Source organism: Erwinia sp. OLFS4 (assembly GCF_002752165.1).
Taxonomy (GTDB): domain Bacteria; phylum Pseudomonadota; class Gammaproteobacteria; order Enterobacterales; family Enterobacteriaceae; genus Izhakiella.
Genome location: NZ_MOMB01000057.1, coordinates 1 through 57,671, shown reverse-complemented (window position 1 = coordinate 57,671; position 57,671 = coordinate 1). Strand labels below are relative to the sequence as shown.

Here is a 57,671-nt window from a genome sequence, read left to right as displayed (position 1 = left end):
AAGACGAATATAAAGTAAAAGGAATATTAATTAAGCATTCCACATAAAAGCAGCATTTCGTGATTGTACAAAACAATCACTGGCTGTTCATAACATAAAGTAAAGATCAAGAACAAAATCAAACGGTGCCATTTTCCCGGCACACTCCACGTTAAGGTTATTAAACATATTATAGTATTAATGATTCATAACCTATTATATTTAAAAGAGATTTTACGGAAAAAGTTTCCTGTACGGAAATTTAAGTTTCTTCTGTGGAAACCGAAGTTTCCTGTACAGAAACCAAAGTTTCTCCTGTGGAAACTTTTTGATAGTTAAAATTCTCCAAAAAAGTGAACGCTATTTCGCAAAAGTGTATTATTTTTCCTTTTTTCACATTTATTTTTGACAAAAGCACATGCTGCATTATATATAAAGAAAACAACAATAATAAAAAGGAAAAACCATGAGCATTGATTACAACACAATAATGTCCTCCAGCAGTCAACAGGTGGAAGATTATATCAACAAAAATGATTTTACAGACAAACAGAAACTGGAGATTTACAGTTTCTATAACAGAAACAGAAAAGATAAAATAACCGTAAATGTAAAAAAAGAGAGAAATTCTGATATTCAACCGGGAATAGCCTATGTTCATGCTTTTCTTGATAATCTGGAAAAGCTCGGAAAAAATATGTCTGGCGCAGAATACACAATAATGATCCGCTTATGTAAACTCATGCAGCATGGAAACCTCATTGCCAGTATATCTCAGTCGGCACTCGCAGAAGAGCTTAATATGAGCAAATCTAACGTGTGTAAATGCTGGAACAAGCTAGTAAATAAAGGCATTCTGGTCAAAGCAGGGAAGCATACCATGATAAACGCAAATCTCTTTCTGAAAGGCCAGTACAGAACATTAAATGCCACAAGGAAAGAATATGTTAAGAAGTCGCTGAGAACGACCAGTGAAGGTATAGAAGACGTATTCGTCACCGTTTATAAAGATACGGTACTTACAAACAACGCAGAAAAACCCATCGATAAAGGAGATGATAAACCTTTACTTTCTACTCCCGACGAAGATATTGACTGGGACTCTGTTTCAGAAGATGACATTTTTGTTGATTATCCTGAAGGTGTTGATCAAAAAGAAAGAATATAGTTTTCATCTGAATATTATCATTCTTATTTCCCGGTTATATTTGACACTTACACTATATCTCGTAATATAAACATATCCACTGTTTTATTTGCGAGGTATATATGAGGAAAGTAAAATTAGACAATGATGATTTAATTCAGTATCTGAACACCATCAAAGCATTAAAAAAATATCCAACGATGTCTGAATACAGAGATGAATATCGCAGATTAAGAACCAATGGCTCCCCCTTGATTGAAGCAAAAGAATTTAAATCTGCGCACACTAATCTCCTTAGATTAGACCGAAAGAAAAAATCACTGCTTGAAAAATTTATTGAAGAACTTAATCCTATTAGCCATGCATCGGCTCTTGCATCCAAGAGCCTTGAGAAGGTTCAGGAATCCATGCTCTACAGAAAAACTTTATTAGAAAAAACACCTGATGAACTCTTCGCTCTCGTCATAAAGCAGCGCACAGAAGCGGCTCTTGAGTTCCAGCGTTCTGTTGAGCAAAGTCTTGAGCAACTTTCAGAAATATCTTCTGATTTTAATGCATCAGCAACAAAGCGCCGAAAATTTTCTATCTAGAATAAAACTACCATACTGGCAGTATATTACCAATATGGTGGTTTTATTTTATAACTCATGTGGTGATACACGATCACGCTCCATTTTCTTAAGCAACTGTTGTAATCTTTCTGCCCTTAGCTTTTGAGCCTTCTTCTCACCAATCTCCTGATAGTATTCTTGCCGACGCTCCGCAACAACTTTGCGGAACTTCTTCAAAAACCGTTCCAGTGTTTTCATATCTGTTGCCGCAGCTTCGGCTTGGATTTTTTTATACATATACAACATATGAAATTCATCAATCATTTTTGGCTCCTGTTTTTATTTACTGTTTTTTAGTTAGCCCCTTGCGGGGCAACTTTTAGAACTCATTTCCTGAATCGTTCTGAATGGCACACCAACACAACAGCAATCTGCTCGAAGTTAACTTCATTAATACTCCCACTATCACCTTCTTGGGTTGTAAATCTCTCAAAGTTATTCTGAATATGGTCAATGATGTTCATAATAAATGGACTCATGAAATCAGGATCATCAAGATAGTCATTAGCGTCTCCATCTCCATTCACTTCCTGAAAAAGCTTCCAGCTTGCCTCCAATGATCTTATAGCAAGATCAAGGAACAGCTGTGTAGACTTATTTGTTACTACAGTTTCTTTAGACATAATCAATCCTCATCTTTACATGTTTGTTTGACTTATTTAGTCCCGGAATAGGAATAAACAGATAACTACTTTTTATAAACCAGATTAATGATCACTGATCCGTATCTTAAATCCATCTCACTGACCAGTTCGTTATTAACATAACTGTTCAACGCATCTGTCAGGTTTTCATCATCCATTACTTCCTCGGCTGAATACCCGCATAGCGCAATGAACGTACTGACGCTTGCTTGGATGGTGCAGAGTATTTCAGGTGTTTGCTCACATAGCAGACTTACTGATATTGCAATATTATCATTCATTTAAATGTTCCTTTATTAAGTTGATTATTAGCCCCTTGCGGGGCCATATACTGACCACATGACCATTAGTTTGAGTTAAAAATAACGTTGTGCATATGTCTCAGATTCACTTTGACCTCATCGAATAAAACATCTCTGAGAGAGCCTGAGCTTTTACACTCCTTAAGAAACTTATTAAATCCTTCCTTACTGTTTTCTATTACCTTGTCAAAAACATCATCCATATATATTCTGTCTTCAACCATTTTAACAAATCTATCGCCCATGTATTCCTGCATATTACTGATATAAAGCTCATAGCAATAAAATGACTTCACAAGGAATAATCTGGTAGGTTCATTGTAAACTTTGATTTCGTGGACTTCTGTTATTGCTTTACTCATTTTTATTTCCTTCTTTATTTTTAAGTGAACGTCCCCCTACAGAAATCTGTATGATTTTGGTAAGGGATATTATTTACAACAGTTTTATTTTCTTACGTTTACATAAAACCTCCTTAGATCATTATATGGATAATATTTGTTAAACTGCTTGTTTTCGTGATGCCTGAATAGCTCGTTCAATCCACGCATCCACCTCACTTTCAATAAAGGCGATTGCTCTTACACCTGTTTTTATCTGTGCGGGAAAGCAACCCGCTTTAATAAGCTCATATATCCATGTTTTGCCGAATCCAGTTCTGTTCATTACCTCAGGTAAACGAATAAGCTTGGGATGTTTATCTGTTTTGATTTGAACCATATTTATCTCCTGTGTTGTTCGATGAGATAATTGTATGGGTTTTTCTTGTGATTTAAGAGGGACGTTCGAGAAGAAGTTTTTTACGCAGATTTTTGGGAGGATAAAAATAGGGTATGTTCAGGTTGAGTGAATGTAGGCGATATCCGCATTGCGCAAAACACCGCCTCCGGGAATGTCAGTCCTCACCGAGTTCGTCAGTGATGAGATCCTGAACCTTCCAGTGTCTTCTGTCGTCGTATCTGTATGTAAAATCGACAAAAGACCGATAGTGAGCAAGCTTTGTCAGATATTTTACTGCCAGCGGATGGTCTGTAGACTTCATTTTCTCAACATCACGAATACCGTCTTTAAACTCGTCCGGGTAGATAAAACTGGTAAGCTGCGGCATACCAATCCTGACCTCTTCATCCTGCGCCCAGAACAGCAAATCCATGATGGGAATGATGTTGTAATCGAGTATTCTCTTGAGGTTGCTGACCCCAAAGCGAAAATCTCTGGCTGGAGGCTCAGGAGCCTGTAGTTGTTCTTTCCACTCAGGCACCATCACTTTCAGGTGATTGATGATTTCTTCGGATGACGTTTCCGCCAGATTAATTTGAACAAGCATCAACCCTTCGTTATTTACCCCGGCTTCCTTCAGATAATGCGAGACTTCCATATGAGGTAGGGGTTTTCCTTCCGGGTTAACGTATTTATCGAAAGCAGCCACATAACCCGCCACCTCCCATAGCCCCTGATGTGTGACAGGCTTGATGGCATAGCTGGAAGACAGTCTTTTTTCTGGCCCCCCGAAAACATCACCAAACACGACCTTGCCTTCAATCAGTTCTTCGTAATAGTTCTGATGCCTGCGACGGCTTTCAGGAGGCAACTCCCCACTGTTTTGCCCCATGCGGTAAGCGACAATCCTGTTTTCTATCTCTTGGAAAAGCTGTTCCACTGTCAAATTTTGCAGGACGCTGTAGTTTTCAATGTTGAACCACTCATTAACAGCGCTGGCGATCTCCGCTTTGGTCATGGGGTATCTATCCTTCTGGTTTTACTTATCGCTTTGATATGTTATGAGTAAACATATCGGATTTGATGGCGGTAATCTATTGAATGGAGCTGGGAAAAGCATCGTAACAATCAGTCCAGAGATGAAGATCGTTCAGTGAAGTTCAGTAAAGCGTGTTGTCATAACCAATTGAAAATAATTGACATTTTAAAGATACAAGATTAAAAATGTTGGTAAATATGATGGTAAAAAATCATGCCATTATTTCAATGCCTCTAATAACAGGAGAAACAGATGAAGTTCGAGTCCAGTCAGAGGAGCCAATTTCCTGCTTTTATGCTACCTTGCAAATATTTATTAATTTTATTCAGCTTGTTAGCGTAAGAATCTTTCCGCCGTAATTTTCTTTCACCCTCTGCGCAGGGAAACTGCCGGCCAGTTAGTCCAATAAAAACGCATCTTTACAAGCTCTGATACTGCCATCAGCGTTTTCTATTGCCACAAGCTGTATCTGCGGGCCACAGCGGCCGCGGTCCCACACCACAGAAAATATTTACCCCCAGACGTTGGCCAGCGCACAATAACAAACGCACCAACTTATCTTGTGGTTCAGCATGCTCAGCCAGAAAAAAAGAAAGGTTTCAGTGTCAGGATAACGGGCTGCGGTCTGGCAAAACATCGGTTAACTCAGCACGTTAATATGAGCCGTTAACGCTGGACGAGGCGGTTCAAAATGGCGGCCTGTTCAGCCGCCAGACTCTCCTACAATGTTCCTTCAGACCACTGGCCATTCACTAAACGACGTAACTGCCACGGATTGGCGTCTTTCAGCGAATCGGGCAGCAGTGACTGGGGGTAATCCTGATAGCAGATCGGGCGCAGAAAACGGTCAATTGCCAGCGTTCCTACTGAAGTTCCACGCACATCTGAGGTTGCGGGATAAGGCCCCCCGTGCACCATGGCATCACTCACTTCAACGCCAGTCGGGTAGCTGTTTAGTAACAAACGCCCTACTTTCTGTTCCAGCAACGGCACCAGATTGGCAAACTGCTGCAGATCTTCACCATCCGCCAGTAAGCTGGCGGTGAGCTGCCCACGTAAACCTGACAGCGCCTGCTCAAGCTCATACTGGTCTTCCACTTCGACGGCAATGGTTACCGGCCCAAACACTTCCTCTTGCAGCAAAGGATCGCCGGAAACCAGCATCCGGGCTGAAGCTTTGAACAATTGCGGATACGCCTGGCTGCCCTGTTGTAACTTGCCGGCAAGATGCGTTAACCCGGCATGCAAATGCAAATGATTCAGGCCTTTTTCATAACTGCGCAGTACATCGCGATTCAGCATGGTTTGCGCCGGGCTTTGCGCCAGATGCGACGCCATCTGTTGCAGCAACTGACTGAATTCAGGCGACCGGATACCAATGAACAAGCCCGGGTTGGTGCAGAACTGACCACAGCCTAACGCCACGGAAGCCACCAGATCCGCTGCAATTTTCTCACCACGCGATTTGAGCGCCGCAGGCAATATAATCATCGGATTGATACTGCTCATTTCGGCAAATACCGGAATGGGACACGGACGCGCCGCGGCCATGTCACAGAGCGCGCGGCCACCTTTTAGCGATCCGGTAAAGCCTACCGCCTGAATAGCAGGATGGCGTACCAGCACCTCGCCAATACCACTGCCATAAATCATATTAAACACGCCTGCGGGCATGCCGCAGCGTTGCACCGCATTGCAGATTGCCTGCGCCACACATTCTGCGGTTGCCATATGGCCACTGTGCGCCTTCATTACCACCGGACACCCTGCTGCCAGCGCCGCTGCGGTATCACCGCCCGCGGTTGAAAATGCCAGCGGGAAGTTGCTGGCACCAAACACCGCAACGGGACCAACGCCACGTTTTACCTGACGCAGGTCGGGGCGTGGTAATGGCTGGCGATCTGGCAAAGCCTGATCGATACGGGCACCGAGAAAATCACCACGCCGCAGCACAGTGGCGAATAACCGCATTTGTCCGCTGGTACGGGCGCGTTCCCCACGAATGCGCCCTTCCGCCAGCGCCGTTTCGCGCATTACCAGCTGGATAAAGTCATCGTCAAGCGCATCAATCTCATCGGCAATTGTCTCAAGAAATGTTGCACGCTGCGCTGGCGATGTCGCCTGATAGGCAGCAAATGCCTGCGCCGCCGCCTGACACGCCGCTTCGGCTTCTTTGCGGCTGGCTGGATGAAACGTCCATTTCAGGGCTGCTCCGGTGTGTGCATCAAAACTGTTGAGCGTTGACGGATTCTCACCGCTGCGCTCACCATTGATAAAGTTATATCCGCTTATCTTCATACTGGCTCCCGTCTCAGCGCAATGAAACCCAAATAGTTTTTAACTGAGTATACTGATCCAGTGCTTCGGTACCTTTGTCATAACCGCCAAACCCCGAGGTTTTGTAGCCGCCGAATGGCGTACTGATATCGCCTTCGCCATAACCGTTTACCGCTACCGTTCCCGCCTGAATCTGACGTGCCATGCGCAACGCCACATTGATATCGTTAGTGAACAACGTTGCCGCCAGGCCATAACTGGAATCGTTAGCAAGCTCAATCGCCTCTGCTTCACTGGTGAAGCTCATTACGGCAACCACCGGACCAAAGATTTCATCACGGGCAAGGTCCATATCACGGGTTACCTCATCAATAATGGTCGCTTCCACAAACCAGCCGCCGCTTTCAGGCAGGGCTTGTTTACCGCCAGACACCACTTTGCCACCCTGCTGTTTCGCGGTGTCAATGGCGGCCAGCACGCGCGCCAGTGCGGACGCTTCAATCAACGGTCCAAGTTTGCTGCTGCGATCGGTTGGTTCACCGACTTGCCACACCTGCGCCGCCTGTATCAAAGACTGGATAAAGGCATCTTTAATATCGCTATGCACCAGAATGCGTGAACCACAGGTACAGTTCTGTCCCATATTCCAGAACGCCGCGTTTGCCAGATTTTCAGCAATTTCATCCAGCTGCTCCGCCATATCCGGCATGACGATTTGCGGGCTTTTGCCGCCGCACTCCAGCACCACTTTTTTCAGATTGCTGTCGGCGGCGTAGCGCAGGAACTGACGGCCAATTTCAGTGGAGCCAGTAAAGGTCAACATATCGACATCGGGATGCAGACCAAGCGCTTTACCGGTGATATGACCTAATCCAGGCACCACATTGAACACGCCAGCAGGAATGCCGGCTTGATGTGCCAGTTCCGCAATGCGCAACGCGGAGAGCGAAGCCAATTCAGCCGGTTTCACCACAATTGAGTTCCCCGCCGCCAGCGCCGGTGAAATCTTCCACGACAGCGTGCCGGCCGGGAAATTCCACGGCAGCACCATGCCAACAACACCTACCGCCTCACGCACAATAAGTCCAAGGTTGCTGTCACCGGTGGGAGAAATTTTGCCAAACAGTTTATCCGCCGCTTCGGCATACCAGCGAATATTATTGGCGACATCAGGTAAATCAAGATTTTCACAATCCCACAGCGGCTTCCCGGCATCGATAGAGTCGAGTAGCGCCAGCTCCGCCGCATGTTCATCCACTAAATCAGCAAATTTTTGCAGGATTTTTTTACGCTCACGCGGAGCCAGCTTGCTCCAGCTCCCCGCCTTAAACGTCTTACGCGCTACCGCCACCGCCCGGTCGACATCCGCCGCTGAACAGCTGGCAATCTGATTAAGTACGCGACCCGTTGCCGGATTAACGTTGTCGAAAACCGCCTGGTTTTCCGCATCGGTAAATGCGCCATTAATAAACGCGCGGGTACGAACAGTTTCGGGTAGAGCAGTCATAAACACTCCAGTCAGTTAATTTATAAAACCTTGCCAAGAAATGCTTTGGCACGCGCATGCTGCGTGTCATGAAAGAATTGGTGCGGGGTACCCTGCTCAACCACCACGCCGTTATCCATAAACACCACCTGATCACTCACTTCACGGGCAAAGCCGAGTTCATGAGTCACCACGACCATCGTCATGCCTTCATCAGCCAGTTCGCGCATCACGGTGAGTACTTCGCCAACTAATTCAGGATCAAGTGCGCTGGTTGGCTCATCAAACAACATCAGCCGGGGTTTCATCGCCAGCGCACGGGCAATCGCCACACGCTGCTGCTGCCCCCCTGAAAGCGTGCGCGGATAAGCATTGGCTTTGGCAGCCAGCCCGACTTTCTCCAGCAGTTGACGGGCATGTTCGCTGGCCTCACGTTTATTAATACGACGTACGCCAACCGGCGCTTCAATGATGTTTTCCAGCACCGTCATATGTGGAAACAGGTTGAAGCCCTGAAACACCATGCCGATATCAGCACGCTGTCGGGCAATTTCCGCTTTCTTCATTTCATACAGTTTGCCATTGTGCTGGCGATAACCAACCATATTGCCGCCCACCTGCAGCAGCCCTTTATCAATGCGCTCCAGGTGATTCATGCAGCGCAGAAAAGTACTTTTCCCGGAGCCTGACGGCCCCAAAATACAGCACACCTTGCCATACTCGATAGTGAGGTCGATGCCTTTGAGCACCGCAAGATGACCAAAAGATTTCTCGACACCGCGCGCAACGACCGCGTGCACGCCTGACGAATGTTGAGCAACCGACATATCAGGCTCCTTTTGCGCTGGCCGCATCGTCATCGCACGGTGCGGAATTAAGATGCGAATGGCGATCGCTGCGGCCAAAGTGACGTTCGAGGAAGTGCTGGAACAGGGTTAACACGGTGGTGAGTATCAGATACCAGATCGACGCCACAATCAGCAGCGGGATGGTCTGGAAATTGGCAGTGTAGATTAACTGCGCCGAATAGAGCAGCTCTTCCAGCGCAATGACGCTCACCAGCGAAGTGGTTTTCAGCATGCCAATCAATTGATTACCGGTTGGCGGGATGATGATTTTCATTGCCTGTGGCAAAATAACGCGAAACATCACACGCATACTCGACATGCCCAGCGCTTCCGCCGCTTCACGCTGGCCAGCTGGCACTGCATTGAGGCCAGAACGCACGATTTCTGACATGTAGGCCCCTTCGTTCAGCCCCAATCCCAGCAACGCGGCGACATAAACGGTGATATAGGTGTTGGCATCAAACGTACCAAGGTTCGGCCCAATCGGAAAACCCAGGGTGATTTGCGGATAAAGCGCCGACAGGTTGAACCAGAAAATTAGCTGTACCAATAACGGTGTACCGCGAAAAGCCCATAAATAACCGTTGGCAATGCTTTCCAGTACGGGATTTTGCGACATTCTCATCAGCGCAATCATTGTGCCCAGCACAATGCCGATAATCATCGCCGCGAGAGTCAGCCAGACGGTTGTCAGCAAGCCGCTCAGGATTGAAGGATCAAACATATAGTGCGCCACCGTATTCCACTGAAAACGTGGATTGGTGACCATCGACATGATCAAACCCGCAGCAACAATCACCATTAATGTCGCTGCCACCCAACGTCCACGGTGCTTCAATGGAACCACGGGCATCTTTTCAATTTCGCGCATATCTCTCACTACCTGACGATTTAACAATTGTGTCTGTGCCACGTTTGTTCCCCTGACAGTCTTGAAACCCGATATGGAAGTTGCTAAGACCCTATATTAATCGATAACCTATAACCGCTTACATCTTGTTTGTTTAATATTTGTGAGTCAAGTCGAAAACAATCTGCGATCCGGAGGAAAAACTTATGACGTCATTTACGTGGCAAAACTGGGGCAGGAATCAGCATTTCACGCCTGCACGCCATGCCAGGCCTAAAATGAAGCTCAGGCTATTACGTTAATCCAGCAAGCGGTCAAAGCAAAACAACCGGTTCGGGTGGCAGGCAGTGGCCACTCTTTTACCCCGGTAGTCAGCACGGCGGGGTTGCTGCTTGATCTGTCAGCATTAACCGGAGTGATGACGCTTGATAGCATCAATTCGCGTGCCAATGTGTGGGCCGGTTCGCGTATCGCCGATCTCGGTGAACCGTTATGGCAAGGTGGTTTATCAATAGCCAATCAGGGGGATATTGATGTGCAGTCAATTGCCGGCGCCATTGCGACAGGTACCAAAGGGTCGGGTAAACAATTTGGATCACTGTCTTCACAGGTGGTCAGTATGCGGGTGGTAAACGGACTGGGCGATGTGGTGGATATCGATGAAACCCAGCCCGATCTGCTGAATGCCGCGCAGGTTTCGCTGGGATTGCTCGGTCCGGTGCTACGCGTCGGTTTGCAGCTGGTTCCCGCTTATAAGCTGCGTGAAGAGAATATTGTCCTGCCGATGTCCGAAGTGATGCAGCAATGGGATCACCTGCTAACCACCTATCGTCACTTCTCATTCTGGTGGATGCCCGGCAACCGATCAGCCGATATGTATAAGCTGGGCAATGTGCCGGCCGATCACTGCTTTGTCAAACTGTTGCGCGAAGTGCCTGATGATGGCCTGGATTTGCCGCCAGGTGAGATAAATCAGCGTACCGATCGCGCTTACCGCATCTACCCGGACGGCACCACTGATGCTGAGTTTCATGAGCTGGAGTATATGGTTGCCGCCCGCGATGCAAAACAGGCAGTGGCGGAAATGTGCCAACTCATGAAAACACGCTTCCCGCAAGAAATCTCGCCGTTACAGGTACGCTGGCAGCGGGCTGACAACGGTTTCCTCTCCGCACAATCGGGGCGCGATAGCACCTCACTTTCCGTTTCCGGCGAAATTGGCCGCGATTACCTGCCATTCCTCAAGGCAGTTGACGCGAAGTTACGGCCTTTTAATCCACGCCCCCATTGGGGAAAACTGCATTTTCTCGATCGCCACCGTCTGGCTGAGATTTACCCCGACTTTGAGCGCTTTCAGCAAATACGCCAGCAGTTTGATCCGCATAACCTGTTTCTTAATCCGCATCTGGCGGCATTGTTTGCGGATTAAAACAGCATTGACAGTCTCAGTGTGAGATGTAATATATTACCCATTACCAACTACTGTGAGTGTATCAACTAATGAAGATTGCGGCGATTGACGTTTTTGGTTACCAGTTAACCTACGCTCATGGCGAATATGTCATGTCAGGTGGCCGGGCGGCGCAGACTCAGGCATCCACGTTGGTACGGATTCGCACCGATGAAGGCGCTGAAGGCTGGGGTGAGAGCAGCACCCTGGGCGGTACTTACCTGCCCGCCTTCGCCGAAGGTATCCGCGCGGCAGTGCAGCAGATAGCCCCAGCACTAATAGGTATGGACCCTGCTAATCTCTCGCTGATTCATCAAAAGATGGATGCCCTGCTGCTTGGCCAGCAGGGGGCGAAAAGTGCGATAGATATCGCTTGCTGGGATTTACTGGGTAAAACAGCAGGTTTACCCATTAGCCTGCTAACAGGCGGCATTGCCCAACCCGACTTTCCTTTATATGAAGCAGTGCCGCTCGCCTCACCAGAAGCCATGGTGGCCTTTGTCCGCCATCGCGCAGAAGCTGGCATTAACCGCTTTCAACTCAAAGTCGGCAACGATCCTTTCGAGGATGCTTTGCGCACTCGCAGCGTTGTGGAAGCCTGTCCGGCAGATGCCGTGATTGTTGCCGATGCCAACGGTGGCTGGAATCTGCAAAAAGGCATTATCGCGGTACGCGAAATGGCAGGTTTAAATGTGATAGTTGAGCAACCCTGCCGTGACACCGCAGATTGTGTGTTGGTACAGCGCATGAGCAGCCTGCCGCTGTCGATGGATGAATCCGTCACCAATGCGGCCGAACTTTATCGTGCAAAATATGACGCCGGTGCCTGTTCAGTCAATATCAAACTGGCGCGTGTTGGCGGCATTAGCGGCGCAGTACGTATGCGCGATCTGGCGCAATCCCTCGGCATGACCATCTGTATCGAAGATGTCTGGGGAGGCGATGTCACCAGCGCGGCGGTGGCGCATATTGCTGCCAGCACCCGCCCTGATGCACTGCTGCACGCGTCATTCTTTAATGACTGGACCAACGAGCATGTTGCCGGATATCAACCGCGTTCAGTACGCGGACGCGGCACTGCCCCAACCGCACCGGGACTGGGCATTGAAGTCGATCGTGGCGCGTTGGGCCCGGCGTTATTTGAGGTAACACGCTCATGACCGGCTTCCCTGCCCCCTTTCAGCACTGGCTGGAGAAGCATGATCGCCATCCTATCAGCGCTATTGATTCCCATACTGGCGGCAATCCCACACGCATTGTTCTTTCAGGCATTGAATTACCTGCACAGGTTCAGGGAGTTGACGCTGCGCGGGCCTGGCTGCGCCAACACGCCGATCATTTTCGTCGTCGCTTAGTACATGAGCCGCGCGGTGGTGGCCTGACGTGCGCCGTATTACCGGTTGCCACACAGGAAGACCAATGCGATATTGGCGCGGTTATTCTCGAACCCGGATCTTATCCACCCATGTGCGGCCACTGCATGATTGGTTTTGCCTCGGCGATTGTCGAGCTTAATCTGTTACCGCATCTGCAACCCGCAGCCGATGGCAGCCTACATTTCCGTATTCGGACACCGGCGGGCGCAATTGGCGTCACGGCGCACGGTAACGCCAACGATCTTCACAGCGTGACGCTGACTAACGTCGAGTCCTTTGTGGTGCGCAAAGACACCCATCTTATTGATGACAAACCGGCAACCGTTGAACTGCTCTATGGCGGCGACTACTACATTTCTGTCGATGCCAGTCTGATTGGCTTACAGCTGGATCGTGACAACGCGACAGAAATTGTGCGTGTAGCCCGTTCACTGCGTAGCAGTTACACGCAACAGGGTGTTCGCGACCCTCTTGATGATAGCGAACCCGATGTCTATCAGGTTTTGTTCTATCACTATGATACCGCCACCCCGGACCAGGCAAAAATTGTCGTGGTTGCGCCACCGGGGGTCGTTGACCGTTCACCCTGCGGAACCGGCAGTAGCGCGTTTTTTGCCAAGGTGGTCAGCGAGGGATTACTGCCAGCCGATGGACGCCTGACCACGCACAGCATTATTGGATCGACGTTTAGCGTTAGCGCGCATCAATTGCGCCAGACGCCACAGCGCCTCTATGTCACGCCCGCGTTAACCGGTCGGGCATACATTAATGGTTTTCTGCTGATTGCCGCTGATAGCGCGGATGCACTCGCAGATGGCTTTGCCCCACTCTGACTGACTTACTGGAGAACAAACATGACGCTTAAAGGTGTACTTTCCGCCATCGTGACGCCCTTCACGGTAGATGGTGAGCATATCGATGAAGCCGCGCTGCGTAAGCTGGTTGATCAAGGTATTGAAGATGGTGTAGATGGCTTTGTCCCGGCGGGTGGTACCGGCGAGTTTTCCGTGCTGTCACAGCAGGAGAGAATGCGCCTGATCGAGATTGTGGTCGAGCAAACGGCAGGACGTGCCAGCGTACTGGCGCATACCGGTGCAACCTCAACGCGTGAAGCGGTAAAACTGTCGCAACATGCCCAGCAGGCGGGTGCAACGGCGTTGATGCTGGCGACACCCTATTATGAGCCAATCGGCTTTGATGAAGCCTGGCGCTATTATGCCGACGTAGCGCAAGCTAGCGATCTGCCCATTTGTGCCTACAATTTCCCGCCAGCCACCGGTTTGCATCTTGATGTTGATTTTTTAGTGAAACTGGCCCGCGAAATTCCGCAGGTACAATATGTCAAAGATTCATCTTCCAATATTATGCAGATGAATACGCTATTAGCCGATTACGCTAATGACATCACCTTTCTTAATGGTGAAGATGTATTAATGCTGCCTGCATTGATGTTAAAAGCGCCTGGAATGGTCATGGGGATTGCTAACTTTATGTCACCTGGCCTGGCGAAATTGCAAAAAGCCAGCGAAGCGGGTGATGCAAAAACCATTGCAGAGATCTGGTGCCATATCAATCCACTGATTCGTTTTCTGGCCAGCAATCGCTATAACAGCGGCGTGAAAGCAGCCTGTGAACTGCTTGGTCTGCGCGTGGGGCCAGTGCGCGCACCAATTCCACAATTCACCAGCAGCCAGAAAGAACAATTGAAAATGTTACTTAACCAGATTGACCGTTCATTACTGACCAGGGCAGCCAGTAAATAATTAATCTGGTCTGTAAGCTTATTAATATATCAGGTTATTCATAAGGGAATAATTATTCCCTTATAGCACCTGACACCTCAACGCTGCGCTGTTGGTCTTTTTATTAATTAAAACCGGTGAAACTTTGCTGTTTCACCCCTCGCTCAATGCAATAAAGTGCTGGTCGCTTTATTAAGGTTATGTCCTTTGGAGATGAATATGAAATCGGATATTTTTTCTGGCGTCATCCCGGCGTTAATGACGCCTTGTAAAGCTGACCGCTCACCAGATTTTGATGCGCTGGTAAAAAAAGCACGCCAGCTGATCGTCGCCGGCATGTCATCCGTGGTCTATTGCGGTTCGATGGGTGACTGGCCATTACTGAGTGATGCACAGCGCATGGAGGGAGTTGCGCGTTTAGTCGCCGCCGGAATTCCGGTAATTGTCGGCACGGGTGCAGTCAATACCGCAACCGCTGTTGCCCACGCGGCACACGCGCAAAAAGTCGGCGCGAAAGGATTGATGGTCATCCCGCGCGTACTGTCGCGCGGCTCAGTAATTGCCGCGCAGAAAGAACACTTTAAAGCTATCCTCAGCGCGGCTCCAACCTTACCTGCGGTTATCTATAACAGCCCTTATTACGGTTTTGCTACACGTGCTGACCTGTTCTTTGCCCTGCGCGCAGAACACCCTAATCTGATTGGCTTTAAAGAGTTTGGTGGCAACGACGATCTCCGCTATGCGGCGGAACACATCACCAGCCGGGATGACCAGGTGACCCTGATGATTGGCGTCGATACCGCGGTATTTCATGGCTTCGTCAACTGTGGCGCGGTTGGCGCTATTACCGGCATCGGCAATGTGCTGCCGAAAGAGGTGCTGCATCTTTGTAATCTGGCGAAAGCGGCCGCGGCGGGCAATGCCGAAGCTCGCCAACGTGCGCAAGAACTGGAAGCAGCACTCGCCGTTCTCTCTTCGTTCGATGCCGGTCCGGATCTGGTGCTCTACTTTAAACATATGATGGTGTTGCAAGGTGACCGCGAGTATCAACTGCATTTCAATGCCAGTGACACCCTTAACGCCAGCCAGCGTGGCTACGTTGAGAAACAGCTAACGCTGTTTAAAAACTGGTATGCCGAATGGAGTCAGTTAGCGGGTGCAGTGCAGGATTTTAAAGCATAATGACATCGGGCGCACCCTCAGGTGCGCCCTTCTTTTCGCGCTAAAGTTTTATCAGACGCTGTTGTGCCGCTGAGCGGTAAATCCCCTCGACCACCCGTACCGACAACAACGCGCGATCATCACAGCTTATCTCGCCGCGCAACAGTGCATCAGTAATATGCTGCAGCTGAATCCGTTGCCCGTGGGTTGGGTAGTCACGGGGGTCCTGCGGATCGGCAAAACTAAATGCTGCCGGCATGCTGTGGGTTTCCCCCTCCTGGTCGCAGCAACGATACACAATCTGATCATGCTCACCATTAATAATAATACAGCCCCGGGTGCCGCTCAGGGTCAGCAGATGACGCTGACCGGGATAGGCAGCGGTGGATGAGCTCAGGGTAGCAAACACGCCATTGTCGAACTGCAACAGCGCCACCGCAGTATCTTCCGTCGCAATATGATGATAATGCGTAGCGGTGGTGGCAAAGACAGCGCTGACTGGTCCCAGCAGATATTGAGCCAGATCGATCAGATGGGTCGTTTGTGTGATCACGCAACCGCCGCCTTCTAATTGATGGGTACCACGCCAGGCGGCACGCTGATAATAATCATGATGGCGATATTGATTATCCACAATATTAACCAGCAACAGTTTACCCAGTTTTCCAGCCTGTACATCCGCCAGCGCCTGACGGGCCGCCTGAGAAAATACCCGTTGATAGATAACGTATAGCCCGACCTGTGCAGCTTTACAGGCGTCGATGATCTGTTGTGCCCGGCATGATGAAATTTCCAGTGGCTTTTCGATAATCACCTGTTTGCCGGCCTGCGCAACGGCCAGAGCATAATCACGGTGAGTGCCGTTTGGGGTGGTGATAATTACCGCATCAAGTTGTCTATCACTGAGAAACAAATCCAGTTCTGTATAAGCGTCAGGAATAGAAAAAGCCGCGACAAAAGCCGCGGCTTTTTCACTGTCGCGGGCCAACACGCTTATCAGCTTTGCACCGCTAACCTTCGCCAGTTCACGGGCATGAGTTTGCGCAGCTACCCCTGCACCGATAATGCCAAAACGAACCTCTCTCAGGCTTTTTTTTCCAGTGCTGGCGATGATTCGGTAGCCGGACGCAACTGAGCCACTTTGTGGTCGTTATTCATTAACCGGCTGCGAGCACGGCGTGCGGCTTCATGCCCGGTGCCGGTGGCAATTTCCATATTACCAATCTCGGCAAAGTAATCGCCTGCAAAGTGAATATCCACGTCTTTGCGTTCGCAATACGCCAGCATTGGATCGAAATTGAAGCCTGCGGGACGATAGGTATTACCAGGTTCCCAGCGTTGCACAATAGTCTCTTTCACATGCCCTTTCAGCGTCGGGAACATTTTATAGATATCGGCCAGGTAGCGATCGCGAATCTCATCATCGCTCAGTTTCAGCATTTGCCGCGCCGGTTCCCCACCGGAATAAACCATTAAACTGCCGCCAGGCTTGCGTGGACCACTGCTACGCAGCGGATTAGCATGGTTGAAAAACATATCAAATGACGCGTCGGGCGTGGTTATCGCGTAAATATCGTCGTACGGCATCGGGCCGGTTTCATCAGTGATAATGCCCATGGTGGGGAATGGACCATATTGCACACCTTGCAACGTTTCACGTACCTCATCGGGGATATCCCGGGTAATGGCGGCAGCCTGATAAGCTGGCACCGCAATGATCACCTGCGATGCGGTGGCAACATGCTCAACGCCATTGGTCTCATAAACCACCGTGTTATAACTGCCTGTTTTGGCAACCGACTTCACTGTAGTGTGATAACACGCACGGCTGCCCATTAACTCCATCATCACTTCACCAAAACGCCCGGAACCACCATTAAGGTTAAGCGCCATCGAATCGCCTTTTCCGGCCCATACCGCGCCAAACAGGGAACCCCCTACCCCGGCATGCTGATCTTCCATTTCTGCGGCGGCGCGTCGTGCCGCCGACTGAAACAGGGCTTCTAAGCGTTTCGGCAGCGGGCCCATAAATTGACGAAACGATTGATCTGACATATAACGCGCCACGCGCGCACGACGATGCTGATTGCTTTCACCATAAATCGGCTTCATTGCTTCCTGCCAGCCTTTTACTGCTTTCATGATGCGTAACCCATTCCAGGCCAGCGCGATACGTTCGCCCAGCTTCATTTTCATCGTGAGTGGCAGTGCAGAAACAGACCCAGGCTTGTAGACTTTGCCATCCCAGTAAATCGCGAATTTGTTACCGGGAATAGCAATCACGTCCAGCCCAATCGAATGCAGGATGTTGCGCATATGCGACCCGGCAGGTGGAAACAGATGGCCGCCGAGATTAATCCAGTAATCGCCGCGACTCATCGAGTAAAGACGCCCCCCCAGGCGGTGCGTCTTCTCCAGAATCATGATCTTTCTATCACGCAGCTCCCAGGCTGCAGAAAGGCCTGACGGGCCACCACCAACAACAATCACATCGTATTCGGGTTGTTCCATTATTCACTTATCTCAATAGCTTAATTGTACTGAATCATCGTAAAAACATGGAGTTATGTTGATGTCCTGGCGTTTTTAATGGGGAGAATGCAAAGCCACTTGCCTAAGTCATATGTAATGGGTAATATATTACACATAACTTCCTGCTGTCAATGTGTCGTTCTTGTTCTTACACCAGCGTGCCATATGTCATTCCGAGGAGCGTTATCGTGAAAATGTATAAAAGCAAAATGTGGTGTTATGCCCTGCTAGCCGTTACCAGTATGCTGGCGACGTCTGCACAGGCTGCTATTGCCAAAAACGATCGGGTTGCTGCCCTGCTGCCTGATGCCATTAAATCAGCCGGTACGTTGCGTATTGCCATTCCTGATATCGGCAAGCCGCTGGCTTATAAAGAAAACGGCCAGCTGAAAGGTATGGATGTCGAGTTAGGCCATGCGGTCGCTGCAGTGATGGGATTGAAAGCCGATATACATCTGGTTCCCTTTGCTGCAGCGCTGGCCGGCTTGCAGGCGAATAAATATGACGTGGCCTATGGTGAATTTTATGTCACGGCTGAACGGCTTAAAGTCGCCGACTTTGTCTCGAACTGGCAGGATTACAGCTCCTTTCTCGTGAGCAAAGCCAAAGATTTCAAACCTAAAACGTTAAAAGAGATTTGCGGGCATAAAGTGGGTGCAATGGCAGGTTCCGCCGAACTGGCAACACTCAATAGCGCGAAAGATAAGTGTGGTTCCACCGCCCCCACAATCAGTGCCTTTGCTTCCATTAACCAGGCGATTCTGGCCCTGAATAGCAATCGCGTGGATGGTGTACTCATCAACCGCGGCGGTGCGCAGGAAGCGATTAATATGGATAAACGTCTGGATGCGTCCGGTGAAATTGGTGGCGGTCCAACCGCAACAGCGGTGGCACGTAATGCCAATGCTGAGAAACTTCTGCCGGCCATCAAATCTGCTTACGACAGCCTGATTCAAAGCGGTGACTATATGAAGATCCTGAAAAATAATGATACCGCCTATGGTGCAGTGCAAAGCGCCGTGATTTACCAGCAGAATTCGACACCACCTTCCTACGCATTCAACTGATTGTTACTTAAGGCTGCCGGTGACCGGCAGCCTTAACGTTTGTAGTAGCGATAACCAGTTCTCAACGGGATTTAATTTACTGACTGGAACATTCATATTGAGAACTATAAGTAAAAAGAATAAAATGTAGCGTGTTATCGACTACTCAAGTATCACGGAGTATACATGGAACCAGAACTGCAATTACGACAAACCAATCTGCGCGATCAGGCGTTGTCGATTCTTAAATTGCGACTTATCTCTGGCGATCTCGTGCCTGGCGAAATTTATTCGGCCTCGGCGCTGGCAGAAGAACTGGGTGTGTCTAATAGCCCGGTTCGCGAAGCAATGTTAACCCTGGTCAATCAGGGATTGATGGAAGCAGTACGCAACCGTGGTTTTCGCGTGCTACCGCTCAGCCGTAAAGAGCGACAGAATATTTATGAACTGCGTATGCTGCTGGAAATTCCATCTATGGCAAAATTAGCAGGCATGAAAGAGAAGCTTCAGGCACGTGAAGCGGAATTCACTAAAATCATTAGTGATATGGTGCGTTACGCGCATGAAGGCAATATCGTGGGTTATCTGGAAATGGACCGCCAGTTCCACCTTGGCCTGCTGGCGATTTTAGAAAATGATCAGCTGGTCAATATCGTTGAAAACCTGCGCGATCAATCACGTCAATTCGGCCTGAAAGCGCTGCGTCAGACAGGCGGCCTGATTAAATCTGCCGAAGAACATCAGCCGATATTAAATGCAATGGTTAGTGGTAATGCCGCGTTAACGGCAAAGCTAATGACAACCCATTTAAACCATCTGGTCGGTGACTGGGCCGGCTAAGTTACTGGCGTAAACTAACAGCCGGCTTACCGGCGGTTAAATAATCACAATATCCATACGTGCCGCCAGCTGTAACAAACGGCCGATAACCTTTTTATCTTTAATGAGCGCGCTGGTTTTACTCAGCGTCACACCGTCAGCGACAATGCGATCGGCAAACAGTACGCTGGCCTGCCCCTGATACTGACGCGACGGCCAGCTCATCCCCTGAATCTGAGGATGCTGTTCATGAATATGCTCTGCCCACAGGCGAGTGTCCGCGTATTCTGCGGCATCACAATGAATCAGGCGCTTACCCACGCGCATTTTTATCAATGAAGCATGATCAAGCTGCGCAATACGCAAATCATGGGTTATCACGATGTCACTATGCTGCAGTCCCAGCAGTTTGCGCTGATCGAACACAATCTGCTTTTGCGAAATATCGATATCATGAAACAACACTTCGCACAGCGCAATTTCGCTGCTAGCGGCCGCGTACAGCGTCGGAATGATCTGATGAGAGAGGCGGTCGCGGATAGGACTGAAACGCGCATCTCCCGCGGCAAAATCATTAAACTGATTACCACGATAACAATCGCGATGCAGACGAAATAAATGCGTGCCGGCCGCCAGCACGCCTTCATTAATGTTTATCCGGTCCGGCGGAGCAGGAAAAGCCTGGCCGACGGTCTTATCAGCCATGCATTATGCCCTGCCGCTCAGCCTGAACCGCCCGCAGCAGCATAGATTTATCGCCATCAAGCCAATCTTTAGGCTTGTTACCCTTCAGCCAGCTGTTAGCGGTCCCAAACCAGTAGGCTAGCTCCCAGCCACTTTTAACCCCTGCAAACAGCTCTAAAATCTCTTTCACGACTGGCAGCGGCTGGTAGGCACAGTCCAGGCAATAGCGTGGATAAAGATCTTTTCCCTGCACGCTTACCGCAAAAATACGGTTACGCCGCTTCCAGGTATTAGGTCCGGCACTGCGATTTTTGTTTTCAAAACCGGCTTTATCGGACAGCTGCGCCGCTGGCAGCCACGTGGCATCAGCGAGAATAAATTGACGCAGATCTTCCAGTCGCCGGGCATTACCGGCACGTTCAGCTTCGAAACCGGAAAAAATATCCAGTTTTTTTTCTGCGCCGTCGGCCATCGGCCACTGAGCCGGTTCCGGCGTCATACGCACCCGGGTATCCTCCAGTCCGAGGGAAGCGAGAAAACGATTAATCTTTTTTTCAATATCAACCTCATCCACCCGCTGGGGTTTGATGGGATGACCAGCACGATTTTGTAGCGGAATGACCAGATACTGCGCTTTACTTTCTTCTTTCAGCAGGTCGATGGTTCTGGCATCAACCAGCATCGCGCCCTGATATCCTTTCATTCGCACGCTGGATTTCTGTTTTGTTGACATAAATGCCCCCTGCACAAATTTGATGATATTGAGTATATCGTATATTTATTAAACATCAACCCGGCACGGACTTCGCTAACAATCACTCAGAAAAGTGCAACAGCGGTTTCAGCAAAGCAGGCTAATTTGATCATTTTCCCCGAGAGCAATGCGTAACGGCTTCAGTTCAGTTAGCATGTAATAAACAATTGTAGGTATGGAGAAAATAAATGACCGGACAATCTGTTGTTCCTTCGTCTAATGTTAATGCCGCGCTGGATCGGCTTGAACAGCTGTACGATCGGGCCGTCAACGCAATACGTACCGCTATTGAAGCCTATATCGCCCGCGGCACGCTGCCTGATGAAACCGCGCGGGCAAAAGGTTTATTTGTCTATCCGCAATTGCGTGTACGCTGGGACGGCACCGCACCGCAGCACCGCCTGACCCGGGCATTTGGCCGCTTCACCCATTCGGGACAATATGCCATGACCGTCACCCGGCCGGCACTGATGCGCCACTATCTTGCCGAACAGCTGGCATTGCTGGAAAACGATTACCCGATCACTATTGAGGTTGTCCCATCGCAGCAGGAAATCCCCTTCCCCTATGTCATTGATGGTTCCAGTCTTAACCTTGACCGCAGCATGAGCGCCGGGCTGACGCGCCATTTTCCAACCACCGAGCTATCGCTGATCGGCGATGAAAACGCTGATGGCTTGTTACATCAGGGCGCAATACGCCAGCTATCGCATTTTGACGCTCTGCGCACCGATTTTTCTCTTGCGCGCCTGAAACATTACACCGGTACCCCGGCGGAACACTTTCAGTCCTATGTGCTGTTTACCAACTACACCCGTTACGTCGATGAGTTTGTCCGCTGGGCCTGTGAGCAGATAAAAACCGGGGATACAAACTGGCTGTCACTCTCCTGTGCCGGCGACGTGATCATCACACGGGATACACCGGATGCCGAAGCGGCGATCTCCGATCTGACCTGGAAAAAATATCAGATGCCGGCCTGGCACCTGATGGCGAAAGATGGCAAGGGGATCACCCTGGTTAATATCGGTGTGGGTCCCTCAAATGCCAAAACAATTTGCGATCACCTGGCGGTACTTCGTCCCCATGTCTGGCTGATGATTGGTCATTGCGGCGGCCTGCGCGAAAGCCAGTCAATCGGCGACTATGTGCTGGCACATGCCTATCTGCGTGATGACCATGTGCTAAACAGCGTGCTACCGCCGGATATTCCGATTCCGAGCATAGCCGAAGTTCAGCGCGCGCTGTATGACGCCACCAAGCAGGTCAGCGGCATGCCCGGCGAGCTGGTTAAACAACGCCTGCGTACCGGCACGGTAGCCACTACCGACGATCGCAACTGGGAACTGCGCTACGCGGCCTCGGCGTTACGTTTTAACCAGAGCCGGGCCATCGCGGTGGATATGGAAAGTGCCACAATTGCCGCCCAGGGTTACCGTTTTCGCGTGCCTTACGGCACGCTACTGTGCGTATCGGATAAGCCGTTACATGGCGAAATAAAGCTCCCGGGACAGGCCAATCGCTTTTATGAAGGCGCCATTTCTGAACACTTGCAAATTGGTATTCGTGCCATTGAGCTACTGCGAGCCGACAGTGATAGCCTGCATTCGCGCAAGCTGCGGACGTTTGATGAACCCCCGCTGCGCTAACCGGCTACTGGACGCTGAATTACAGCAGCGTTTTGCCCGCCAGCGCCTCCAGCACTTTCAGCGGTGAATACTCCGGGCGCTGCATGCCCTGTACGGGTAGCAGCCAGGTCTGTTCCAGCATAAACTGACCGGCCATGGCCGCATGCGGGGTCTGGTCAGAAAAACAGATCCAGCTGCTGCCTGCCGGAAACTGAAAACTGAGCTGTAATCCCAGTTGCTGATAGCGTTCATCGCGTTTCATTTTATCGTGCATCTGCAGCATCAGCGCATCATAGTGGCTACGCTGACTTTTGGTGATGCCAAGCAGATTCTGCAGCCAGCTGGTGAACTTAGAATAGCCACCCAGCTCGGGATAAAATCGCTGTGCCAGCCGGGGGAAATCTTCTCCTATCCGCCATTCGCGACTGTTACCTTGTGGATTAATATTGGTAAAAATACGCAAAATACGCTCGCCACAGACCGGCCGCGAAGGAAATGCATCCACATGCAGGCGGCTGTCATCTTTACGCCAGGAATTGCTTTTCCGCCAGACGGTAACCGGATGCAGTCGTAAGGTATTTACCGGGGAATGCAGGAAACGCTGATATTCAGGCAACAGGGCGGCAACCAGGGTTTTACAGGCGTGGTAATGACGCGCCAGCAGCGCTTCTATTGCCGGCCGGTCTGCAGCCCACGCCACCCCCGTCAGACGCCCATTTTGTGGGTTGTAACTGATATTTTTTCGTTTTGGCTCAACCCGCTTAACATCCAGCAGGGTAATTTCCTTATCCGATAAACCAAAGGCAAGATGCGGCAAATAAATCACTTTACCACGTTCAAGTTCGGAAACCTTACTCCCTGCGCCGTCGCCAGCCTGCCAGCTGCTGCACGCTGATACGCGCATTACATTCTCCATTGTTAACACACCCGCTCGCATACCATATCCTTATGTGCGCAATAAAATGACCCGGTTTCTCCGGCCATGTGGGATGAAAAAGGTAAAAAAATGCCAGCAGCATCCTGCCATAACAGCGGGGCAACGTTTTACGCATAATGTGCAGCGGAAGGTAACGGCGGTGAGAACAGGACATGCAGGCAATGGAAATCGCACGGTGACAACGTAACGAAAAACGGTTAATCGCCTGTTTAATAATAAAAAAGAGCAAAGGCGCCGCACAACGGCGCCGGAATGACTCAGGCTTTAGGTTCCCCCATTGCCTTTAACTTTTTCGAAATTTCTTTGCGCTCTTTTGACAGATCAGCATTTTTGATAATGTGATCGTCCACGCGGTCTTCATAATCACCGCGCATGGAAGCAATAATCTCCTGAATAGCTTCAATGCTCATACCCGGTTTAATATACTCGCTCAGATTATCAAGAAGCAGTACGCGTTTTTGGTTATCACGAATTTTCTTTTCGTTATCAATGATTTCCCGCTGAAGTTTATTTTTGCGACGGAACAAGCGTACGAACTCCAGAACATCCTGAAATGACTGCTTTGCATTTTCCATGTTGACACCTTCTTACTGTTTAGCCTGTCAGCCCAGGCAGCTTAACTTTCGCCTTCAGCGTAACTGATTCCACTCTGCCAAAGGCAATTCTGACATCGGTACTGGGGATAGCTTTATTTTACCCTGAAACCCCTCGCGCTGAAACGAATGGTTTTACCCGTTACTTATTTTCGCATAGCCAGACGCACCAGTTCATTGATCCGTTCCAGCTGACCGGCCATCTCAATGCTGAGCCAGGCATAACCATAAGCGGCAACCTGTTGATGATTATTAATCTGCTGTTCGCTCAATAGCGCGCGCAGCTCGCGGCTGCTGGCCGCCAGGGCTTCACTGTCGGTTGCGGTCTTATCGCTATCGCCCTCCAGCAGACTTCGTGACAGCGCCCGCAGGCTCTGCTCTACCTGCCGCTGCGTGGCACGTAACGTCGGCGCATGAAGTAACATCAGATGGGTCTCGCGCGACGACCACCAGGCATTCAGCTGAAGTTCCAGCGTACAGACCATATTGCGATTGAGCGTCTGAATACCTTCAAAAACCGATTTTGGGATACGTGACTCTTTACTGGCCGGTTCCAGCATGGCGCGCATTTTAACCACCGACACCATCAGCCGCTGCAGCGGTTTTTTTAAATGCGGACGTTCAACCAGATTGGCAGAGAAACCCGCATGATAAATTTTCGCGATTTCCAGCAATACGTCAGAGAGCCGGATGCGCCATTGCGTGTATGCTCTGGCCGGCCAGATACTGGTGTAGATTAACGCCAGTAGCGAGCCGATAATCACATCACCACCTCGCCATAGCGCCATCTCAATATTGCCCCGGCTGGCGCTGCTCACTACCGCCAGCGTGATACCGATCAGCAGCGCCATATAAGGCTGTTTACCCAGCGTCAGATAACCACAAAGAAACATGACAATAGCACACCACAGCAACATCACCGGCAGGGAGAACAATTCCAGATAAAGCGCAATCAGTCCGGAAATCACGCCAATCACCGTGCCGGTTATTCGTTGCAATGCGCGCGGAAAAACGTTTCCCCAACTGGAAACCGGCCCCATCACCACCACAAAGGTTATCAGCGGCCAGCTGCCTTCCGGAATGTCCAGTAAACGCACCATCAGAAACGTCAGCACGAATGCCAGCGCAATGCGTACACCGTGAATAACGCGATGGTAGCGATAGACCTTGAGTTTAAAGGCTGAAATGGGTTTATCCGGACGCAATCCTCAACTCCGTCTGTCACAACAGCGTCCAGCATACCCTACTATTCAACGACCATAGCAACCTGCAAGCATCAGTTTTATGTAAATTTCCTGATTATCGATACTCAGACATCCAGATAATCTCAGCGGCAGGCGGCCATCACCCCTGGTTTATCTGCCATTGCCTGGGCGCAACTGGCACACCGGCTAAAAGCTTTTACCCCTTCGCGGCTGATGTTACAATTTACGCCGTTCTGCGTACCCTTATATTACGCCTGAAGTTTGCTCTGCAGGTTAGCCGGTCAGCGATGCTGAACGTGATAAGGAACATCACGTGACTGAGCGAACTAACCAGACAACGCCGAAGAGAAATTTTCCTTCCTTTGTGCGGCTTTATTTTTCATCTATTAGCCCTATTTTCGCAGGAATTCCGCATGAATATTTCGCTTATTGTCCCGGTTTTCAACGAGGAGCAGGCGATACCGGTATTTTATAAAGCAGTCAGAGAAGCAGCGAGCCTGCAGCCTTACAATGTCGAAATTGTGTTTATTAACGATGGCAGTAATGATGCCAGCGAAGCCATTATTGATGCGCTGGCCGTATCAGATCCGCAGGTAAAGGCGCTGTCATTTACCCGCAATTTCGGCAAGGAAGCCGCGCTGTTTGCCGGGCTGGATAATGCCAGCGGCGATGCCGTCATTCCTATTGATGTCGACCTGCAGGATCCTATCGATGTTATCCCTCAGCTGATTGCTCAGTGGCAAAACGGCGCTGATATTGTGCTGGCTAAACGCAATGACCGTTCCAGCGACGGCCATTTTAAACGCATCAGCGCCGACTGGTTTTATAAGCTACACAATAAAATCAGCCATCCGCAGATTGAAGAAAACGTGGGTGATTTCCGGCTAATGAACCGGGAAACGGTAGACAATATCCGGCATATGCCTGAACGTAATCTGTTTATGAAAGGGGTATTTTCCTGGGTCGGTGGCAATATTGCGGTGGTGGAATACAGCCGGGCACCGCGCAGTGCCGGCGTATCTAAATTTAACGGCTGGAAACTGTGGAATCTGGCACTGGAAGGTCTGACTTCCTTCTCCACGCTACCTTTACGCATCTGGTCCTATGTCGGCTTTGCCATTGCATTGTTCTCGTTTTTTTACGCCGTCTGGATGGTAATAGACAAGATTATCTGGGGCAATCCGGTAGCCGGTTATCCTTCGCTAATGGTTTCAATACTGTTTCTTGGCGGTGTACAGCTAATTGGTATTGGCGTACTGGGTGAATATATCGGACGGATCTACATCGAAACTAAAAACAGACCGCGCTTTCTGTTGAAATCTAAAGGACGACATGATGTCTGATTTTTTTAGTGCCCGACGTATCACCGGCGCAGTCCTTGCGCTTACGGCGATTGCCGTTTCCGTATTACTCACCTGGCGCTATTTTCCGCTGGAACCGGATGTGGCCAACAGCCCGCTGGTATGGCGCGGTTTTCTTAATGAAGGGTTCAGCGTTTTTCGCGACTGGCGGCCAACCCCCGATAACTGGTACTTCACGGTTTATCCGGTTAATTTTCTGTTTTTTTTACTCACGGGTCAGGATGGCCGTCTGCCGTTAATCATCTCAACGGCGCTGTTTATCTCGCTGTCGGCCATTATCGCCTGCGCGATGTTAAACCAGTCGGGGAAAAAACCGGTTTCATTTCTGGCATTGCTGGCGCTCACCTGCCTGCCTGCATTTGTTCTGCGCGAAGGGTTTGCCAGCCATCCGTTCTCCCATTACTCAACCAGTTTCTTCGGGGTTGTCGCACTGGCACTGGTATTTTATAACCTGCATCGTCAAGCACTGTGGATCGCCCTGCTCTACAGCCTGTTGTCGTTTTTTGCTTCAGTGGCTGATCCCTGGTTCCTTGCCACTTATTACTTGCCGTTGCTGCTGTCGTTAATCTATCTGAGCGGGAAAAAGCAGGTAGCAAAACACCATCTGCTGCTGTATTTAATCACCTTTGTACTCTCTTTTACCCATGCCCCCCAACGCTGGTTCGGATTACCTAACCAGGCGTTTACTATTCAACCACTGTCGCAGTGGTGGATGAACGCGCAATGGGTATGGCAGGTGCTGGGCAAAAGCCTCAACCTGTTTTTTATCGACAATGCGCTGACCCAGGGGCTTTCGCTGCTAGTATGGCTATGCGTGCTGATTTACGCCTTTACTGTCGCGATTAAAGCCAGCTGGCAGGCAAGATTGATTGCTTTGTGCAGCTTATTTTCTATTGCTGCTATTATCGCTTCATTTATTATCAGCTATGACATGCCGGAGAGTAATTCAGCGCGTTTTTTTGGCAATGTCATTTTTTTCAGTATCTTACTGACCAGCCTGGCCGCGATGATTCAGCGCAACCGGTTACTGATTGTCTGTCTGCTGTTATTTCCGGCATCCTCCCTTTATTCGTACTCTCAGAGCCAGCAACCGCTGGTGAACCAGCAGCCGCTGGCCGACGAATATATTGCGTTTCTGCAACGTCATCAGCTGTACTATGGCTACAGCGATTTCTGGCTGCAGGCGAATATCGTCAACTGGTTTTCACAGGGGAAAATTCACATTACGGCGGTATGGTTTGATCCTGAAAATTATCACATTCGCTTTGACGTGGTCCGGGGGCAAACCATGGCCTCGTGGCTAACACCTGAATTTATTAATGCGGCCCCAGCGCGTCAGTTTGTTGCCATTCCGGCTGTGGCGGACAGTCACCCTCACTCACAGGCTAATCAGCAACTTGCGGCGATAAAAACACAATTAGGTCAGCCAGATGAAATTCTGATTTTTCATCAGCGCACGCTGTTTGTTTACAATAAAAACATTGCGCTGCTTGCGCACTAACCCACGCTGTTGTCAGCGCCATTGACGAGGCGCTGACAATCCCCCACTGAAGCTGTCTTGCTGCCCCTGACGGCCGTTAACCGGCCTGTTGATAACGAGGAATATGGTTTACCATGTCAAGCAGCAGCTCGCGCCATCATACGACCTGCTAAACCAGGCGGATAATGAAAAATTCAGTGAATTAACAAACAACTCATGGATATTACTGTGCAAACCAATCGCCAACAGCCCAGCTTCCTCTTCCACGATTATGAGACCTTTGGCACCAGTCCGGCGCTGGACCGGCCCGCACAGTTCGCAGGCATACGCACAGACAGTGATTTCAATATTATCGGCGAGCCGGAAATTTTTTACTGCAAGCCGGCAGATGACTATCTTCCACAGCCCGAAGCGGTCATGATAACCGGTATTACCCCGCAGATAGCCTGCGCCCGCGGCGTTACTGAAGCGGAATTTACCCGCCGTATTCACCAGCTTTTTAGCCAGCCTGCCACCTGTGTAGTCGGTTACAATAATATCCGCTTCGATGATGAAGTCACCCGTCACCTCTGCTACCGCAATTTTTACGATCCTTATAGCTGGAGCTGGCAAAATGGTAACAGCCGCTGGGATCTGCTCGACGTAATGCGTGCCTGCTACGCATTACGTCCTGACGGCATTCACTGGCCGCTTAACGACGAAGGATTACCCAGCTTTCGACTGGAGCATCTGACTCAGGCAAACGGCATTGCCCATGAACAGGCGCATGATGCCATGTCCGATGTCTATGCCACCCTTGCCATGGCGAAGCTGGTAAAAGCAAAACAACCACGTTTATTTGATTATCTTTTTACGCATCGAAATAAACAAAAACTGGCGGCGTTGATTGATATTGCCGGCATGAAACCGCTGGTGCATGTTTCCGGTATGTTTGGTGCCCACCGCGGTAACACCAGTCTGGTTGTGCCTCTGGCCTGGCATCCGGACAATCGCAATGCCGTCATTAGCTGCGATCTGGCTGCTGACATATCGCCGCTGCTAAATCTCAGCGCCGATCGGCTGCGCGAGCGGCTCTACACCCGACGCGCCGATCTGGCGGCCGATCAACTGCCCGTGCCGCTTAAGCTGATACACATTAACAAATGCCCGGTACTGGCGCCGGCCAGTACCCTGCGTCCGCAGGATGCCGCACGACTCGGTATTAATATTACCCACTGCCTGAATAATCAGGCATTGCTGCTTGAACAACCGCAAGTCAGGGAAAAAGTGGTGGCGCTGTACGCGGAGGCGCCCGCATTTGCGCCCTCCGATAACGTTGACAACCAGCTTTATGACGGTTTTTTCAGCGATGCCGACCGCCAGGCAATCACCATTATTCAACAGACCGCGCCGGAAAATCTGCCGGCGCTGGTACTGAACGTCACCGATGCGCGGATTGAAAAGTTGCTGTTTCGCTACCGGGCGCGTAATTTTCCTGGCACGCTGGACGATAGCGAACAACAGCGCTGGTTACAGCATCGCCGTGAGGCACTCAGTCCTGAACGGGTTGAACAATTTTTACTTGAGCTGGAAACGCTGGCCACACGCTATGAAGACGACAGTGGCAAAATGGCTCAGCTGAAAGCCCTGTTTGACTATGCCCGCCAGCTGGTTTCCTGATAGCCGCCTAGCCTGAGCACCAGACGCTGAAAAAAAGGGCCACACCCTGGTGTGGCCCTTCTGATGAATGCGCCGGCGGATTTTGCCATTGCAGACGGTTTGTTTCTGACGCTAACTACAGGCCTTCTTCGCTGTACTGTGGAACCGGCTGACGGAAACTGCGGGTCACGACTGCCAGATAAATAATACCGGCCGCCGCCCACACCAGTCCGAGGATCATCGAGCTCTCTTCAAGATTAATCCACAACGCCCCCACGGTAAGTGCCCCCAGAATCGGCAACAGCAGATAATTGAAGTTATCCTTCAGCATACGGTTACGTTTTTCACGCACCCAGAACTGCGAAATCACGGACAAATTAACGAAAGTGAAGGCAACCAGCGCACCAAAATTTATCAGTGCTGTTGCGGTGACCAGGTCAAAGGTGATGGCCGACAAAGCCACCACCCCCACCAGCAGTACGTTCCAGGTGGGGGTATGCCAGCGCGGATGAATAAAGCCAAAGAAGCGCTCAGGAAAAACGCCATCACGCCCCATCACATACATCAGACGGGAAACACCAGCATGCGCGGCCATTCCTGATGCCAGTACCGTTACGCATGAGAAGATAAGTATGCACCACTGGAAGGTTTTCCCCGCCACATAGAGCATAATTTCCGGCTGCGATGCGTCCGGATGCTGGAAGCGAGAGATATCCGGAAAATAAAGCTGTAAAAAGTAAGAGACAAAAATAAAGATAATGCCGCCAACCAGCGCCGTAAGGAAAATCGCGCGCGGAATAACGCGTTCGGCGTTTTTGGTCTCCTCCGACAGCGAGCTGATGCCGTCAAAGCCAAGAAATGAAAAACACAGGATAGTCGCCCCGGTAATCATCGGTACCACGTGCGAATTTTCTGACCAGAACGGTTTACTGCTAACCAGCGTACCGCTGCCTTCACCCTGTGCCACGCCATAAATAACCAACACCACAATTACCGCCATAATGGCAATCTGTAAAATAACAATCAGGCTATTAAAATTAGCCACGGTTTTAATACCGCGCAGATTAAATAGCGTCATAAAGCTGACCAGCAGGACCACAAACATCCACGATGGCACGCCTGGCACTAACGCTTCAAAATAGATTTTCGCCAGCAGGATATTGATCATCGGCATGATTAAATAATCCAGCAGCGACGACCAGCCCACCATAAAACCGACATGTGGACTGATTGCCTTTTGCGCGTAGGTGTAGGCCGAACCGGCAGACGGAAAGCGGCGAACCAGCTTACCGTAACTCAGCGCGGTAAAGAGGATAGCCACCAGCGCAAACGCATACGCCGTCGCAACGTGACCGTTGGTCAGGCCAGAGACAATACCAAAGGTATCGAACAGCGTCATCGGCTGCATATATGCCAGCCCGATCATCACTACCGGAAACAACGTCAGCGTTTTTTTCAGCTGCGCGCGCGGCGCGTTATTGACGTCATGCATCATGGTTCAGTCCCTCCATTGCCACAACCGCTGCAGGCTGTCGCGCTGAGGAACATCGTCGTGAGCAAAGCGAAGAAGTGAAGGTAATAACACCATCATACAGGTGAAGGGAGGTGCGAAGGATGTGTTGCTTCGCCGTGCCATAGCCCTGACGCAAACGCGCGGCGGCGAATACGGCTACCCGTTGGATATACTGCCCCATCTTTCTTTTCCTCAACATCACACGCTTAACGTGTTTCTATCACTATCTATCCGGCACGCAGACCGGCCTCGTGATTATGGATTGTATGAATGGCAAAAAAATAACCGGCGTGATAAGCGTCGGTTATAGTGTCATTTTGCCGGGGAGGTATTTTGCACCATTTTCAGGCTGGATGCCAATATGCTGAGACCTTCATTGATAATTTGTTCACTGGCGGTCAGCGGGATCAGAAAGCGGATAACATTGGCACGCACCCCGCAAGCCAGCAGGATTAACCCCTGACGCCCGGCTTCTTTTACCAGCCGCTGGGTCAGCGCGGCGTCCGGCCTGGCACGGTCACCCCCCTCCACCAGCTCAATAGCCAGCATAGCCCCTGGGCCGCGAATATCACCAATACAGTCAAACTCTTCGGCCAGCGCACTTAATCGCGCCCGCAGCCATTCCCCCTGCTGACAGGCACGCTGATTTAACTGTTCTTCGTCAATCAAATCGATTACCGCCAGCGCGGCAGCAATACTGACCGGAGAGCCGGCATAGGTTCCACCCAGCCCCCCCGGTTGCGCTTTGTTCATCAGGGCACGACGGCCGGTTAGCGCCGAAAGCGGAAATCCCCCTGCGAGGCTCTTTGCCATGGTGATAATGTCCGGTTCCACACCGCTGTGCTCAATGGCGAAGGTTTTGCCGGTACGACAAAAGCCGCTCTGGATTTCATCGGCAATCAGCACGATACCATGACGGTCGCAGACCGCGCGCAGTGCATGCAGGAAGCTGGCCGGCGCCGGATAAAATCCCCCTTCTCCCTGTACCGGCTCAATAATAATTGCGGCGACTTCCTCTGCCGCCACGTCAGCAGCAAATAGCGCATCCAGTGCGTCCAGCGCCTGCTGCTCGCTAATCCCCAGATACTCAGCCGGGTAAGGCAAATGGTATATTTCTGCCGGAAAAGGGCCATAACCCTTTTTATAGGGGGCAACTTTGCCGGTTAACGCCATGCCCAGCAGCGTACGTCCGTGAAAGCCACCGCGAAATGCCACGACCGCCCGGCGACCGGTGGCAATACGCGCGACTTTTACCGCATTTTCCACCGCTTCAGCGCCGGTAGACATGAGCAGCGTCTGGGTAGCATCACGAATGGGAACCAGTGCATTCAGCTTTTCAGCCAGTTCGATGTACCCCGGATAGGGTGTTACCTGAAAGCAAGGATGTGTGAATTGTTCAAGCTGCGCCCGCACTGCGGCCAGTACTTTAGGATGGTTGTGTCCGGTGTTAACCACCGCAATGCCGGAAGCAAAATCGATATAGCGCCGGCCCTCCACATCCCATAACTCGGCGTTAAGGGCTTTGGCGATGTAAACCGGCAATGCGTTACCCACACCCGCTGTGACAGCAGCTTCCCGGCGCTGCTGCCAGGATTGGTTAGTTTGGCTCATAATGCGTCTCCGGGAATGATAAAAAGGCCGCCCGAGCGGCCGCTATTCAGGCGTTTTTCAGCATCCAGTCAATTTCGGTTGCGGTGATCAAACGTTCGAAATGCATCAGTTCGTGGTTTTTGCAGACGTGCCAGACAAAACAGAAACGTTCACCCAGCAGCTTTTGTAGCGGCGTGCTCTGTTCAAACTCCCACAGCGCATCACTCTGGCGCACCGGTAACGCCAGTCCCTCTGCCTCATGGCCGTTGCCGGTTACGCCGGCAGGCAGTGGCAAGGTATTCGCCAGACCATGCAGAATACCGGCCAGCAAGGCAGACATCACCAGATAAGGGTTGGCATCTGCACCCGCTACCCGATACTCAACACGGTGATTAGCCCGGTCTCCACATGGAATACGTAATGCAACGGTTCGGTTGTTATGTCCCCAGGAAGCCTGTAGTGGCACAAAAGAGTCGGGCACAAAGCGGCGGAATGCATTGACATTAGGCGCCAGCAGCGCCATGGAGGCCGGCATCAAATCAAGCATACCGGCCAGCGCACGGGCCAGTAACGGCGAGTCATTACCGTCATCATCGGCAAACAGGTTAGTTTCGCTGGCGTCCAGCATACTGAGATGAATATGCATTCCACTGCCAGCATATTCCTCATAGGGTTTGGCCATGAAGGTGGCATTCATGCCGTGTTTCTCTGCCACCTGACGAATCAGGCGTTTCAGTTGAATAGCATGATCGCAGGCAACCAGTACGTCGCGGGTATGATGCAAGTTAATCTCAAACTGGCCGGGTGACGCTTCTGCCAGCGCGCCGTCCGCCGGGATGTCCTGCTGTTTTGCCAGGTTATCAATATCCTGTAAAACCGCGGCAAAATGATCAAGATTATCGACCGAATAGACCTGGCACTGCATATTGCGCTCTTCACTGCCTGGGGCACAAGGCGGCTGAATGTAACCTTCTGCATCCCGCTGTTTATCGACCAGATAGAACTCCAGCTCTACCGCTACCACCGGAAAAAGTCCCTGCTCGCACAGCTGTTGCCAGAGGTGATTCAGTACATTCCGGGGTTCAACGTCAAAGGGAGTGCCATCTTGATTGCGCATAGTGAGCAGCAGTTGCGCCAGGTGTTGCGGGTCAGTGGCAGAGGGGACAAGAGAGCCTTCAACAGGGAGACAGATATTGTCAGGTTCACCCAGCACCTGACCCAAACCCGCTTCTTCCACCGTATTACCGAGAATATCCATGGCAAATACCGAGGCGGGAAAATAGCAGCCTTTCTCCAGCTTACTCAGGCTACTGACAGGAATGCGCTTACCGCGAAAAACACCGTTTAAATCATTGAGCAGAATATCAACATATTGCGTTTGCGGGTGGCGTTCCAGATAAGTGTTCACTTCATGCTGGAACGCGCTGGTTCGTTTCTCTTCACCCTGTCTGGCGAAGTCTTCAACTTCGATAATGTTGGTCATAGACACCTGCCGCTAACCTGTTGGAGAGGAGTGTGGCAATGCTCAAAATAACTGCCACCATTTAACATTAGCCTCAACATAAAAAGGCTGCAAATGTAACATTCACCTTTGAATAGCGGCCAATTGATTGCTAGATTGAAAATAAATTGCACAATCTGGCCGTTAACGGCGCTGTAGTGTTTAAAATATTTTCCAGGTGCACAGGGGGCACAATGGCCATTATTTTTGACAAACCCTTGATCGGCGTGGTGATGTGCCAGAATCAGCTGGCTGGTCATCCGGTGCAAAGCGTTCATAACAAATATCTGGATGCTATTTTTTCCGCTGGCGGCATTCCTCTTGCCTTGCCGCATGGTCTGGCAACCAGCCCGGAACTATTAGAAAACAGTATGACCGTTCTTAGCGGTATCCTGCTCACCGGCAGTCCCAGTAACATTGAACCCCATCATTATGGTGAAAACGGCAGTGAAGCGGACAGTGATGCCGGACGTGACCGGCTGGCATTTGCGCTGATCGAGGGTGTTATCCGCCAGCAGATGCCGCTGATGGCAATTTGTCGCGGCTTACAGGAACTGGTCGTTGCAACTGGCGGTACGCTGCATCGTGCCCTGTCTGACATCGACGGTTTGCGTGAACATCGGGAAGACAGCGCTTTGGCACTGGAACAGCAGTATGCGCCGGCCCATGAAGTCTGGGTGGAGCCACATGGGTTACTGCATCAGCTGCTGCCCGGCTGCGAGAAATTCTGGGTCAACTCCCTGCATTCGCAGGGTATCCGCACGCCAGGACCGGCGCTGCGTACGGAAGCGCGCGCCGCCGATGGTCTGATTGAAGCTGTGAGCTTGCCCCACCATCCCTTTGCGCTGGCAGTACAATGGCATCCGGAATGGCAGAGCGAAAGCTCTGCACTTTCACGCGCGCTGTTTAGCGGCTTTATCCAGGCCTGCCAGCGCTTCCAGAAGGAACGAAAAATATGAACGATCGTCCGCTCGCTCCCGGACGGCGTCTGGCGGAAATTCGTCAGCAACGGGGATTATCACAGCGTCGGGTAGCAGAGCTTTCCGGCCTGACACACAGCGCCATCAGTACTATCGAACAGGATAAAGTCAGTCCGGCGCTCAGTACGCTGCAAAAATTGCTCAAAGTATACGACCTGTCACTGTCGGCGTTTTTTGCCGAACCCGCCGACAGTTCCCCTCCCAGGGTTGTGATTAATGCAAATGAGCTGATTGATATTGGCAGTCAGGGGGTATCACTGCGCTTAATTCATAATGGTAATCCTGAACGTACGCTGGCCATGATGCTGGAAACCTATGAGCCTGGCGCCACCACCGGCGAAAAAATCCGTCACCCAGGTGAAGAAACCGGCACCCTGCTGGAAGGCGAAATTGTCCTTACCATTGGCGGACAAACCTACCATCTCAATGCGGGTCAGAGTTACGTCATTAATACCGGTCTGGCCCACAGTTTTACCAATACCTCAACCCAAATCTGTCGCATTGTCAGTGCCCATACGCCAACCACCTTTTAACTGACCGCGCGTCCCCCGGGAGTCTGCTTATGGATCATGTAAAGAGTTATTACGCTGCCACCGCCCACCAGCACGCCGACTGGCCGGTATTGCAGGATACCGTCGACTGTGACGTCTGTGTGATTGGTGCCGGCTTTACCGGCCTGTCTTCGGCGCTGTTTCTTAGCGAAGCCGGCTTCGACGTGGTGGTACTGGAAGCGGTCAGGGTCGGTTTCGGTGCCAGCGGGCGCAACGGCGGCCAGCTGGTTAATTCCTTCAGCCGCGATATTGATATTATTGAACAGCGCTACGGGCAGGAAAGCGCCCGCCTTATCGGTAACATGATGTTTGAAGGTGGCGATATTATCCGCCAGCGCATTGAGCACTATGGCATTGACTGTGATTACCGGCCGGGTGGGATTTTTGCCGCCCTCAACGCCCGTCAGATGTCCCATCTGCGCGCGCAACAAAAGCGCTGGCAACATTTTGGTCATCATCAGCTGGCGCTGCTTGATGAGGAGGGAATACGCCGCGAGGTCGCCAGCGAACGCTATGTTGGCGGATTGCTGGACAAGCGTGGTGGCCACCTTCATCCGCTCAATCTGGCGCTGGGTGAAGCGGAAGCAATCCGTCATCACGGCGGCCGCATCTATGAACATTCCGCCGTCACCCGGGTGGACTATGGCTCGCAAAAGCAGGTCTATACCGCGCAGGGCTGTGTGCGGGCAAAATATATTATCTGGGCGGCTAACGCCTATCTGCCCGAAACGCTGGAACCGCGTCTGACCCGGCGCAGCATGCCATGCGGCTCGCAAATTGTGGTGAGCGAAAAATTATCAGCGGACCTTGCCCTGTCGCTGCTGCCCAACAATCGCTGCGTGGAAGACTGCAATTATCTGCTGGATTATTTTCGTCTGACCGCCGATAACCGCTTACTGTTTGGCGGCGGCGTAATTTATGGTGCCAGAGAACCCGACGACGTAGTGGCTTTAATTCGCCCTAAGCTGCTTAAAACCTTTCCGCAATTACAGGGCATCAACATTGACTATGCCTGGAGCGGCAATTTTTTGCTGACCTTATCCCGCATGCCGCAGCTTGGTCAGTTTGAACCAGGCGTCTATTTTATTCAGGGCGACAGCGGTCATGGCGTTACCTTTACCCATCTGGCGGGCAAACTGGTGAGCGAGGCAATCGCGGGCAACCGTCAGCGCTTTGATGCCTTTGCCAGACTGCCACATCTGCCGTTTCCCGGCGGGCATCGCCTGCGTATTCCCTTTACCGCCATCGGAGCGACCTGGTACAGCCTGCGTGACCGGCTGGGCATCTAAAACGCGCCAAAACCGCGGCGGTACATAATAATAACCGCCAAACGCCCGCTTTGCGGTGGGCGGCCATAAGCGCCTGCCGACCGCAGACCACCAGGCGGAGATAGCGCTGCTTAACCTGATACAGGTATGATAGCGGCCACCGTATCCGATAACCGGACAGCCAGACAATGGACCGCAGCAGATTCATCAAACTATTTAACTATAAACACTGGGCCGATAGCGCCACCCTGCACGCCATAAGCGCTATTCATGATGACGCGTATCAGCAAAAACGCCATCTGATGCTAAGACTAATGAACCATATTTATGTGGTGGATATGATTTTTCGCGCCAACCTCAGCGGCACCCCGCATGGTTACAGTGCGCTAAACACGCCGGAAACGCCCTCGGTGGAGACCCTGGAAAAGCAGATGCACGCTTGCTTTCAGTGGTATATCGGGTATCTCAGCACGATGGAAGAAAATGACTTTACCCAGCAGATACGCTTTAAATTTGTCGATGGTGTTAGCGGTGAAATGACGGCTTGTGACATGCTCGAACACGTACTTTTGCATGGAACTTACCACCGTGGTGCCATTGGCTGGCTGATTTCCGAATGTAACGCAACGCCGCCGAAAGACGTGCTGACGGTTTTTCTGCGCGATCACCACCACTGACTCCAGGCCATACTGCAGCCGTTTAGCCAGCACACCGCACGTACGGTAAATCCTGGGGAGGATGCCCCCGCTGTCCGTGCGATAACCTGATGGATATCATGAAAAAATTACTTACTGAAACCTTTAAATTTGCCATCACTGGCGTGATTGGTTTTATGGTTGATACGCTGGTGCTTTATCTGCTGAAAGGTTTAACTGGCTTATATGGTGCCCGGCTAATTTCTTTTAGCTGCGCGGTGATCACCACCTGGCTGATTAACCGCTCGCTGACCTTTGCAGCCACCCCGTCTCAGCATGGCAAACACAAAGAATTTGCCACTTATTTCCTGATCATGTGCGTAGGCGGCGCGGTTAATCTTGCCTGCTACTCCGGTCTGATCGCCGTCTCACCGCTGACCCGGCACTATCCGGTGCTGGCAATAGCCGCAGGTAGCCTGATAGGCATGTTCTTTAATTTCAGCCTGTCAAAGGCCCTGCTCTATCACGGGAAAGCAGGAAAATCGGGCTGATAGACAGCGAAGCCCCTCAGCTTAACGGCATATTATTGGGGTTGGGATACTGATAGCGGAAACCCAGCTGGCGGCATATTTTACTGCCATCAATCACTTTCCCCTGCTGGCCACCGGACGCCTGATTAAATTCCGGCGGCGTCAGTCCCAGCTGGCGGGTTACCTCCGGGTAAAAGTTACCGCGTGCCGGATGTTCTGGTGCACAAATATTCCAGACGCCGCCGTTACCGCGCTCAAGCAGCAGCGTCAGAGCGGCAATCACATCATCCAGATGAACCAGGTTTACCCCATGATGCCCGTTTTCCAGCCCACGTTTACCCGCCAGAAAACGCCCGGGATGACGCTGCGGGCCAACCAGACCAGCCAGACGCAGAATATCCACCCGGGTACCCGGCAGATCATGCAGCCAGTTTTCCAGTTCCGCCAGCGTCCTGCCCGCCAGAGTGGTGGGACGCAGCACTGAGCGTTCGTTGACATGCCCGCTGATATCACCGTACACCGAGATGGAACTGGTAAACAGAATATGTGGTACCCCACAGGCCAGCGCGCTGTCTATCAGCTGCTGAATCGCCAGCAGATAATTGTCGCCGGTAACCGACTGGCTGGCTGGCACCGCTACCACCAGTGCGTCAACCCGCAGCAACGCCTCAAGGTCATCCGCTTCGCACTCCAGACGAGGTGTCAACAGCAGTCGATAGCTATCAATACCGCACATGCGGGCGGCGGCGACGCCGTCCGGCGTTCTTTTGCTGCCGCAAACCTGCCAGCCACGAGCATGTAATGCCAGAGCCAGCGGCATGCCCAGCCATCCCAGCCCCACAATCGCCACTCTTTTCATCCCTACCTCCGAAACGGGTTAAGTATTCAGGCTACGCCAGCCGCAGAGCGCTGGCAATCTCCGGCTGGTGAGAGAATCTTTCAACATTGACAAAAAACAGTTGCGTCGCAGCGCTATTATGGTTAGCTTACTTATCAGTTTATGAATAGTGATTCATTCAAAGAGAAATTATGACACGCGTTCAGTTTAACCATCATCATCACCATCACCCTGACTAGTCTTTCAGGCGATGTGTGCTGGAAGACGTTCAGGATCTTCCAGTGGTGCAGAACGTGATGAAAGCCCCCGGAAGATCGCCTTCCGGGGGCTTTTTTTATGGCCCGATGAACCGGTATCAATACGCAACATTATGGTTTCATCACCAGTTTTAACATTGATAAAAGGAACGGGCTCTATGTTAGATAATTCGCGCTTACGCATCGCTATGCAAAAGTCAGGACGTTTGAGCGACGATTCACGGGAGTTGCTGGCCCGCTGCGGAATCAAAATTAATTTACAACAACAGCGCCTGATCGCCTTTGCTGAAAATATGCCGATTGACATCCTGAGGGTGCGTGATGACGATATCCCCGGTCTGGTTATGGATGGCGTGGTGGACCTGGGGATTATTGGCGAAAATGTGCTGGAAGAAGCGTTACTGACGCGCCATGCTCAGGGAGAAGATCCCCGCTATCTGACGCTACGCCGTCTCGATTTTGGCGGGTGCCGCCTGTCGCTGGCAATGCCAGTTGATGCCCCCTACAGCGGGCCAGCGTGCCTGAACAATACCCGTATCGCCACCTCTTACCCACACCTGTTAAAAAAATACTTCGACAAACAAGGTATCAGCTTTAAATCCTGCCTGCTAAACGGATCGGTAGAAGTGGCGCCGCGCGCCGGCCTTGCCGATGCCATCTGTGACCTGGTGTCCACCGGCGCCACCCTGGAAGCTAACGGATTACGCGAAGTTGAGGTGATCTACCGTTCTAAAGCCTGTCTTATCCAGCGTGATGGTGAGATGCCGGCCAGCAAACAGCAGCTGATTGACAAATTAATGACCCGTATTCAGGGAGTTATTCAGGCACGCGAATCAAAATACATTATGCTGCATGCACCGGGCGATCGGCTGGAAGACATTATTGCCCTGCTGCCTGGCGCCGAACGGCCAACGGTACTGCCACTGGCCGGAGACCGCAGCCGGGTCGCGATGCACATGGTCAGTAGTGAAACCCTGTTCTGGGAAACCATGGAAAAGCTCAAATCGCTGGGCGCCAGCTCAATACTGGTGTTACCCATAGAAAAAATGATGGAGTAAGCAAGATGGCTGAGTTTACTACCCCGATCGACTGGCAGCAGTGCAGCCCGGCGCAGCAGGCCAAATTACTGATGCGCCCGGCTTTTTCCGCCTCGGCGTCTATCGCCCAGCGCGTCGCTGACATTATAGAAAACGTGCGCAGCCAGGGTGATAGCGCACTGCGTGATTACAGTCAGCAGTTTGATAACATCAGCCTGCAGGATTTGCGCGTCAGCAAGGCGCAAATAGCGGCGGCGGGCGCCCGATTAAGCGATGAATTCAAACAGGCCATGGCCGTGGCGGTTAGCAATATTGAAACCTTTCACCGCGCCCAGCAGCTGGCGGCAGTCGATATTGAAACCATGCCTGGGGTACGCTGTCAGCAGCTAACGCGCCCGCTGGACTCGGTCGGGCTGTATATTCCCGGCGGCTCTGCGCCGTTGTTTTCCACGGTGCTGATGCTGGCCACACCCGCGCGTATTGCCGGCTGCCGCCGGGTGGTACTCTGTTCCCCACCACCGGTTGCCGATGAAATTCTTTATGCCGCCTCACTCTGTGGCATAGAGGAGATCTTTCAGGTGGGAGGGGCCCAGGCCATTGCCGCGCTGGCAACCGGCACAGCAAGCATTCCAAAGGTGGATAAAATTTTTGGTCCGGGTAATGCCTGGGTTACCGAAGCCAAACGTCAGGTCAGCCAGCGGCTTGACGGTGCGGCCATTGATATGCCGGCCGGACCTTCAGAAGTACTGGTCATTGCCGATGAGGGTGCAACCCCGGCTTTCGTGGCGTCAGACCTGCTCTCTCAGGCTGAACATGGTCCGGACTCACAGGTTATTCTGCTGACGCCCTCTGTCACGCTGGCGCAACAGGTTGCCGACGCCGTGACCGCCCAGCTTTCTCAGCTGCCGCGGGCTGAGACCGCCGCTAAAGCCCTGAGCAGCAGCCGCCTGATTGTGGCGCGGGATCTGGCTCAGTGTGTTGAAATCAGTAATCGTTACGGGCCGGAGCATCTGATTATCCAGACCCGTCAGCCACGTTCACTGGTTGCCGGGATTACCAGCGCCGGCTCGGTATTTCTTGGCGACTGGTCACCGGAATCCGCAGGTGATTACGCTTCCGGCACCAATCACGTGCTGCCAACCTATGGCTATACGGCAACCTGTTCCAGCCTTGGTCTGGCGGACTTCCAGAAACGGATGACGGTGCAGGAACTGACGCCGCAGGGTTTTCTGTCACTGGCCCCGACTATTGAAACCCTCGCCGCCGCCGAGCAGTTAATTGCGCATAAAAATGCCGTAACGTTGCGCGTCGCCGCACTGAAGGAGCAGGCATGAGTCAGAGTATTGAACAACTGGCACGCGCTAATGTGCGTGCGCTGACGCCCTACCAGTCCGCCAGGCGGCTGGGTGGTAACGGTGACGTCTGGCTTAACGCCAATGAATACCCGCTGCCGGTTCCTTTTGAACTGACCCAGCAAACGCTTAACCGTTATCCGGAATGCCAGCCAAAACAAGTCATTGAACGCTACGCTAACTATGCCGGTTTAAGCAGCGATCGGGTGCTCACCTGCCGTGGTGCCGATGAAGGTATCGAACTCCTGATGCGGACGTTTTGTGAACCGGGACAGGACGCGGTGCTGTTTTGCCCTCCAACCTATGGAATGTACAGTGTCAGCGCAGAAACGCTCGGCGTGGAATATCGTACCGTTCAGGCGCTGGACAACTGGCAGCTCAACCTGGCTGATATTGAGGCCCGCTTCAGCGGCGTCAAACTGGTTTATCTGTGCAGCCCGAATAATCCGACCGGCAATCTGATTAATCCCGATGATATTCGCCAGCTGCTGGAAATGGCCCGCGGTAGGGCGCTGGTGGTTGCCGACGAAGCCTACATTGAGTTTTGTCCACAAGCCTCAGTGGCCGGCTGGCTCGATCGCTACCCTCACCTAGTGGTATTGCGTACATTGTCCAAAGCCTTTGCGCTGGCCGGCCTGCGCTGTGGGTTTGTGCTGGCAAACGCGCCGGTGATTGAACTGTTGCTGAAAGTCATCGCCCCCTATCCCCTGGCGACACCGGTTGCCGATGTCGCGGCCCAGGCATTGAGCGAAACCGGGCTGGCGCTGATGCGCGAACATGTAGCGATCATCAAAGAAAATCGCGCGCGCCTGATGACAGCACTGCGGCAAAGTCACTGGGTTGAACACGTCTATGACAGTGAAACCAACTATATACTGGCGCGTTTCCGTCACTCAGCATATGTATTTAAATCGTTATGGGATCAAGGCATTATTCTGCGAGATCAGAATAAACAACCGGGTCTGGCTGGCTGTCTGCGTGTCAGTATCGGCACAAGTAACGAATGTGATCGCGTCATCAGTGCCCTCAACGCACTGGCGGTCAGTGATGATCTCAGGGAGCAAGCATGAGCGAGAAAGTACTATTTATCGATCGTGACGGGACCTTAATCAGCGAACCGCCGCACGATTTTCAGGTAGACCGAATGGATAAGCTGGCCCTGGAGGCTGATGTCATTCCGGCGCTGCTGGCCCTACAGAAAGCAGGGTTTTCGCTGGTAATGATAACCAATCAGGATGGCCTGGGCAGCGCCAGCTTCCCGCAGGCTGATTTCGACGGTCCGCATCAGCTGATGATGCAGATATTTACCTCCCAGGGCATTCATTTCAAACAGGTTCTGATTTGCCCGCATAAGCCGGAAGATGCCTGCGACTGTCGCAAACCCAAAACCAGCCTGGTCGCCGCCTGGCTAGGCGAAGGCGTGCTGGACAGTGACAATAGTTATGTTATTGGCGATCGCGCGACCGACATGCAGCTAGCCGCTAATATGGGTATTAAAGGTATACATTACGGCCACAACGGCGTCGGCTGGCAATCTATTGAACAACAGCTGACCCGCCGCGACCGTCACGCGCTGGTGCAGCGTAATACCAAAGAAACCCAGATCCGGGTGGAAGTGTGGCTCGATCGGGAAGGTGATAGCAAAATTAATACCGGCATCGGCTTTTTTGACCATATGCTGGATCAAATCGCCACCCATGGTGGTTTTCGCATGTATATCGAAGCGAAAGGCGATTTACACATTGATGACCATCACACGGTTGAAGATACCGGTCTGGCACTGGGTGAAGCCCTGCTTAAAGCGCTTGGCAATAAACGTGGCATCCGCCGTTTTGGCTTCGTGCTACCGATGGATGAGTGCCTGGCACGCTGTGCGCTGGATATCTCCGGCCGGCCGCATCTGGAATATAAAGCGGAATATAACTATCAGCGAGTGGGCGATCTCAGCACCGAAATGGTGGAGCATTTTTTCCGCTCACTGTCTTACACCATGATGTGCACTCTGCATCTGAAAACCAAAGGGCGTAACGATCATCACCGGGTTGAAAGCCTGTTTAAAGCCTTCGGGCGCACTTTACGCCAGGCTATCCGCGTAAGCGGTGACAGACTGCCAAGCTCAAAAGGAGTGCTGTAATGCAGGTCGTGATCCTTGATACCGGCTGTGCCAATCTCTCCTCGGTCAGATGGGCCATTCAGCGTCTGGGTTATCAGCCCGTGGTCAGCCGCGAGGCCGATGTCGTGCTGGCGGCCGATAAACTGTTGTTGCCCGGCGTCGGTACTGCGCAGGCCGCAATGGCACAGCTGCAGCAACGTGAATTAACCGGACTGATTAAAGCCTGTACCCAGCCGGTGCTTGGCATCTGCCTGGGCATGCAGCTGCTGGCTGTCAGCAGTGAAGAAAATGGTGGCATTGATACCCTTGGACTGATTAATCAGCCGGTGGTCAGAATGCAGGCCGAAACCCTGCCGCTGCCGCATATGGGCTGGAATCAAATTACCCCGCAGGCCGGTCATCGCCTGTTTCAGGGGATTGGTGATGACAGCTATTTCTATTTTGTTCACAGCTACGCAATGCCGGTGAATAGCTGCACCATCGCCCAGTGTGATTATGCCGGCCCGTTCAGCGCTGCGGTGCAAAAAGACAACTTTTTTGGGGTGCAATTCCATCCTGAGCGTTCCGGCGCGGCGGGTGCCCGACTGCTGAAAAATTTCCTGGAGATGTAGCGGATGATCATTCCGGCACTGGATTTAATTGAAGGTAACGTTGTCCGTCTTCATCAGGGCGATTATCACCAGCAGCGCGACTATGGCAACGATCCGCTTCCGCGTCTGCAATCGTATCAGCAGCAAGGGGCGGAAATGCTGCATCTGGTTGATTTAACCGGGGCAAAAGACCCGGCCCGGCGCCAGCTGTCGCTGCTAAAAACGCTGCTGGCTGGCGTAAGCGTGCCGGTACAGATCGGCGGCGGTATTCGCCATGCTGCCGACGTTGAAGCACTGCTTAATGCCGGTGCCGCACGGGTGGTTGTCGGCTCCACTGCCGTGAAAAATCCCGACGAAGTGGCCCGCTGGTTCGCCACTTTTGGCGGGCAGCATATTGTGCTGGCACTGGATGTGCGCATTGATGATAACAACCGCAAAGAGGTGGCCATCAGCGGCTGGCAGGAAGCGGCCGGCGTGACCCTCGAACAGGTCATCGAGCGGTTTGCTGCTGAGGGATTACAGCAGGTACTTTGTACTGATATATCGCGCGATGGCACCCTGCAGGGCGCCAATGTCGCCCTTTATCAGGAAATCACCGCACGTTTTCCGCAGGTGGCCTTTCAGTCATCCGGGGGTATCGGTTCCCTCGCCGATATTGCGGCCTTACGCGGCAGCGGTGCGCGCGGCGTCATTGTCGGCCGGGCGCTGCTGGAGAATAAATTTACCGTTTCGGAGGCTATCGCATGCTGGCAAAACGTATAATTCCCTGCCTCGACGTTCGCGATGGTCAGGTAGTAAAAGGCGTGCAATTTCGCCATCACGAGATTATTGGCGATATCGTGCCGCTGGCACAACGCTATGCCCGTGAAGGCGCCGATGAGCTGGTATTTTACGATATCACCGCATCATCCGATGGCCGGGTGGTGGATAAAAGCTGGGTGGCCCGGGTAGCGGAAGTGATTGACATTCCCTTCTGTGTCGCCGGCGGCATTAAAAGCGAACAGGATGCTGCACACATCCTCTCTTTCGGCGCTGACAAAATCTCGCTCAATTCCCCGGCGCTGGCGGATCCGACGCTGATAACCCGCCTTGCGGATCGTTTTGGTGTGCAGTGTATTGTCGTCGGTATTGATAGCTGGTACGACAGTCACAGCGACAGTTACCAGGTTAATCAGTATACCGGTGATGAAAAGCGTACCCGCGTCACTCACTGGCAAACCCTCGACTGGGTTAAAGAAGTACAGCAGCGCGGTGCCGGAGAAATTGTCCTGAATATGATGAACCAGGACGGCGTACGCAACGGCTACGATTTGCCCCAGCTCAAGCGCGTGCGCGAGGTATGTCAGGTGCCGCTGATTGCTTCCGGTGGAGCCGGTACCATGGCGCATTTTCTGCAAGCCTTTCGCGAAGCGGAAGTTGACGGTGCGCTGGCAGCCTCGGTGTTTCATAAACAAATTATTAATATCGGCGAGCTGAAAAGTTACCTCGCCGAACAGCAGGTGGAGATTCGCAGGTGCTAACTGAACAACAACTGGCAGCGCTGGACTGGGATAAAACTGCCGGCATGATGCCCGCTATCGTGCAGCATGCCGTTTCCGGTGCGGTTCTGATGCATGGCTATATGAATCAGCAAGCGTTGCAGCAAACGCTGCAATGTGGTCAGGTCACTTTCTGGTCACGGAGCAAACAGCGTTTATGGACTAAAGGCGAAACCTCCGGTCATTTTCTCAAGGTCGTCAGCATCACACCAGACTGCGATAATGATACGCTGCTGCTGCTGGTCAATCCGGCAGGCCCTACCTGTCATCGTGGTACCACCAGCTGCTTTGCTCCCGCCGCCAGCGACTGGGATTTCCTTTATCAGCTTGAACAATTGCTGGCAGAACGCAAACACGCCGATGCCGCCAGTTCCTACACCGCCCGCCTGTATGCCAGCGGCACAAAACGCATTGCGCAGAAAGTCGGAGAGGAAGGCGTAGAAACGGCGCTGGCCGCCACCGTGCACAACCGTGAAGAGCTGGTTAACGAAGCCTCAGACCTGATCTATCACCTTCTGGTGCTGCTGCAGGATCAGGATCTCAATCTGAGCCGTGTGATCAATACCCTCAGGGAAAGGCATAAATAAGTCCTGTCAGGCTGGCGGTCCGCTCTGTTTTCGTGGCTACCAGCCCGGCCGAAATAAGGCAACTGACTGGCTGTACGCCTGGCACCCTTCCCCCCTTTAGCTTTCACCCGCAACTGAGGCTGATTGTTGACCCGACGCTGTGCCAGCGTAACCGGGAAATTGCCTGCAATGCCGCAAGCCTGACCTGCTCGCTGCTGCTGGATGCCAGCGACTACCTGCGTATCGCCAGCCCCGGTGAAATAGAGATCATCAAAACCAGCGACCCGGCGTAAGCCGGCCGGCAAGTCCCTGCCGGAACCCCGCTTGCAGTCTGGTTTAAAGCAAAAAAAAGGCTTCCCGCAGGAAGCCTTTTTCGCCAGCAGCTGAAGATTAATCCAGCCACTCGGTGTGGAACACACCTTCTTTATCAATGCGCTTATAGGTGTGAGCGCCAAAATAGTCACGCTGTGCCTGAATCAGGTTCGCCGGCAGTACCGCTGCACGATAACTATCATAATAAGCAATCGCCGCGGAGAAAGTCGGGGTCGGGATACCGTTTTGCACCGCATAAGCCACCACGTCGCGCAGCGCCTGCTGATATTCATCGGCAATATTTTTGAAGTATGGCGCCAGCAGCAGGTTAGCAATATCGGCATTATCGGCGTAGGCATCGGTAATTTTCTGCAGGAACTGGGCGCGAATAATACAGCCAGCCCGGAAAATTTTAGCAATTTCGCCGTAGTTCAGATTCCAGTTATATTCGGTTGACGCCGCACGCAGCTGCGAAAAACCCTGGGCGTAAGACACGATTTTACCCAGATAAAGCGCGCGACGAACCTTTTCAATAAAGCCAGCTTTGTCGCCGCTAAACGGCTTCGCTTCCGGGCCGCTCAGCACTTTTGACGCCGCCACACGCTGCGACTTCAGCGAAGACAGATAGCGTGCAAAAACCGATTCGGTGATCAAAGACAGCGGCTCGCCCAGATCCAGCGAACTCTGGCTGGTCCATTTTCCGGTACCTTTATTTGCCGCTTCATCGAGAATCACATCAACCAGGTAGTGCCCCTGCGAGTCTTTTTTAGTGAAGATATCTTTGGTAATATCAATGAGATAGCTGCTTAACTCACCCTGATTCCATTCACTGAATGTTTTGGCTAATTCTTCATTATTTAAGCCCAGCGCCCCTTTCAGCAGCGAGTAGGCTTCAGCAATCAGCTGCATATCACCGTATTCAATGCCATTGTGGACCATCTTAACGTAGTGGCCGGCACCGTCCGGACCAATATAGGTAACGCAGGCTTCACCTTCAGCGCGTGCCGCAATTTTATCCAGAATCGGGGCCACCAGCTGATAGGCTTCTTTCTGGCCGCCTGGCATGATGGATGGCCCTTTCAGCGCGCCCTCTTCACCACCGGAAACGCCGGTGCCAATAAAATTAAAGCCCTGGTCAGACAGCTCTTTGTTACGACGGATAGTGTCTTTATAGAAGGTGTTACCACCGTCAATCAGAATATCACCTTTGTCCAGATGCGGCGTCAGCGAAGCAATGGTCTTATCAGTGGCCTCACCGGCCTGCACCATCAGAAGAATACGGCGGGGTTTTTCCAGTGAATCAACAAACTCTTCAATACTGTAGTAAGGTGCCAGCTTCTTGCCCGGGTTTTCTGCCATCACTTCTTCTGTTTTTTCCCGCGAGCGGTTAAAGATAGACACAGTATAGCCGCGGCTTTCAATGTTCAGGGCCAGGTTACGCCCCATCACTGCCATACCCACAACGCCAATCTGCTGCTTGGACATTACATACTCCTGTCTGAAGGTTTCTAAGATGTTACCTGTAACATCTCATGAATAAGTAAAAGGTATGCTAACTCAGCTGGCTTATCAAGAGGTAGTTATTGGTGCGCACAATCCGTCGTTTTGGTCGATTCACCACCAGACAAGACCGCGTCTATTCAGCCATATCTTGTTGTATCGGCTCAGCACGCCAGCGGGCATTCATCACAAACGTCACTTAAGCGGAAGCCGTTGAATGATCGCAAGCTATTACAAAAATAGCTATCGGCAATCGCCGCCATTAACCGGATACATCAGACAAGTTTATGCCGTGTTTAAAACCAGTAATCTGCGTTTATTCTGCCCGCCGCTAAACACAGATTTGCCGCATGACTGCCCGCAAACAGACAGAATATATCGCAGAAATCCAGTGACAAAAAAGCCTGCTGGCAACAGCAGGCTTTAACAATGACAGTGGCTTAACGGAAGCCTTGCGGATTCTGTGACTGCCACTTCCAGGTATCGCGCATCATTTCATCAATCCCCCGGGTCACCCGCCAGTCCAGCTCTTTATTGGCCAGTGATGCATCCGCCCAGAATGCGGGCAAATCGCCGGCACGACGCGGTTTAATCTCAAAAGGAATCGTTTTTCCTGACGCTTTTTCAAAAGCGTGAATCATCTCCAGCACCGAGAACCCCTTACCGCCCCCCAGATTGTAGGCTTTATAGCCTTCAATTTTATTCAGGTGGTCCAGCGCCTTGAGGTGCCCTTCTGCTAAGTCAACCACGTGGATGTAATCACGCTGACAGGTACCGTCCGGGGTAGCATAATCGCCACCAAAAACCCCCAGTTTATCCAGCCTGCCAATCGCCACCTGGGCAATATAAGGCAGCAGGTTATTGGGTATACCGGTTGGATCTTCGCCAATTTCACCGGATTCATGGGCACCAACCGGATTAAAATAGCGCAGCGCAATTGCCTTAAACCTGTCCTCTGCCGCTGCGAAATCACGCATAATCAGTTCAATCATAAACTTCGAGGTGCCATACGGACTGGTAGTGCCACCAATTGGCATGCTTTCCACATAAGGCACCGGCGCATCTGCACCATAAACGGTTGCCGAAGAACTGAAAATAAAATTCCAGACGCCCGCGTTACGCATCTCTTCCAGCAGTACCAGCGTGCCGGCTACGTTATTCTGATAGTACTCCAGCGGCAGCCGCGTCGATTCCCCTACCGCTTTCAGCGCGGCAAAATGAATAACGGCACTGATATCATAACGGGCGAACAGATCGCGCAGACATGCCCGATCGAGCACATCACCTTCAACAAAATCTACTTTTTTATCCGCGAGTTTTTCAACCCGTCTGAGCGCTTCACGTGATGCATTGTAAAGATTATCCAGCACCACGACGTCATCGCCACGCTGTAACAACGCCAGCACGGTATGAGAGCCAATGTAACCTGCGCCCCCGGTAACCAGAATCGCCATTTTATCTCCTTTAACCTGATGTTATTGAGCGATGGCCAGAATCAATGGCTTTTTGCCAGGGTCTTTTTAATCTCTTCGCGGAACGCCCGGCCCTGACTATGATTGCGCAGACCATAAGTGACGAACGCCTGCATATAGCCGAGCTTACGTCCACAGTCGAAGCTTTTTCCGGTCATCAGATGCGCTTCAACCGGCTGGCGGGCATTCAGGGCCGCAATCGCATCCGTCAGCTGGATACGGTCCCAGGCGCCAGGTTCGGTTTTCTCCAGCTCAGGCCAGATATCGGCAGAAAGTACGTAACGGCCGACCGCGGTCAGATCAGAATGATAAGATTCCGGGTGCTCCGGTTTTTCAACATAATCGACAATACGACTTACCTGACCTTCGACTTCCAGCGCTTCTTTAGTGGTGATCACCGAATATTCACTCAGATCGATATCAGGGTAACGTGAGGCCAGCACCTGGCTGCGACCAGTTTCTTCATAGCGGGCGATCATCGCCGCCAGGTTGTAACGCAGCGGATCGGCGGTAGCGCCATCAAGCACCACATCGGGTAAAACGACCACAAACGGTTGATCGCGCAGCATCGGACGCGCGCACAAAATGGAATGTCCTAATCCCAGCGGCTGCGGCTGACGCACGTTCATAATAGTCACGCCGGGAGGACAGATTGATTGTACTTCGCTCAGCAGTTGCCGTTTAACCCGCTGCTCCAGCAATGCTTCCAGCTCATAAGAGGTATCAAAGTGGTTTTCAACCGCATTTTTAGAGGCATGGGTTACCAGTACAATTTCCTTAATACCGGCGGCGACAATTTCATCCACTATGTACTGAATCATCGGTTTATCCACGATGGGCAGCATTTCTTTCGGGATCGCTTTTGTTGCCGGAAGCATGTGCATACCGAGGCCCGCAACCGGGATAACTGCTTTAAGAGTGGTCATATCTTTCCCATCTGAATGAATGAAAATAGTCCATCGATTATGCAATATGGAATGGATTACGTATCATAATCTTAATCCGAAAAATTAGCGCTGGATCACATCTCATCGGGCGTGAATCCTGTCAAAACTCCCTGCAACAGGCCAGATTCCTGCGGCTGGCGATGAGTGTCGCGCACGGCTTGTGCCGGTTTTACTACGGTTTAAGCACCGTTCACTTTTCATCAACGGCTGCCATAGTAACGGATTGCCGGCTGGCCGAAACACGCTTTTTATGGGCGATACAGGCAAAAGCTGTGGCCTGTCGTCGGTTTTCCGCTGAAAAAACCAACCGCCGCGGCTCATGTATCCGGGTGAAAAAACCATGCTGGCAGCAAATACAGCTGATTATGATCGATAACAAAGACAAGGAGTATAAATAGCAGCGTGACCAGCAGCCACTGCCGCGCATAGCGCAAAAAGGTAATTCCGGTGACCGGTCGAATAAAGACAGGATGGACAATCACTGACAGTAGCAGCTGAGAAAGCGATAGCATCAGGGCAACATAACGGATATCCGGATAAAACCACAGGCTGGAAAGCAGGCTAATCATCACCAGGCTGGCAATGAGATTCCAGTAAAAATCCAGATGCGTCAGGCCATTTGCCTGTGCAATGATGCCGGTTAAGCCACTTATCGGGCGCAGCATAGCAAAAAGCAGCATGAGCGGTACCAGCTGATAGACCTGTTGGTGGGCGCTGCCATACAGTATGCGGGCTATCAGCGGTGAAAATAGGCCGATAGCCAGATACAGCCCGCTACTGACCAGACTAATCACAAAGGTGCTGCGTAAAAAAAGCCACTGCATCTGGTCGCGCTGCTGCTGATGGCGGGCAAAAAGTGGCAGCAGCAGACGATTCATTACCGGTAAAAGCAGTTTAAGGGGTTGCAAAACCAGCTCTCTGACCAGCGAATATACCCCCACCGTATCAGCACCCAGTAATTTGCCGACGATCAGCGAATCTGCCTGGGTTCGCAGCTGAATAACGCTCTGCGAACCCAGCTGAAACACCCCGTAGCGCAACGCATCCACGGCCGTATGCCGGTCAAACTGCCAGCCAGGTCGCCAGTGGCGTTCGCCAAAGCAGACCATCAAAAGGAGGCGGCTCAGTGCGTTAATAAACAAACCAAGAATGAGGGCAGAAACCTGCAGCCTGGTCAGATAGAGCATGGCGAGAGTAGCCACGAACGCCAGCAATTTACTGACGATCTCAATTTTTGCCAGTGCCACCATGCGCTGCTCTTTAACATAGTGCGCCTGATATTGAGAAAGATGGCCGAGTAACAAAAAATTGAGGCTGGTCAGCGCGACCAGCCCTGCAAGATCGTCGATCTGATAGAACCAGGCGATCGGCCAGGCCAGTATTATCAGCCCGAGACCCATTAGCAGGCTGCAAACGACATTAATCCAGTACAGGGTGCTTTGTTCACGTGCGCTAAGGGTCTGGCGGTGAACAAGATAGCCGCCCATTCCGATATCCTGTAAGACCGATGCTAATGCCAGAATCGCATTGACCAGCGCCATAACCCCCAGCTAATAACTATCCAGCCGGCGCGCCAGTACCGCGAGCTGAATCACCTGCAACAGGGCAGCAAAACAGCTCGCGGAGAATAACCATATCGCCTGTACCCGTAGTCGGTTCACCCAACCTGTTCCAGCACCCGCGCCAGCTCGCGATAAGCAACATGCTGATTAAATTCGGTTTCCACCTTTTCACGTGCCGCCTGCACTACCGGAGCAATATCATGTTCACCTTTTGCCAGGCTGAACAGAATATTCGCCAGTGACTGGTCATCGCCTTCAGCTGCCAGCCAGCCAGAACGGTTATTTTCAATCAGTTCGGGGATACCACTGTGATCGCTGGAGACCACCGGCAAACCGACCGCCATTGCCTCCATCAGGGCCACAGGAATACCTTCCATATCCCCATCCTTCGCCGTCAGTGAGGGCAGCAGAAAAATATCTGCCTCATCCAGATAACGTTTAATCTCCTCCTGGGGTTTAAAGCCCAGCAGTGTCACGCAATCGCTCAGCCCTTCACTGGCGATCAGTGCCTCCAGCTTTTGCGCCAGTTCGCCATTACCGATAATGGTGTATTCAAACGCGGCGCCCATCGCTTTCAGCCGGCGGCAGGCTTTGATTGCCACATCAAGTCCTTTTTTTTCGGTCAGCCGCGCCACCGACAGAATACGTAACGGGCTGTGCAGACTATCGCGCGCATGAAAACTGAATTTTTCGGGCTCAATTCCCATGCGGGTAACGACAATTTTTTCCGGCGGACAGCCCAGTTCAATCAGCTTATTTTCCCACAGGTGGCTGATTGGCAGCATCAGTTCAGACTGACTAAACAGCCTCAGATAATCCTGCTTGTGCTCATTAAGAATATGTCGCCGGGAGATATCGGCACCGTGGAACACCGTTGCCTGTTTACCGCGCAGAATACCCAGTTCACGCAGCTTGTTAGCCAGCGCGCCGGCATAGCCAAAATGCACCAGAAACAGATCCGCTGTGTAAGGCTGACGCGTGCGCGCCACGATAGCCGGCAACAACAGCTTGCTGGATTGCGCGCCGTAGCGGGCAATATTCAGGGATTTAAGCAGCGAAGCACGCCATAATGCCGGCAACACAATGCCAAGCCGCTGGCGCAGCTTATCACCATGGGATAACTTCTCTTCCGGCAGCAGGTAATGGGTTTTTTCTGCCAGGTTGTAACGGTCAAAGGCGCCATGACGGTGGACCAAATCGCCGGGAAAAACCGAGATGATTTCCACGTCATAACCGCTATCAATAAAATGCGTTACCTGATTCAGCACAAAGGTCTCTGAGAACACCGGAAACCGCATGGTAAAAAAGGTCAACTTCATAAATCACCCGGATAAATTAGCAAGCGCATTATTAATTTTATCATCGTATGGCCGACGCCAGCAGCGCAATAAACACTGGCTGCCAACGGGAAATAACCGGCCACAAAACAATGAACATGGGCTGTCATGCCAACGACGATCATCAGCACGCAACTTTTTTCTGCCATCACTGGCGTTCAGCATGGTGGCTGCAGGCGGCCCCGCCACCTCTCCGAATCGTTTCAGCCATCAGAATAGAGATAAGCCGGGCGATAGCGCATTGCGTCGCCCGGCGCAACAGCGCAGAATTACGATGATTTAATCGCAAAATAGGGTACGGCACAGCTCTGGCCGTTAATCACCATTGAAATAAAGCCGATGGGCCTTGTGGTCTCTACCTGCTCCGCTTTCAATAACCTTGACGCCAGCAGCAAATCACCGTCTTCATTAGCACCAATGCCAGCTTTACCGTTATGCAGCGCAAAACGTTGTGGCAACGGGCGTCCGTCAGAAGGCGGACTGGCTTTTTCCATCCGGCTGTCAAAGCGCGCGCATCGACCGGCAACAAAGCGATCTTTGGCATTGGTGGTCATCAGAATGCCGGCCACCGGCACCCAGCCGGCCAGGCGGATAAATACCTGGCAGTCGCTGTCATGGGGCGTAACAATGACCACATCTTCAACCGGACAGCTGCCTTCAGCATGCCAGCTGCCTTCAAATTTATGCACCTTGCGCTGCAGGCTGATGATGGCTTTACCGCCGGTGGTACTGTTCGCCATCACGTTTTTCAGTGCGTTTTTATCACTGCCATTGGCATAACCTGACTGGCCAAAAACTTCTATTTCCCAGCAGTCACCGACCTCCGGCGTCCAGATATTGCCCAGCTGATACCAGCTGGTCTGGTTGCTATTATTGATCAGCCGAAAACGTGCGGTGAGAAAATTGTATTTCATACTGCCATCAAGCGCGATGCCATAAGATTCAACCCGGGTCGAGCCCTGCTCCCATGGACTGAGCAGCTGATGTTTTTCATCCCGGCTGTTGTCTATCCAGCTGCCTGCCTGCAGGTTTGTCTGACGCATATTCAGCCGCGAACTGTGGGCAATAAGCGGATTTTTACAAGTTTCAATACTCAGGGCGTCCACAATCCACTGACCATTAGAAATATCTCCGGGATAATCACAATGCTCAATCCAGCCGTTATGAATAATTGACTGGCCGCAGCGCGGTAAATTAAGCACTTTGCCACCGGTACAATATTGTGCATTAAAATTCGACAGCTCGATGGCGGTACTATGATCCCATTTACCCTGCTTAGTATCAGACCAGACCGATTTAATCACATCGCCGCTACAGTGCGTGGCCTACCACTGGTCAATCTTACAATCCAGCGTGTCCATCAGGCTTAGTGCCGTGCCACCAATGTTGATGAAACGCAGGCAGGCGCCGCGGAAAAACTGGCCTGCCGGACATTGGTTATTAAAGAATCCCTGGCTATTTGCGTTTTTATCGGTCTGGCCGTTGATCTGCAGATTACTGATTTCCACCCAGCGGGCATTGACGTTAAAAATAAAATCGTCGCTGCCATCAGAAAGGAGGGTGGTTGCCGGAAAGTAACCAAAATTCACCATCGCACCCGACACCCGGAAGAAACGCGTTGGCTCGCTGGCGAAATTAATTGCGCTGAGAAAGAAGGTGCCGGCGGGAAACTGAATACAGATCTCTTCATCGGCCGACTTAGACCAGGCATACATCGCCCTGACTGCCGGCGCCGCGTTGGTTTTACCATCCGCAATAGCACCAAAATCGAACAGCGTAAGACGGTTAAAATCTTCAACCACCCGCCGCCAGTGAAAATCGGCGCCGGAGGAGATAATTACCCCGCCGTCATCGCTGGCGGGCGACAGGCTACCAATAAACTCACCGCCGCCAACCTCCATGCCGTCATGCCAGCTCTTCAGCTTGATTTTGGCACCCTCAAACAGCGGTCGGGTGTGACGCAGGGCGTCTATTGAGGGTATTTCTCCAATCAACTGATAACCGGTCGGTTCAGCCAGCCTGGCGCCAAACTGTCCGGCATCCGGTCGGGTGACATCGGCAATGTTAAACAGCGTTTTACCCTGATTATCCACCACCGCCATGGCATGCGACGCTGCCGCCAGCAACGCAGCATCATCATCAATAAACTGACTGAAGCTGGTCTGGTTTAGGGTAATCGGCTGCTGAATTTGCGAAAGCTTACCGCTGCGGGTACGCAGATAAACGTTAATCCAGTTTTCCGCTTTCGTCGGATCGCTTCCAGCCTTACCAATATACAGTTTGCCTTCAAAATTCTTCCAGAACTGTGGCGGCATGGTATACAGATTTTCTGGTGTCAGAATCGGCACCTCTTCCTTAGGCAGGCTACCGTCTGGCACGCGCCTTAACGACAGCGACGAGTTAGCGCCCTTTGCGTCACTGGCATAGGCGCTGAGCGAAAGCGTTGCAATCACAGAAGTCAGTGCCGTTTGCAGAAGTTCTCTTCTTTTCATTCAGGCTATCCTGTTTGATTAAGCCCCGCAGGGCGTGAATGAGTGGACCAGAGGCACTGCCGGAAGAGTCTGTCAGTCGGCGTTAAACCAGTGACAGCCAGCTTTGTTTAATCACCTCACCATCAAACTTCAGCGAGGTGGAGCGGGTCTTTTCACACATGGCATAAAACAGTTGGTCGTCGCGGGCAAGCTGGTTCATTCTGGCAACAAACTCCGCTTTATCATTCATGGCAACCAGAAAACCGTCCAGGCCTGGATTAATAATTTCCTGTGGTCCGGTGGGGCAATCATAGGCAACCACCGGAAGCGACCATGATTTTGCTTCCAGTAACACCAGCGGCAGACCTTCATAGCGCGAAGTCATTAGCACCATGTCACTGTCACGGTAGTAATCGTCAATATTGGACACTTTACCGACAAAGCGGACGCTATCGCGGATTTTCAACGCCTGCGCCTGAGCGGTTAACGCCTCGCGCTGCTCGCCATCGCCAGCAATCACCAGCGTCCATGCCGGATTGTCTTTAACAAACTGCTGCCAGATATCGAGCAGTAAATCGAACCCTTTCTGGTTATCCAGCCTGCATACCGCCAGCGCCTGATAGCGACGCTGGTTACGCGGATAATTTTTAAAGACGATCGGGTTGGGAATGGTCAGACTGTTTATTTTCCAGCGACTGAATACCTGATGGTCTTGGTGATGCCTCTAATTGGTTGAATCTGATGTATAATGCGGGCTTTTGAGGTTCTCTTATGGCCAGCGTTAACGTTCATTGTCCCCGTTGTCAGTCTGTTCAGGTTTACCGCCATGGTCAGAACCCTAAAGGCTATGACAGATTTCGCTGCCGTGACTGCCACCGCGTGTTTCAACTCACTTACGCTTA

Annotated in this window: 56 protein-coding genes, 3 pseudogenes and 1 other annotated feature; of the genes and pseudogenes, 29 read left to right on the top strand and 30 right to left on the bottom strand. The window is 51.6% G+C overall.

From position 1 onward, the window contains the following. Positions 1-445: 445 nt before the first annotated feature. Both BL249_RS14600 and BL249_RS14595 read left to right on the top strand, forming a co-directional pair. Positions 446-1,147, top strand: a complete 702-nt coding sequence (locus BL249_RS14600; RefSeq protein WP_099705548.1) for a hypothetical protein — start codon at positions 446-448, stop codon at positions 1,145-1,147. 101 nt (positions 1,148-1,248) lie between these two features. Further along, positions 1,249-1,716, top strand: coding sequence for a DUF4756 family protein (locus BL249_RS14595; RefSeq protein ID WP_089187390.1), 468 nt, complete (start codon positions 1,249-1,251; stop codon positions 1,714-1,716). 48 nt (positions 1,717-1,764) lie between these two features. On the opposite strand, the gene BL249_RS14590 is transcribed toward BL249_RS14595, so the two are convergent. The 10 genes from BL249_RS14590 to BL249_RS14545 all read right to left on the bottom strand — a co-directional run bounded on the left by BL249_RS14590 (position 1,765) and on the right by BL249_RS14545 (position 9,966). Then, positions 1,765-2,001 carry an H-NS family histone-like protein gene (locus BL249_RS14590; RefSeq protein ID WP_089187391.1) on the bottom strand — a complete coding sequence of 79 codons (237 nt, stop codon included), beginning with the start codon at positions 1,999-2,001 and terminating at the stop codon, positions 1,765-1,767. 62 nt (positions 2,002-2,063) lie between these two features. Then, entirely contained in the window at positions 2,064-2,360 is a 297-nt protein-coding gene (locus tag BL249_RS14585; RefSeq protein ID WP_000032534.1) for a hypothetical protein, read from the bottom strand. Positions 2,361-2,425: 65 nt separating this feature from the next. Continuing rightward, on the bottom strand, positions 2,426-2,662 hold the full coding sequence (locus BL249_RS14580) for a hypothetical protein (RefSeq protein WP_000999357.1): 237 nt from the start codon (positions 2,660-2,662) through the stop codon (positions 2,426-2,428). A 65-nt stretch (positions 2,663-2,727) separates the two neighbouring features. Next, positions 2,728-3,045, bottom strand: a complete 318-nt coding sequence (locus BL249_RS14575) for a hypothetical protein (protein WP_038424694.1) — start codon at positions 3,043-3,045, stop codon at positions 2,728-2,730. A gap of 139 nt (positions 3,046-3,184) precedes the next feature. Continuing rightward, complete coding sequence (locus BL249_RS14570; protein WP_038424695.1) at positions 3,185-3,403, bottom strand: helix-turn-helix transcriptional regulator; 219 nt, start codon at positions 3,401-3,403, stop codon at positions 3,185-3,187. Positions 3,404-3,578: 175 nt separating this feature from the next. Continuing rightward, the gene (locus BL249_RS14565) at positions 3,579-4,421 is read right to left on the bottom strand and encodes a DUF6387 family protein (protein WP_038424696.1); all 843 of its coding nucleotides are present in this window, start codon (positions 4,419-4,421) and stop codon (positions 3,579-3,581) included. Between the two features lie 741 nt (positions 4,422-5,162). Beyond that, positions 5,163-6,740: an aldehyde dehydrogenase (NADP(+)) gene (locus BL249_RS14560; protein ID WP_099705547.1), complete on the bottom strand. Its 1,578-nt coding sequence runs from the start codon at positions 6,738-6,740 to the stop codon at positions 5,163-5,165. A gap of 13 nt (positions 6,741-6,753) precedes the next feature. After that, entirely contained in the window at positions 6,754-8,226 is a 1,473-nt protein-coding gene (locus tag BL249_RS14555) for an aldehyde dehydrogenase (RefSeq protein WP_099705546.1), read from the bottom strand. A gap of 20 nt (positions 8,227-8,246) precedes the next feature. Next, positions 8,247-9,032 (bottom strand): amino acid ABC transporter ATP-binding protein, encoded by a 786-nt coding sequence (locus tag BL249_RS14550; RefSeq protein ID WP_099705545.1) that lies wholly within the window; start codon positions 9,030-9,032, stop codon positions 8,247-8,249. 1 nt (position 9,033) lies between these two features. Next, positions 9,034-9,966, bottom strand: a complete 933-nt coding sequence (locus BL249_RS14545; protein ID WP_241898897.1) for an amino acid ABC transporter permease — start codon at positions 9,964-9,966, stop codon at positions 9,034-9,036. A 274-nt stretch (positions 9,967-10,240) separates the two neighbouring features. On the opposite strand from BL249_RS14545, the gene BL249_RS14540 reads away from it, so the two are divergent. The 5 genes from BL249_RS14540 to BL249_RS14520 all read left to right on the top strand — a co-directional run bounded on the left by BL249_RS14540 (position 10,241) and on the right by BL249_RS14520 (position 15,653). Then, entirely contained in the window at positions 10,241-11,332 is a 1,092-nt protein-coding gene (locus tag BL249_RS14540) for a D-arabinono-1,4-lactone oxidase (protein WP_099705543.1), read from the top strand. Positions 11,333-11,403: 71 nt separating this feature from the next. Next, positions 11,404-12,513: a mandelate racemase/muconate lactonizing enzyme family protein gene (locus BL249_RS14535; RefSeq protein WP_099705542.1), complete on the top strand. Its 1,110-nt coding sequence runs from the start codon at positions 11,404-11,406 to the stop codon at positions 12,511-12,513. Continuing rightward, positions 12,510-13,562, top strand: a complete 1,053-nt coding sequence (locus BL249_RS14530; RefSeq protein ID WP_099705541.1) for a proline racemase family protein — start codon at positions 12,510-12,512, stop codon at positions 13,560-13,562. Before BL249_RS14535 ends, BL249_RS14530 begins: the two co-directional genes overlap by 4 nt. A gap of 21 nt (positions 13,563-13,583) precedes the next feature. Then, on the top strand, positions 13,584-14,492 hold the full coding sequence (locus BL249_RS14525; protein ID WP_099705540.1) for a dihydrodipicolinate synthase family protein: 909 nt from the start codon (positions 13,584-13,586) through the stop codon (positions 14,490-14,492). Between the two features lie 198 nt (positions 14,493-14,690). Then, positions 14,691-15,653, top strand: coding sequence for a dihydrodipicolinate synthase family protein (locus BL249_RS14520; protein WP_099705553.1), 963 nt, complete (start codon positions 14,691-14,693; stop codon positions 15,651-15,653). A gap of 40 nt (positions 15,654-15,693) precedes the next feature. Here BL249_RS14520 and BL249_RS14515 read toward each other — a convergent pair whose 3' ends face one another. Beyond that, positions 15,694-16,698, bottom strand: coding sequence for a Gfo/Idh/MocA family protein (locus BL249_RS14515; protein WP_256385419.1), 1,005 nt, complete (start codon positions 16,696-16,698; stop codon positions 15,694-15,696). Positions 16,699-16,715: 17 nt separating this feature from the next. Continuing rightward, positions 16,716-18,143: a protoporphyrinogen/coproporphyrinogen oxidase gene (locus BL249_RS14510; RefSeq protein WP_099705538.1), complete on the bottom strand. Its 1,428-nt coding sequence runs from the start codon at positions 18,141-18,143 to the stop codon at positions 16,716-16,718. A 215-nt stretch (positions 18,144-18,358) separates the two neighbouring features. Here BL249_RS14510 and BL249_RS14505 point away from each other — a divergent pair, with 215 nt between their 5' ends. Together BL249_RS14505 and BL249_RS14500 are read left to right on the top strand one after the other, a co-directional pair. Continuing rightward, positions 18,359-19,231: a transporter substrate-binding domain-containing protein gene (locus tag BL249_RS14505; protein WP_099705537.1), complete on the top strand. Its 873-nt coding sequence runs from the start codon at positions 18,359-18,361 to the stop codon at positions 19,229-19,231. A gap of 165 nt (positions 19,232-19,396) precedes the next feature. Further along, the gene (locus BL249_RS14500; protein WP_099705536.1) at positions 19,397-20,050 is read left to right on the top strand and encodes a GntR family transcriptional regulator; all 654 of its coding nucleotides are present in this window, start codon (positions 19,397-19,399) and stop codon (positions 20,048-20,050) included. 36 nt (positions 20,051-20,086) lie between these two features. Here the strand turns inward: BL249_RS14500 and BL249_RS14495 are convergent, their stop codons facing one another. Together BL249_RS14495 and BL249_RS14490 are read right to left on the bottom strand one after the other, a co-directional pair. Further along, a complete protein-coding gene (locus BL249_RS14495; protein WP_099705535.1) occupies positions 20,087-20,734 on the bottom strand; it encodes an RES family NAD+ phosphorylase in 648 nt (215 codons plus the stop codon). Beyond that, entirely contained in the window at positions 20,727-21,446 is a 720-nt protein-coding gene (locus BL249_RS14490) for an integrase (RefSeq protein ID WP_099705534.1), read from the bottom strand. The genes BL249_RS14495 and BL249_RS14490 overlap by 8 nt, the downstream gene beginning before the upstream one ends. Before the next feature lie 209 nt (positions 21,447-21,655). On the opposite strand from BL249_RS14490, the gene BL249_RS14485 reads away from it, so the two are divergent. Beyond that, positions 21,656-23,116 carry an AMP nucleosidase gene (locus BL249_RS14485; RefSeq protein WP_099705533.1) on the top strand — a complete coding sequence of 487 codons (1,461 nt, stop codon included), beginning with the start codon at positions 21,656-21,658 and terminating at the stop codon, positions 23,114-23,116. A 19-nt stretch (positions 23,117-23,135) separates the two neighbouring features. Here BL249_RS14485 and BL249_RS14480 read toward each other — a convergent pair whose 3' ends face one another. The 3 genes from BL249_RS14480 to BL249_RS14470 all read right to left on the bottom strand — a co-directional run bounded on the left by BL249_RS14480 (position 23,136) and on the right by BL249_RS14470 (position 25,830). Continuing rightward, a complete protein-coding gene (locus tag BL249_RS14480) occupies positions 23,136-23,999 on the bottom strand; it encodes a Kdo hydroxylase family protein (protein ID WP_241898896.1) in 864 nt (287 codons plus the stop codon). Positions 24,000-24,289: 290 nt separating this feature from the next. Next, on the bottom strand, positions 24,290-24,607 hold the full coding sequence (locus BL249_RS14475) for a DUF496 family protein (RefSeq protein WP_099705531.1): 318 nt from the start codon (positions 24,605-24,607) through the stop codon (positions 24,290-24,292). A gap of 164 nt (positions 24,608-24,771) precedes the next feature. Beyond that, positions 24,772-25,830: an FUSC family protein gene (locus tag BL249_RS14470; RefSeq protein ID WP_099705530.1), complete on the bottom strand. Its 1,059-nt coding sequence runs from the start codon at positions 25,828-25,830 to the stop codon at positions 24,772-24,774. A 413-nt stretch (positions 25,831-26,243) separates the two neighbouring features. Here BL249_RS14470 and BL249_RS14465 point away from each other — a divergent pair, with 413 nt between their 5' ends. From BL249_RS14465 to sbcB, 3 genes are all read left to right on the top strand, one after another. After that, positions 26,244-27,173, top strand: a complete 930-nt coding sequence (locus BL249_RS14465) for a glycosyltransferase family 2 protein (protein WP_099705529.1) — start codon at positions 26,244-26,246, stop codon at positions 27,171-27,173. After that, positions 27,163-28,692 carry a hypothetical protein gene (locus BL249_RS14460; RefSeq protein WP_143354782.1) on the top strand — a complete coding sequence of 510 codons (1,530 nt, stop codon included), beginning with the start codon at positions 27,163-27,165 and terminating at the stop codon, positions 28,690-28,692. The genes BL249_RS14465 and BL249_RS14460 overlap by 11 nt, the downstream gene beginning before the upstream one ends. Before the next feature lie 207 nt (positions 28,693-28,899). Next, the gene (sbcB, locus tag BL249_RS14455) at positions 28,900-30,330 is read left to right on the top strand and encodes an exodeoxyribonuclease I (protein ID WP_241898895.1); all 1,431 of its coding nucleotides are present in this window, start codon (positions 28,900-28,902) and stop codon (positions 30,328-30,330) included. A gap of 115 nt (positions 30,331-30,445) precedes the next feature. On the opposite strand, the gene BL249_RS14450 is transcribed toward sbcB, so the two are convergent. The 4 genes from BL249_RS14450 to BL249_RS14440 form a co-directional block, all read right to left on the bottom strand. Further along, positions 30,446-31,804 (bottom strand): APC family permease, encoded by a 1,359-nt coding sequence (locus BL249_RS14450; RefSeq protein WP_099705526.1) that lies wholly within the window; start codon positions 31,802-31,804, stop codon positions 30,446-30,448. After that, positions 31,794-32,003 (bottom strand): hypothetical protein, encoded by a 210-nt coding sequence (locus BL249_RS18805; protein ID WP_143354781.1) that lies wholly within the window; start codon positions 32,001-32,003, stop codon positions 31,794-31,796. The genes BL249_RS14450 and BL249_RS18805 overlap by 11 nt, the downstream gene beginning before the upstream one ends. 131 nt (positions 32,004-32,134) lie before the next feature. Next, positions 32,135-33,433, bottom strand: coding sequence for a 4-aminobutyrate--2-oxoglutarate transaminase (gene gabT, locus BL249_RS14445; protein WP_099705525.1), 1,299 nt, complete (start codon positions 33,431-33,433; stop codon positions 32,135-32,137). Between the two features lie 46 nt (positions 33,434-33,479). Beyond that, positions 33,480-34,895, bottom strand: a complete 1,416-nt coding sequence (locus tag BL249_RS14440; RefSeq protein ID WP_099705524.1) for a glutamine synthetase family protein — start codon at positions 34,893-34,895, stop codon at positions 33,480-33,482. A gap of 212 nt (positions 34,896-35,107) precedes the next feature. On the opposite strand from BL249_RS14440, the gene puuD reads away from it, so the two are divergent. From puuD to BL249_RS14415, 5 genes are all read left to right on the top strand, one after another. After that, positions 35,108-35,872 (top strand): gamma-glutamyl-gamma-aminobutyrate hydrolase, encoded by a 765-nt coding sequence (puuD, locus tag BL249_RS14435; RefSeq protein WP_099705523.1) that lies wholly within the window; start codon positions 35,108-35,110, stop codon positions 35,870-35,872. Beyond that, positions 35,869-36,426, top strand: a complete 558-nt coding sequence (gene puuR / locus BL249_RS14430; RefSeq protein ID WP_099705522.1) for an HTH-type transcriptional regulator PuuR — start codon at positions 35,869-35,871, stop codon at positions 36,424-36,426. Before puuD ends, puuR begins: the two co-directional genes overlap by 4 nt. 29 nt (positions 36,427-36,455) lie before the next feature. After that, positions 36,456-37,733 carry an NAD(P)/FAD-dependent oxidoreductase gene (locus BL249_RS14425; protein ID WP_099705521.1) on the top strand — a complete coding sequence of 426 codons (1,278 nt, stop codon included), beginning with the start codon at positions 36,456-36,458 and terminating at the stop codon, positions 37,731-37,733. 167 nt (positions 37,734-37,900) lie between these two features. Next, entirely contained in the window at positions 37,901-38,389 is a 489-nt protein-coding gene (locus BL249_RS14420; RefSeq protein WP_099705520.1) for a DinB family protein, read from the top strand. Positions 38,390-38,487: 98 nt separating this feature from the next. After that, on the top strand, positions 38,488-38,898 hold the full coding sequence (locus BL249_RS14415; RefSeq protein WP_099705552.1) for a GtrA family protein: 411 nt from the start codon (positions 38,488-38,490) through the stop codon (positions 38,896-38,898). A 16-nt stretch (positions 38,899-38,914) separates the two neighbouring features. Here the strand turns inward: BL249_RS14415 and BL249_RS14410 are convergent, their stop codons facing one another. After that, entirely contained in the window at positions 38,915-39,736 is an 822-nt protein-coding gene (locus BL249_RS14410; RefSeq protein ID WP_099705519.1) for an SDR family oxidoreductase, read from the bottom strand. A 170-nt stretch (positions 39,737-39,906) separates the two neighbouring features. Between BL249_RS14410 and hisL the strand changes: the two genes are divergently transcribed. The 10 genes from hisL to BL249_RS14365 all read left to right on the top strand — a co-directional run bounded on the left by hisL (position 39,907) and on the right by BL249_RS14365 (position 47,461). Then, entirely contained in the window at positions 39,907-39,954 is a 48-nt protein-coding gene (hisL, locus tag BL249_RS18800) for a his operon leader peptide (protein ID WP_100396937.1), read from the top strand. Beyond that, positions 39,930-40,051, top strand: a sequence feature (His leader region). (Overlaps the previous gene by 25 nt.) 79 nt (positions 40,052-40,130) lie before the next feature. After that, a complete protein-coding gene (hisG, locus tag BL249_RS14405) occupies positions 40,131-41,030 on the top strand; it encodes an ATP phosphoribosyltransferase (RefSeq protein ID WP_099705518.1) in 900 nt (299 codons plus the stop codon). Between the two features lie 5 nt (positions 41,031-41,035). Beyond that, the gene (gene hisD / locus BL249_RS14400; RefSeq protein WP_099705517.1) at positions 41,036-42,343 is read left to right on the top strand and encodes a histidinol dehydrogenase; all 1,308 of its coding nucleotides are present in this window, start codon (positions 41,036-41,038) and stop codon (positions 42,341-42,343) included. Beyond that, on the top strand, positions 42,340-43,431 hold the full coding sequence (gene hisC / locus BL249_RS14395) for a histidinol-phosphate transaminase (RefSeq protein WP_099705516.1): 1,092 nt from the start codon (positions 42,340-42,342) through the stop codon (positions 43,429-43,431). The genes hisD and hisC overlap by 4 nt, the downstream gene beginning before the upstream one ends. Continuing rightward, positions 43,428-44,495: a bifunctional histidinol-phosphatase/imidazoleglycerol-phosphate dehydratase HisB gene (hisB, locus tag BL249_RS14390; protein WP_099705515.1), complete on the top strand. Its 1,068-nt coding sequence runs from the start codon at positions 43,428-43,430 to the stop codon at positions 44,493-44,495. The genes hisC and hisB overlap by 4 nt, the downstream gene beginning before the upstream one ends. Beyond that, positions 44,495-45,085, top strand: coding sequence for an imidazole glycerol phosphate synthase subunit HisH (gene hisH / locus BL249_RS14385; RefSeq protein WP_099705514.1), 591 nt, complete (start codon positions 44,495-44,497; stop codon positions 45,083-45,085). The genes hisB and hisH overlap by 1 nt, the downstream gene beginning before the upstream one ends. Positions 45,086-45,088: 3 nt before the next feature. After that, positions 45,089-45,826 (top strand): 1-(5-phosphoribosyl)-5-[(5-phosphoribosylamino)methylideneamino]imidazole-4-carboxamide isomerase, encoded by a 738-nt coding sequence (hisA, locus tag BL249_RS14380; protein ID WP_099705513.1) that lies wholly within the window; start codon positions 45,089-45,091, stop codon positions 45,824-45,826. Beyond that, on the top strand, positions 45,808-46,584 hold the full coding sequence (hisF, locus tag BL249_RS14375; protein ID WP_099705512.1) for an imidazole glycerol phosphate synthase subunit HisF: 777 nt from the start codon (positions 45,808-45,810) through the stop codon (positions 46,582-46,584). Before hisA ends, hisF begins: the two co-directional genes overlap by 19 nt. Continuing rightward, positions 46,578-47,189, top strand: coding sequence for a bifunctional phosphoribosyl-AMP cyclohydrolase/phosphoribosyl-ATP diphosphatase HisIE (gene hisIE / locus BL249_RS14370; protein WP_099705511.1), 612 nt, complete (start codon positions 46,578-46,580; stop codon positions 47,187-47,189). The genes hisF and hisIE overlap by 7 nt, the downstream gene beginning before the upstream one ends. 32 nt (positions 47,190-47,221) lie before the next feature. After that, a complete protein-coding gene (locus BL249_RS14365; protein WP_241898894.1) occupies positions 47,222-47,461 on the top strand; it encodes a YbaK/EbsC family protein in 240 nt (79 codons plus the stop codon). A 97-nt stretch (positions 47,462-47,558) separates the two neighbouring features. On the opposite strand, the gene gndA is transcribed toward BL249_RS14365, so the two are convergent. The 8 genes and pseudogenes from gndA to BL249_RS14325 all read right to left on the bottom strand — a co-directional run. Further along, positions 47,559-48,965 (bottom strand): NADP-dependent phosphogluconate dehydrogenase, encoded by a 1,407-nt coding sequence (gndA, locus tag BL249_RS14360; protein WP_099705509.1) that lies wholly within the window; start codon positions 48,963-48,965, stop codon positions 47,559-47,561. Between the two features lie 455 nt (positions 48,966-49,420). Further along, a complete protein-coding gene (gene galE, locus BL249_RS14355; RefSeq protein ID WP_099705508.1) occupies positions 49,421-50,434 on the bottom strand; it encodes a UDP-glucose 4-epimerase GalE in 1,014 nt (337 codons plus the stop codon). A gap of 41 nt (positions 50,435-50,475) precedes the next feature. Then, a complete protein-coding gene (gene galF, locus BL249_RS14350; RefSeq protein WP_099705507.1) occupies positions 50,476-51,378 on the bottom strand; it encodes a UTP--glucose-1-phosphate uridylyltransferase GalF in 903 nt (300 codons plus the stop codon). 338 nt (positions 51,379-51,716) lie between these two features. Beyond that, a pseudogene (locus BL249_RS14345) lies at positions 51,717-53,060 on the bottom strand (oligosaccharide flippase family protein). Further along, the gene (locus BL249_RS14340; protein WP_099705506.1) at positions 53,057-54,280 is read right to left on the bottom strand and encodes a glycosyltransferase; all 1,224 of its coding nucleotides are present in this window, start codon (positions 54,278-54,280) and stop codon (positions 53,057-53,059) included. Before BL249_RS14340 ends, BL249_RS14345 begins: the two are co-directional and overlap by 4 nt. Then, positions 54,277-54,447: a hypothetical protein gene (locus tag BL249_RS19025; protein WP_158233088.1), complete on the bottom strand. Its 171-nt coding sequence runs from the start codon at positions 54,445-54,447 to the stop codon at positions 54,277-54,279. Before BL249_RS19025 ends, BL249_RS14340 begins: the two co-directional genes overlap by 4 nt. 120 nt (positions 54,448-54,567) lie before the next feature. Then, a pseudogene (locus BL249_RS14330) lies at positions 54,568-56,790 on the bottom strand (phage tailspike protein). An 82-nt stretch (positions 56,791-56,872) separates the two neighbouring features. Continuing rightward, positions 56,873-57,484, bottom strand: a pseudogene (locus BL249_RS14325) (glycosyltransferase); the annotation flags it as partial. 56 nt (positions 57,485-57,540) lie between these two features. Between BL249_RS14325 and BL249_RS14320 the strand changes: the two are divergent. Beyond that, positions 57,541-57,671 (top strand): IS1 family transposase (locus BL249_RS14320; RefSeq protein WP_342633895.1); only part of this gene is annotated, 131 nt, incomplete at its 3' end.

Coding starts and splice junctions, on each gene's coding strand:
- hisD (WP_099705517.1), top strand. CDS start 41,036: ATGGCTGAGTTTACTACCCCGATCGACTGGCAGCAGTGCAGCCCGGCG.
- BL249_RS18805 (WP_143354781.1), bottom strand. CDS start 32,003: ATGGGGCAGTATATCCAACGGGTAGCCGTATTCGCCGCCGCGCGTTTG.
- BL249_RS14590 (WP_089187391.1), bottom strand. CDS start 2,001: ATGATTGATGAATTTCATATGTTGTATATGTATAAAAAAATCCAAGCC.
- BL249_RS14525 (WP_099705540.1), top strand. CDS start 13,584: ATGACGCTTAAAGGTGTACTTTCCGCCATCGTGACGCCCTTCACGGTA.
- puuD (WP_099705523.1), top strand. CDS start 35,108: ATGGCCATTATTTTTGACAAACCCTTGATCGGCGTGGTGATGTGCCAG.
- BL249_RS14535 (WP_099705542.1), top strand. CDS start 11,404: ATGAAGATTGCGGCGATTGACGTTTTTGGTTACCAGTTAACCTACGCT.
- BL249_RS14425 (WP_099705521.1), top strand. CDS start 36,456: ATGGATCATGTAAAGAGTTATTACGCTGCCACCGCCCACCAGCACGCC.
- BL249_RS14475 (WP_099705531.1), bottom strand. CDS start 24,607: ATGGAAAATGCAAAGCAGTCATTTCAGGATGTTCTGGAGTTCGTACGC.
- hisA (WP_099705513.1), top strand. CDS start 45,089: ATGATCATTCCGGCACTGGATTTAATTGAAGGTAACGTTGTCCGTCTT.
- BL249_RS14465 (WP_099705529.1), top strand. CDS start 26,244: ATGAATATTTCGCTTATTGTCCCGGTTTTCAACGAGGAGCAGGCGATA.
- BL249_RS14495 (WP_099705535.1), bottom strand. CDS start 20,734: ATGGCTGATAAGACCGTCGGCCAGGCTTTTCCTGCTCCGCCGGACCGG.
- BL249_RS14450 (WP_099705526.1), bottom strand. CDS start 31,804: ATGATGCATGACGTCAATAACGCGCCGCGCGCGCAGCTGAAAAAAACG.
- BL249_RS14505 (WP_099705537.1), top strand. CDS start 18,359: ATGTATAAAAGCAAAATGTGGTGTTATGCCCTGCTAGCCGTTACCAGT.
- BL249_RS14580 (WP_000999357.1), bottom strand. CDS start 2,662: ATGAATGATAATATTGCAATATCAGTAAGTCTGCTATGTGAGCAAACA.
- BL249_RS14595 (WP_089187390.1), top strand. CDS start 1,249: ATGAGGAAAGTAAAATTAGACAATGATGATTTAATTCAGTATCTGAAC.
- puuR (WP_099705522.1), top strand. CDS start 35,869: ATGAACGATCGTCCGCTCGCTCCCGGACGGCGTCTGGCGGAAATTCGT.
- BL249_RS14555 (WP_099705546.1), bottom strand. CDS start 8,226: ATGACTGCTCTACCCGAAACTGTTCGTACCCGCGCGTTTATTAATGGC.
- galF (WP_099705507.1), bottom strand. CDS start 51,378: ATGACCACTCTTAAAGCAGTTATCCCGGTTGCGGGCCTCGGTATGCAC.
- gndA (WP_099705509.1), bottom strand. CDS start 48,965: ATGTCCAAGCAGCAGATTGGCGTTGTGGGTATGGCAGTGATGGGGCGT.
- BL249_RS14420 (WP_099705520.1), top strand. CDS start 37,901: ATGGACCGCAGCAGATTCATCAAACTATTTAACTATAAACACTGGGCC.
- BL249_RS14520 (WP_099705553.1), top strand. CDS start 14,691: ATGAAATCGGATATTTTTTCTGGCGTCATCCCGGCGTTAATGACGCCT.
- gabT (WP_099705525.1), bottom strand. CDS start 33,433: ATGAGCCAAACTAACCAATCCTGGCAGCAGCGCCGGGAAGCTGCTGTC.
- hisF (WP_099705512.1), top strand. CDS start 45,808: ATGCTGGCAAAACGTATAATTCCCTGCCTCGACGTTCGCGATGGTCAG.
- BL249_RS14570 (WP_038424695.1), bottom strand. CDS start 3,403: ATGGTTCAAATCAAAACAGATAAACATCCCAAGCTTATTCGTTTACCT.
- hisH (WP_099705514.1), top strand. CDS start 44,495: ATGCAGGTCGTGATCCTTGATACCGGCTGTGCCAATCTCTCCTCGGTC.
- BL249_RS19025 (WP_158233088.1), bottom strand. CDS start 54,447: ATGGCAGAAAAAAGTTGCGTGCTGATGATCGTCGTTGGCATGACAGCC.
- BL249_RS14600 (WP_099705548.1), top strand. CDS start 446: ATGAGCATTGATTACAACACAATAATGTCCTCCAGCAGTCAACAGGTG.
- BL249_RS14410 (WP_099705519.1), bottom strand. CDS start 39,736: ATGAAAAGAGTGGCGATTGTGGGGCTGGGATGGCTGGGCATGCCGCTG.
- hisG (WP_099705518.1), top strand. CDS start 40,131: ATGTTAGATAATTCGCGCTTACGCATCGCTATGCAAAAGTCAGGACGT.
- hisB (WP_099705515.1), top strand. CDS start 43,428: ATGAGCGAGAAAGTACTATTTATCGATCGTGACGGGACCTTAATCAGC.
- BL249_RS14565 (WP_038424696.1), bottom strand. CDS start 4,421: ATGACCAAAGCGGAGATCGCCAGCGCTGTTAATGAGTGGTTCAACATT.
- BL249_RS14530 (WP_099705541.1), top strand. CDS start 12,510: ATGACCGGCTTCCCTGCCCCCTTTCAGCACTGGCTGGAGAAGCATGAT.
- hisC (WP_099705516.1), top strand. CDS start 42,340: ATGAGTCAGAGTATTGAACAACTGGCACGCGCTAATGTGCGTGCGCTG.
- BL249_RS14490 (WP_099705534.1), bottom strand. CDS start 21,446: ATGTCAACAAAACAGAAATCCAGCGTGCGAATGAAAGGATATCAGGGC.
- BL249_RS14440 (WP_099705524.1), bottom strand. CDS start 34,895: ATGACCAACATTATCGAAGTTGAAGACTTCGCCAGACAGGGTGAAGAG.
- BL249_RS14460 (WP_143354782.1), top strand. CDS start 27,163: ATGATGTCTGATTTTTTTAGTGCCCGACGTATCACCGGCGCAGTCCTT.
- BL249_RS14485 (WP_099705533.1), top strand. CDS start 21,656: ATGACCGGACAATCTGTTGTTCCTTCGTCTAATGTTAATGCCGCGCTG.
- BL249_RS14585 (WP_000032534.1), bottom strand. CDS start 2,360: ATGTCTAAAGAAACTGTAGTAACAAATAAGTCTACACAGCTGTTCCTT.
- BL249_RS14500 (WP_099705536.1), top strand. CDS start 19,397: ATGGAACCAGAACTGCAATTACGACAAACCAATCTGCGCGATCAGGCG.
- BL249_RS14575 (WP_038424694.1), bottom strand. CDS start 3,045: ATGAGTAAAGCAATAACAGAAGTCCACGAAATCAAAGTTTACAATGAA.
- galE (WP_099705508.1), bottom strand. CDS start 50,434: ATGGCGATTCTGGTTACCGGGGGCGCAGGTTACATTGGCTCTCATACC.
- BL249_RS14560 (WP_099705547.1), bottom strand. CDS start 6,740: ATGAAGATAAGCGGATATAACTTTATCAATGGTGAGCGCAGCGGTGAG.
- BL249_RS14415 (WP_099705552.1), top strand. CDS start 38,488: ATGAAAAAATTACTTACTGAAACCTTTAAATTTGCCATCACTGGCGTG.
- BL249_RS14550 (WP_099705545.1), bottom strand. CDS start 9,032: ATGTCGGTTGCTCAACATTCGTCAGGCGTGCACGCGGTCGTTGCGCGC.
- BL249_RS14340 (WP_099705506.1), bottom strand. CDS start 54,280: ATGAAGTTGACCTTTTTTACCATGCGGTTTCCGGTGTTCTCAGAGACC.
- BL249_RS14480 (WP_241898896.1), bottom strand. CDS start 23,999: ATGCGCGTATCAGCGTGCAGCAGCTGGCAGGCTGGCGACGGCGCAGGG.
- BL249_RS14510 (WP_099705538.1), bottom strand. CDS start 18,143: ATGGAACAACCCGAATACGATGTGATTGTTGTTGGTGGTGGCCCGTCA.